This is a genomic window from Niveispirillum sp. FG148, assembly GCF_057809655.1.
This window is the reverse complement of the sequence record NZ_JBMDKJ010000015.1, coordinates 1-57,476: the sequence shown is the minus strand read 5'-3', so window position 1 is coordinate 57,476 and position 57,476 is coordinate 1. Positions and strand designations below refer to the sequence as shown.

Sequence of the window (57,476 nt, the reverse complement as noted above, 5' to 3'; positions counted from 1 at the left end):
GCCATTTCGGCGCGGCACGGGGGTCCAACTTCCTCTACCTCGTGCCCGTCGTGGCCTCGGCCGTGGCCGTGCCCCTGACCGGGGAGTTGCCCGTGTGGACAACCCTGGCCGGTGGGGCGCTGGCACTGGGCGGCGTGGCCCTGGTCAATACCAAGGGAAGGTGATCAGACCTTCCCGGCCACCAGTGCCCGACCGGGATCATAGGTGACCCGGTCACCCTTGGGGTCCGATTCCAGCGCCAGCAGGGGCGCATTGACCCGGCCCAGCACGCGCGAACCGGCGGCCGACAGGCGGATCACCTCCGCCTCTTCGGCGACGATGGCGGCTTCACAGCCCGCGGCACGGGCCAGACGGGCATGGGCCGCCAGATGCATGTCGGTGCCATGCACCGGCAGCGCGATCTGCGGCCGGACCAGGGCATAGAGTTCCCGCAGTTCGTTGGCGCCGGGGTGACCGGAGACGTGCAGCGGTTCGCCATCCAGCAGATCGGTGCCCATCAGGATTTCCACCCCGCGCGCGCGCAGCTTGGACACGACCTTTTCCACCGCTTCCTCGTTGCCGGGGATGATGCGGGCGGACAGGACGACGGTGTCACCGGCCCCGAACGGCGGGAAGCGGCGATCACCGCGCGCCAGCTTGGCCAGCGCCGCCTTCTCCTCACCCTGCCCGCCCGTGCAGACCAGGGCGACCTGGCTACGGTCCAGGCCCTTCAGATGGGCGGGTTCGGCCAGCGGCATGGGCACATGATCCAGCATATGCAGGTCGCGGGCCGTCTCGTCGCAATTGCGCATGGACCGGCCGGCCAGCGCCACCTGCCGGCCGGCGGCCACCGCCGCCGAAACGGCGGAAGAGACACGGGCGACATTGGTGGCAAAGCAGCAGATGGCGATCTGGCCCTTGCGCGTGGCGAACAGCCGGTCAAAGGCGCGGCGGACCTGCGATTCCGAGGTGGAGGGCAGGTCCTTGTGCGCGTTGGTGCTGTCGCACATCATGGCCAGCACGCCCTCGTCACCCAGGCGGCGCAGCGCCTCGATATCGGTGGGCTGACCCAGCAGCGGACTGGTATCAAACTTCCAGTCACCGGTATGCAGCACCGTGCCCGCCGCCGTATCAATGGCCAGCGACACAGGCTCCGGGATGGAGTGGGTCATGCGGATGGTGCGGATATGGAAGGGGCCGATATCGAACGTGCCACCCACCGGATAGCTGTTCAGCACCACCTTCTCCAGCACCCCGGCCTCTTCCAGCCGGCGGGTGATCAGGCCCAGCGCGAACGGCGTGGCCCAGATGGGGCAATCCACACCCTGCGGCCACAGCCGATCGATGGCGCCGATATGGTCTTCATGCGCGTGGGTGACAACCAGACCCAGCAACCGGTCACGGATGGGCGCCAGAAAGGCGGGGTCGGGAACGATGCAATCGACGCCTTCGACACCCTGGTCGGGAAACGCGATGCCGGCATCAACCAGCAGCCAGGCGCCGTCGTGACCGTACAGCGTCCAGTTCATGCCGATGCGGCCCAGGCCGCCCAGCGGCACGACCAGCACTTCGCCATGTCCCGGAACGGGCCAGCGTCGGTCAAAATCGGTATAACGGTGGAAGGGAATGACCGTGGCGTCGGCCCGGTCGGTCGTCTCCGCCTCGGCCCCGATACGGGGGGCGGCGGTTGCGCTTTCAAGCAAAGCGCTAAACACATCATCTTTCATGCGCTCCTATATTCCCGCAGCGCAACATGCTTGTAAAGACTGCTGAAGGATAGGCCGACGCGGGGCAGGCATGGGCTGGGGGCGCATCCCGCCGGTATCACACCAACGGCATGATTTCTGGTTCATGCCGTTGCAGGCTGGCGACTGCCGGCCCGGCGCTCATGCGCCGTGAGCCAAGCCGCCGGATGGCGGCGCCCGGCGCCTGAGGGGGCGTCAAATGTCAAAAAAGAAACCCCCGCCCTATGGGGAAGGCGGGGGGACGAGTGCAGCGATGAATACGCTGCTGGGAGAATTGCAGAGCCATATAGTCCGGATCAGCGGGCCAGCCAGCCCCCATCCACCGGCAAGGTGATGCCATGGACATAATCGGCCGCGGCAGACGCCAGGAACACCGCAGCCCCACCCAGATCGGATGGCGAGCCCCAGCGGCCGGCCGGGATGCGGGCCAGGATGTCGCGGTTGCGGTTCTCGTCCGCGCGCAGGGCTTCGGTGTTGTTGGTGGCGAAATAACCCGGCGCAATGGCATTCACATTGATGCCCTTGGCCGCCCATTCATTGGCCAGCAGCTTGGTGACGCCGGCAATCCCACTCTTGGACGCCGTATAGGACACGACGCGGATGCCGCCCTGGAAGGACAGCATGGACGCGATATTGATGATCTTGCCGCCCGACCCCTGCGCGATGAAATGCTTGGCCACGGCCTGGGCCAGGAAGAAGGGCGTCTTCAGATTGACGTCCAGCACATCATCCCAGTCCTTCTCGCTGAATTCCAGCGCGTCGGCGCGGCGGATGGTGCCGGCATTATTGACCAGGATGTCGAGGCGACCGAACGCAGCCGCCGCCTTGTCCACGATCTCCCCAATGGGCGCACCCGTGCCCAGATCGGCGGAGACAAAGGCGAAGCGGCCACCGGCCGCTTCCACGGCGGCCTGGGTGTCGGTGGGTGTGGACCGGCCGACGGCCACAATGGCCGCCCCCGCCTGGGCCAGCGCCACGGCAATGCCCTGGCCGATACCGGTATTGGCCCCGGTAACGACGGCCACCTTGCCGGAAAGGTCGAAAGGATGGGTCATGGGAAGGGCTCCAAGGGATGGGAGAGGATAGGCTTGGGCAAGAATTTACCGGCGGGCACCACGCGCCCCCTTTGGCTCAAACCTGCCTCCCCCGCGAAAGCGGGGGTCCAGGGGCCACCGATAACGACGCTTTGGTGCCTGTGGCCCCTGGATCCCCGCTTTCGCGGGGAAGGCACTGATGTGCTGTCCGCTGTCACCGGCCCCCGACAACCGGACGCCGGACGCCGCAGCCCTCTTACCGCAACTGGCAGATATCGATCACCTTCATGTCGGTATAGTCCAGGTTCTCGCCGCCCATGGCCCAGATGAAGGAATAATTGGCCGTGCCGCTGCCCATATGGATGGACCAGGGCGGGGACATTACGGCTTCGCCATCGGCCACCACGATGTGGCGGGCGGCTTCCGGTTCGCCCATGAAATGGAACACGCGGTTGTCACCGGCCAGGTCGCAATAGAGATAGACTTCTGACCGGCGGTCATGCAGGTGCGGCGGCATGGTGTTCCACACCGAACCGGGCTTCAGCATGGTCAGACCCAGCAGCAGCTGGGCGGACTGACAGGTGGCCGGCACGATATATTGATAGATCGTGCGCTCATTGCTGGTTTCCAGCGCCCCGCGGTCCAGCGCGACGGCATCCTTGATACCGATCTTCTTGTTCGGGAAGGTGGCGTGGGCCGGCGTGGACACCAGATAGAACTTGGCCGGGGCCGCCGCATCGACCGATGCGAAGGTCACATCGGCATTGCCCATGCCGACATAAAGCCCGTCCTTGTTGCCCAGCTCATAGACGATGCCATCGACCGTCACCGTGCCGGCGCCGCCAATATTGACGATGCCCAGCTCGCGGCGCTCCAGGAAGGGCTTGCCGGCGGCCGATGCCGGCTCCGTCTGGCGCGGCAGGGCGACGGGGCCCGCCACGGGCGAGGCGCCGCCGACAACAAACCGCTCATTATGGCTGTAATTCAGCACCACCTGATCGGCCACGAACAGGCCGGTCATCAGGTAACGGCTGCGCAGATCGTCATTGCTGGCGCCCTGCATCATGACCGGGTGCGTGGCGTGATAGGTCTTGGCGAACATGGGGTTACTCCCGTTTATCGTCGTTGGTTGCAACGGTGCCACCGGACCGGCCAGACATTTTCCCCGCCTGGGCCGACGGACCTGACACCGTCTTTTTTCATCAAAGCTTGTAAGCGCGCTTGGGCAGGTTATAGGCAAGGTCGACCACGACTTCGGCCGCCTCATCCTCGTCCAGACGGTGTTCGGCCACCATGCGGGCCAGGAAGGCGCTGTCGACACGGCGCGCCACATCATGGCGGGCCGGGATGGACAGGAAGGCGCGGGTATCGTCGTTGAAACCGACGGTGTTGTAGAAACCCGCCGTCTCCGTCACCTGCTCGCGGAAGCGCATCATGCCTTCCGGGCTGTCATGGAACCACCAGGACGGGCCCAGCTTCAGCGTCGGGTAATGGCCGGCCAGCGGCGCCAGTTCACGCGAATAGGTGGTCTCGTCCAGGGTGAACAGGATGATCGACAGGCGCGTGTCATTGCCATACCGGTCCAGCAGCGGCTTCAGCGCCCGGATATATTCGGTCGGCGACGGCACATCCGCACCCTTGTCGCGGCCGAACCGGTCGAACACCTGGCCATTATGGTTGCGGAAGGCGCCGGGATGGATCTGCATGACCAGACCATCCTCGATGCTCATCCCTGCCATTTCGGTCAGCATCTGCCCGCGGAACGTCTCCGCCTCGGCCGGGGTGAAATCGCCTTTCAGCAGCTTCTGGAACAGGGCTTCGGCCTCGGCCGGCGACAGATCGGCCGTGTTGGCCGTGATATGGCCATGGTCGGTGCTGGTGGCGCCAACATCCATGAAATCACGGCGGCGCTTGCGGTGGGCGTTCAGATAGCCCTTCCAGCTATAGACATCCTCCCCCGTCACCTCGGCAAAGGCGCGCATGGCACTGCTGAACTGCTCATGCTCCGGATCGATGACGGCATCGGGACGGTAAGCGGTGACAACACGGCCCCTCCAGCCGCTGTCGCGGATCGCCTGATGATGTTCCAGCGTATCCGTCGGCCCCTCTGTCGTCGCGATCAGTTCGATATTGAACCGTTCGAACAGGGCGCGCGGGCGGAAACCGTCGGTCTTCAGGGCAGCATCGATGGTGTCGTAATAATGATCGGCCGTTTGGGCCGACAGGGCCACATCAATGCCGAATACATGCACGAACACATAGTTCAGCCACAGCCAGCTTGGCGTGGCCCGGAACAGGTGGAAATTGGCCGCAAACAGGCGCCAGGCCGCGCGCGGATCGGCCTTGGACGGGCCCGACCGGTCACCCACACCCACATCGCCCATGGCAATGCCCTGGCTGTACAGCATGCGATAGATGTAATGGTCCGGCGACAGCAGCAGTTCCGTCGGGTTGCCGAACGGGGCATTGCCGGCGAACCAGGACGGATCGGTATGGCCGTGCGGGCTGATGATCGGCAGATCCTTGACCAGCCGATACAGCCGCCGCGCGATGTCGCGCGTGCCGGGATCGGCGGGAAACAGGCGGTCTTCGTGCAGAACCAGGGGCTTGGACATGGGCGCTACCTTCGGGGGGCGGGCCGCCCGCGACGGGACGCAATGATCCCGTCTGGACAGCCCCTCTTTGGTAACCGGTGTCATAGCGGATTTCAACAGGATTGTTTCGAATAGGCCGATTGGGTTGGGTCTCCCCATCGCTCGCACAAACAACAAGTTATAAATGTTATTTAAACCCCAACACATACCAGCCGCGTGAATTCGCTGATTGTTCCGTCCCGCCAACCACTTCACCCTTTGCGCAAAGCAGCAATCCAGGGCAGGATCGGCCAACGACCGCCCGGCAAGAGCATGATGGATCGGATTTTGACGGAACAGGCGACGGGTGAACCCCACGCCGCGATGGTGCGGCTGTCGGGCATCGCCAAGACCTTCCACACCAAGGATGGCAAGCAGGTGGCCGCCCTGGCCGGCGTGGACCTGGACATCCCCAAGGGTGGAATCACCGCCATTGTCGGGCCCAGCGGGGCGGGCAAAAGCAGCCTGCTGCGCGCCGTCAACCTGCTGGAACGGCCCGATGCCGGCACGGTCACGGTGGGCGGCGTCGATCTGACCACGCTGGATGAAGAATCGCTGCGCCGCGCGCGTCAATCCATCGGCATGATCTTTCAGCATTTCAACCTGCTGGCCAACCGCACGGTGGCCGGCAATGTGGCCCTGTCGCTGGAACTGGCCGGCTGGCCCACGGACCGGATCGGCCCGCGCGTCGCCGAACTGCTGGCCCTGGTCGGGCTGACCGACAAGGCGGGCCAATATCCGGCCGCCCTGTCCGGCGGGCAGAAACAGCGCGTGGGCATCGCCCGCGCGCTGGCCCCCAATCCGCAATTGCTGCTGTGTGACGAGGCGACATCGGCGCTGGACCCGGAAACCACGCGTCAGATTCTGGCCCTGATCCGCCGCATCAACCGCGATCTGGGCCTGACCGTCCTGCTGATCACCCATGAAATGGCCGTGGTCCGCGAAGTGGCGGATCAGGTCGTGGTGCTGGAAGCCGGTCGCATCATCGAACAGGGGCCGGTAGCCCAGGTCTTCGCCCATCCCCAGCATCCCACCACCCGCCGCTTCCTGCTGGGGGAAACGGGAACCGAAGTACCAGACGCGCTGGCCGCCCGCTTGTCGCCCCTGCCCCTTGCCGGCGGGGCCACCCTGATCCGCCTGCATGCCGTGGGCGATCTGGCCGCCTCCCCGCTTCTGTCCGATCTGGGCGGGGCCGGCATCGGCGTACGGCTGGTTGCGGGCCGGGTGCAGCCGCTGGGTGACCAGCCCTTTGCCGGCCTGATCGCCGCCCTGTCCGGTCCGGCCGACGCGCTGAATACCGCCATCCAACAATTGCGCGCCCAGGGCGCGGAGATCGAGGTTCTGGGCCATGTCGCCACAGATGCTGTCGCTGCTGGCTGACGCCACCCTGCAGACGCTGTTGATGGTTGTCGTGGCCGGCACGCTGGCCACGCTGGCCGGCATTCCGCTGGGCCTGTTCCTGGCTTTGTCGGGGGCGGGCGACCTGATGCCCCGGCCCGCGGCGCAGCGCGTGCTGGGCCTGATCGTCAATGCCACCCGCTCCACGCCTTTCATCATCCTGGTCGTGGCCATCGTGCCGCTGACCCGGGCGCTGACCGGTACCTCCATCGGAACCGCGGCGGCCACGGTACCGCTGACGCTGGCCGCCATCCCCTTCATCGCGCGCGTGGTGGAAGGGGCGGTGCGGGAGGTGGATCACGGCCTGCTGGATGCCGCCCGCGCCATGGGTGCCCGACCCCGCCAGGTGGTGACCAAGATCCTGCTGCCCGAGGCCCGCGCCGGCATTGTGCGCGGCCTGACGCTCGCCGCCGTCAATCTGGTGGGCTATTCCGCCATGGTGGGCGCCGTGGGCGGCGGCGGGCTGGGCGATCTGGGCATCCGCTATGGCTATCAGCGCTTCATGCCGGAAATGATGCTGGCCGTCGTGCTGGTTCTGATTATCGTCGTGCAGGCATTGCAATCGGGTGGCGAGGCTTTGGCCCGCCGCCTGGACAAGCGTAACCCGAGAGGCTGAGTGAAGATCATGCGCATTTCCGCCCTGCTGGCCGTTGCCGCCATTGCCCTGCTGTCGCCGCTGAACGCGCTGGCCGAAACCATCAAGATCGGCGTGTCGGCCGGCCCGCACGCGCAGATCATGGAAAAGGTGAAGGAACAGGCAAAGGCCCAGGGGCTGGACATCCAGATCCTGGAATTCAGCGACTATGTCGTGCCCAACGCCGCGCTGGATGCCGGCGACCTGGATGCCAACAGCTTCCAGCACCAGCCCTATCTGGACAACCAGATCGCCGATCGCGGCTACAAGCTGGTGTCGGTGGCGCAGACCGTGACCTTCCCGCTGGGCCTGTTCTCCACCAAGATCAAGTCGCTGGACCTGCTGCCGAAGGGGGCGAAGGTCGCCATCCCCAACGACCCGACCAATGGCGGCCGCGCCCTGCTGCTGCTGGCGCGCGAAGGGTTGATCTCCGTCGATCCCAAGGCGGGGCTGAAGGCCACCGTGCTGGATATCACCGCCAATCCGAAGAAGCTGACCATCGTCGAACTGGATGCCGCGCAATTGCCGCGCAGCCTGGGCGATGTCGATGTCGCCGCCATCAATGGCAATTACGCGCTGGAAGCCGGCCTGGACCCGACCAAGGACGCCATCGCGCGCGAGCCGGCCAACGGCCCCTACGCCAACATCATCGCCGTGCGCACCGCCGATAAGGACAAGCCCTGGGTCAAGAAGCTGGTGGAGATTTACCACTCCGCCCCGGTGAAGGCCTTTGTCGACACCAGTTTCAAGGGCGCCGTCGTCCCCGCTTGGTGATCGTCCCCCTTCCCTTCCCGGCAAACCCATGCGAACCTTTACGGAAACGTAAGGTCCGCAGAGGCCGACGCAGGGAGAGACGGGAATGGAAGTCGATGTGCTGGTCATCGGCGGCGGGTCCGCCGGCTGTGTCCTGGCCAACCGGTTGAGCGCGGATGAACGGCGTCAGGTCGCGCTGGTGGAAGCCGGCGGGCACCATGACCAATGGGTGGTGCGCACGCCGGCCGCCCTGGTCGCCATGCTGCCCACGCGCTGGAACAATTGGGGTTTCAGCACGGTGCCGCAACCGGGGCTGGACGGCCGTCGGGGCTATCAGCCACGCGGCCGCGTCCTGGGCGGGTCCAGTTCCACCAACGCCATGATCTATCTGCGCGGCGACCGCTGGGACTATGACCATTGGGCCTCGCTGGGCAACACGGGCTGGTCCTATGATGATGTGCTGCCCTGGTTCCGCAAGGCGGAGCACAATGAACGCTTCGCCGATGAATGGCATGGCCAGGGCGGCCCCCTGAATGTCGCCGACCCGCGCACGGGCAGCCAGGGGGCCGACCTGTTCGTGAGAGCCGGCAAGGAAGCAGGCTTCCCCGTCACTGATGATTTCAACGGCGCCCAGCCGGAAGGCATCGGCCTTTACCAGCTGACCCAGAAGAATGGCGAACGCTGGAACGCCGCGCGCGCCTATCTGGACCCGGCCAAATCCCGCCGCAACCTGACCATCCTGACCAAAAGCCGCGTGCTGCGCCTGATCATCCGCGAAGGCCGTGCCGTGGGGGCCGTCATCCGCCAGGGGCGGCGGGAAAGCGTGGTGATGGCGCGCGGCGGGGTGGTGCTGGCGGCCGGCGCACTGCAATCGCCGCAGATCCTGATGCTGTCGGGCATCGGGCCGGGCGCGCACCTGACGGCGTCGGGCATTTCCGTCCTGCACGACCTGCCAGGCGTGGGCCAGAACCTCCAAGACCATATTGATTACGTCTTCGCCTTCAAGGCGGCCCACCCGGAACTGGTGGGCCTGACCCTGCCGGGGGCCGTGCGCTTCGCCCGGGAATTCCTGCGCTATGGCCGCAGCCGCGACGGGCTGTGGTCCAGCAATTATGCCGAAGGCGGCGCCCTGCTGCGGCGCACACCCGACAGCCCGGCGCCTGATTTCCAGCTGCATTTCGTCGTGGCCATGGTGGAAAACCACGCCCGCAAGTTGCGATACGGCCAGGGTTTTTCCTGCCATGTCTGCCTGCTGCGCCCGGCCAGCCGGGGCACGGTTCGGCTGGCCGGGCCCGACCCGCTGGCCGCCCCCCTGATCGATCCGAATTTCTTCGGCGATCCGGCCGATCTGGACGCCATGGTCGACGGCTTCCGCCTGACCCGCCGCATCCTGGATGCAGAACCGCTGAAAGGCCTGAACCCACAGGCCCTCTACGGCGAAATGTCGGAAAGCGACGCCGATATCCGGGCCGAGCTGCGCCGCCGCTCCGACACCATCTATCACCCGGTCGGTACCTGCCGCATGGGTGTGGATGCGGATGCCGTCGTCACCCCCCACCTGCGCGTGCGCGGCATCGACGGGCTGTGGGTGGCGGATGCCAGCATCATGCCCACCCTGATCGGCGGCAACACCAACGCCCCCGCCATCATGATCGGCGAAAAGGCGGCCGACATGATCAGCCGGGCACTGGGGTAGGGGGTCAATCCACCTCCTTCGGCGCCAGCAGCAGGTACATGGCCGGCGTCACCAGCCGCGACAGGATGGTGGAGGAGACCAGCCCGCCGATGATGACCACGGCCAGCGGCGAATAGAGCCCCGACCCGCCCAATGCCAGCGGCAGCAGCCCGCCGATGGCCGTGACCGATGTCAGCAGCACGGGCAGGAACCGCACCTCCCCCGCCTCCTCGATGGCGGCTTTCAAGGGCGTACCGGCGCGGCGCAGCTGCGTGGTGAAATCGACCAGCAGGATCGAATTCTTGATCTCAATCCCGATCAACGCCACGAAGCCGATGACCGACGTGAAGGACAGGGTATAGCCGGCCAGGAACAAAGCCACCATGCCGCCGATCACCCCCAGCGGAATGACGCCCGCCACCACGGCCGTGGCGGAAAAGCTGCGGAATTCCAGGATCAGCACGGCCAGGATGCCGAAAATGGCCACCAGGATGGCGCCCGACAGGCCGGCAAAGCTCTTGGACCGCGTCTCCGCCTCCCCGCCCGTCATCAGCTTATATCCCGGCGGCAGGGTCATGGCGGACAGCTGCGCCCCGATGGCGCGGGTCACCCGGTCGGTATTGAACCCGGTGGCGGTAAAGGCCGTCACCGTCACCGCCCGTTCGCGGTTGAACCGGTCGATGCGGGCGGGGGCGGTCGTCAGCTTCGGATCGCTGATGGCCGACAGCGGCACGGCCCCCGCCGCCCCCGGCACCCGGATATCGCCTAGCACATCCAGCTCATGCCGGCCCTGCATGGGCAGGCGCAGGGTGACGGGATAATCATCGCCATCGCTTTCGCGGAAGGTGGCGACGTTTTCGCCCGACAGCGACAGGCGCACGGCCCGGTCCACGGCGCCTGCCGGCACGCCCAGAACGGCCGCCTTGTCCATGTCGATATTCAGGTCCAGATCTGTGCGGTCCAGCCGCAGCGGGTTGACCACATCGCGGCTGCCCGGCGTGCCCTCGATAATAGCCGCCACCTTGCCGGCCAGTTCCTTCAGCACGGGCAGTTCCGGCCCCAGGATGCGCACGGCGATGGGTGCCTCAATGGGCGGGCCATTCTCGAACACGCGCACGATGATCTGCGCGCCGGGATATGTCGCCAGTTTCGCCCGCAGCCGGTCCAGCGCCGCCGTGCTGTCCTTGCCCTTCCAGGCGTTCAGGCTGACAAACACCTCGCCATGGGCGGGGTCATCCTCCCGCGGGGTGATGTTGTAATAGATGCGCGGATTGCCATGGCCGCTATTGCCCATGAAGAAACGGACATCGCCCATCTGCCGCACCTGCTCCTCGACAAAGCGCACGGCCTTGTCTGTCTCGGAAAGCGGCGTGCCATCGGGCATGTCGATCTCGACCAGGAATTGCGGCGTATCGGCCGTGGGGAACAGGCTGAACCCGATGCGCGGCACCAGCATGATCGAACCGGCGAACAGCAGGGCGGCAATCAGAACGGTCACTCCCGGCCGGTCCAGCGCCCGGTGCAGCAGCGGGCGATAGACGGCATGGATGCCGCCCATCACGGCGCGCAGGGCGGGATTGCCCTCGGGGTCCTCATGCCGGCTCAACAGCCGGGCCGCCAGGAACGGGATCATGGTCAGCGCCACGAACAGCGACGCCGCAACCGTGGCCAGCACCGACACGGGCAGCGATTTGATGAACTTGCCCGACCCTTCCGGCAGGAACATCAACGGCAGAAAGGCCAGCAGCAGCGTGGCGGTACAGCCCAGCACGGCCACGGCGATCTGCCGCGTGCCCTCAATGGCGGCCTCCTCCCGGCTTTTGCCCATGCGCATGTGGCGGGCGATATTCTCCGTCACCACGATACTGTCATCGACCAGCAGACCCAGCGACAGCACGAACCCCGCAATGGACAGCTGGTTGAGCGTGAAACCGGTCAGGTTCAGCACCGTGACGCCAATGGCCAGCGACAGCGGAATGGCCAGCATCACCACCAGCGACGCGCGGAAGCCCAACGGGATCAGGGTGACCAGCACCAGCCCCAGGGCAATGGCGAAATCCCGGAACAGCGACGACAGGCGATGGGCCACGTTTTCGGACTGGTCGAAACCGCGTTCCAGCGTGATCCCCGGCGGCAGCGTGCGTTCAAAATCATCCAGCGCCGCATAGGCCCGGGTCTTCAACTCAAAGATATTCTGCCCCGGCTTCTGGTTGGCGGTGATGAACACGGCGCGCTGGCCATTATACCGGGCCAGATGGTTGGGTTCATCCGCCGACCAGGCGACATCGGCCACGTCGCGCACCTTGACCACGCGCCCATCGGCGGCCCGCACGACGGTGTTGGCGATATCGTCCAGCGTGTCGAAATCGCCCTCCGTCTTCACGGTGAACCGGCGCCCGCCGGCATGGAGGGCGCCCAGCGGTACGCTGGCCCCTTCCGCCTTCAACGCATCGGCCACGGCATTGACGGGCAGGCGCAGTTCGGCCAGCCGGCCGCTATCCACGGCCACCCGGACCTCCGCCCGCTCCTCCCCCCAGATATCGCTTTCCCAGACACCGGCAACCCGGTCGATCATGTCGCGCAGATCATCGGCCCGCTTGCGCAGTTCCAGGTCTGACGCCCCGTCACCGATCAGCGCCACCTGCATGAAATTGGTCAGCGCAGTGTTGAATTTCTTCACGTCCAGCCGGACCAGACCGGCCGGCAGGGTGCCGCGGATGGCATTCACCTCGCGCACCACCTGGTCATATTTGCGCTCCGCATCGCTGGACCAGTCGAATTCGACGGTGATGACAGCGATGCCGTCGCGGGTGCGCGACGTGATCTTGATGACATCGTCCAGCCCGTCGATCGCCTCCTCAATCGGGTCGGTGACCTGCTTTTCCAGATCCACCGGATCGGCGCCAGGCAGGACGGCCACCACCATGACATTGGGGATGGGAAAGCTGGGATCTTCGGCGCGCGGGATGGACAGCAGCGAACTGATGCCCATGGCGGCCAGCATGGCGAACAGCACCAGGGTGAATTGCCACTGGCGCACGGCAAAGGCGGCGATATTGCCCATGGCTCAGTTCCCCGTCCCGGCGATGCTGATGCTGCTGTCGGGCCGCAGATAGGCGCCGCCGCTGGCCACCACCCGGTCGCCGTCCTGCAGCCCATCCGCCACCAGCAGGTCCGGCCCCTGCAGCCCCGCCAGCTTCACCTGACGCCGTGTCACCGACTTGCCGTCGGCATTGACGATATAAAGCGTGGCGATATCGCCGAACCCTTCGATCAGGGCCGATGCCGGCACGGCCAGGGGCGGCCGCCCGCCGCCGGCCCGCGGTGCGATGCGCAGATTGACGATGCGCCCGCTGGACAGTTCGGGCGGCGGGTTCTCCACCGTCACCTCCACATCAAACACGCCGGTGCCGGCGGCACTCTTGGCCGCGATGCGCGTCACCCGGCCGAGCAGCGCCCCCGTCTCCAGCAGCAGTTCGGCCGCGTTGCCCACCGCGATGCGGGCCACGTCGCGGTCGGACAGGCCGGCGCGCACAATGACGCCGCTTTCCCGGTCACCGATGACCAGGGCCGTGGTGCCCGACGGCACGATTTGCCCCGGCTCCAGCGGCCGGGCCAGCACCACGCCATCGGCGGGCGCCAGGATCTCCGACAGGCCGCGGTTAAACGCGATGGCATCGCGGTCGGCCTGCGCCGTTTCCAGCGCACTGCGCGCCGCATCCACCCGCGCCGTCTCCACAAACCCCTTGGATACCAGCGGCAGCAGCCGGTCCAGGTCCTGCCGCGCCTTGGTCACCCGCGCCTCGGCCGCGCGCAATTGTGCATCAATCTCCACCACCTGGATGCGGGCCAGCCGCTGCCCCTTGGTCACCACATCCGACAGGTCGACCTGGAACGCCTCCACCTTGCCCGCCACCTTGAAGGATAGCGGTATTTCGCGCTTGAAGGCGACGCTGCCCGTGGCCTTGACCATCTGCGCCTCCGGGGCGGGCCGCGCGGTGGCCACCGTGACGGGCACAGGCGGGGCCGCGATGGCGGCCTTGGCCGCCGGCTCGTCGGATTTGCCGCACCCGGCCAGGGCCAAAACCAGGAACAGGGGAAGCGATATCCGCAGCATGATCGACCTAACAGTGATAAGTTTACGGTGTTAGGTTATGTCGATTGCGCTATTGGTCAATAGGTTTTGTAAGGTTCAGGCCATGAATGTTCTGTCGCCCGCCGGTAAACCCCCGGCGCCCAAGCGTACCCGCCTGCCCGCGGCCGAACGGCGGGCGCAGATTCTGGCTGTGGCCCGCGACCTGTTCGTTGCCGAAGGGTTCGAACGCGCCTCCATGCGGCGCATCGCGGATGCTGCCGGCATCACGCCCACAGCCATCTACGATCATTTCGCGGATAAGGAAGAATTGCTGTCCGCCATTGCGGCCGAATTCTTCGATGGTCTGACGGCAGCGATGAATGTGGATTCTGTTGCCTGGGCCGACCCGCTGTCGGCGCTGGCCCAGTTGATGGAAAATTACGTGCGCTACGGACTGGCGCATCCCAATGAATATCGGCTGGTCTTCATGAACAGCCTGACCCGTTTCGTGCCCAGCCTGGGCCATCGCGGCCTGCCCAAGGGACCGGGGGAACCGGCGGAAATCTGCCTGAAGGACCCCGGCAAGGGTCAATCCTCCTTCATGCTGCTGCAAACCGGGATCGAACGGCTGGCGGCGGCCGGCATGCTGCGCAACGACGATCCCGAAGGCTTCGCCGACAGTGTCTGGGCCATGGGCCATGGGCTGGTGTCCCTGATCCTGACCAAGGGCGAAAGCAACTTCACCCCCGTCGATCGCTGGATCAAAACCTCCATCGGCATCCTGTTCGACGGCATGCGCCCGCGCTGATTTGTGCACCCGCGGTTTCCAGACTGTCATCACCCCGTCATCGTCGCCATGCAGTATGGCGGCACGGGTGGCCCTTGCCGGTGTCTCAAGGCCACCCCTGGCGGAAACGGTGATCCTTGGCCCGTGGCACATTGCGCAGTTTGACGGGGCGTCAGGCCCTGGTGACCCTGGTCAGCGCCCTGCTGATCGGGTTGGCCTTGACGGGCGTGGAAGCGGCATTCGCCATCGCGCGTGAACGCGACAAGGCCGAACGCCATGTCGGCCAGATCATGAACCTCATCACGGGTTCCGCCGCCACGGCTTTGTGGAATTTCGATGATGCGCTGGCCCGCAACCTGTTTGCCCCCGTGTTGGCCATGGACACGGTCGACCGCATCGAAATCCGCGATAATCGTGATGCCGTGTTCGCGGCCGATGGACAGGCGAAACTGGCCGATGGCTGGGCCGCCACCGTGTTCGATGGGCTGCTGACGGCCCGCCGGCCCTTGGTCAATATCGCGGAAAACGGCACCACGACGACCATCGGCACCCTGGTCCTGTTCCTGAACGGCCACGCCATCGGCGCCGATCTGCGTACCTTCGTCCTGGGTTCCTTCATCGGCGGGCTGCTGCGCAACCTGTTGCTGGGGGCGCTGCTGGCCGTCGTCTTCCACCTGTTCCTGACCCGGCCGCTGATCGCGCTGGGCCGCGACCTGATCCGGGTACAGCCGGCGGAGCCGCTGGCCAACCCCATCCGGGTGCCGCGCGGCCACCGCAATGACGAACTGGGCTATGTGGCCTCCCGCATCAATGAATTGCTGGCGCAGCTGCACCGGTCACAGACGGAACTGCGCCGGCTGGCCACGCGCGACCCGCTGACCGACCTGCCCAACCGCGTCCTGATGATGGAAACCCTGACGGGCGGGCTGGAACGCGCCAGCCACAGCAGCCGCCTGCTGGCCGTGCTGTTCCTGGATCTGGACCGGTTCAAGCATGTGAATGACAGTCTGGGCCACGCGTCCGGCGACGATCTGCTGCGGGAGGTTGGCGAAAGGCTGCGCGGCGCCCTACGGCAGGCGAACATTGTCGGCCGGCTGGGCGGTGATGAATTCCTGGTGGTGCTGGAAGATGTGAGCGGCGTGGAAGAGGTCGCACAGGCCGCAGCCCGGCTGCTGAACGCGCTCTCCCGTCCCTTCATGGTGGACGGGCAGGCCGTGCATGCCGGGGCCAGCATCGGCATCGCCATGCATCCGGCCGATGGTGCCGACGCCATCAGCCTGATGCGCCATGCCGATGTCGCCATGTACGCGGCCAAGGCCATGGGCGGCGGCGCGTTCAAATTCTTTGACCGGGTCATGACCGAACGCGCCCTGGTCATGCTGCGCACCGAAGCCAGCCTGCGCGATGCACTGGCCTCCGACGCGCTCTGCCTCTATTACCAGCCCAAGATCGATCTGGCGACGGGCCGGCTGGCCGGCGTGGAAGGGCTGGTCCGCTGGCCACATGGCGACCGCATGATCTCCCCGGCGGAATTCATTCCGGTTGCGGAAGAAACGGGCCTGATCGTGGAACTGGGCGATTGGGTACTGCGCCGCGCCTGCCTGGACGCCGCCCGCTGGATGGCAACCGGGCTGGGCACCATCACCGTCGCCATCAATGTCTCGGCCCGGCAACTGGCCGAACCGGACTTTCCCGACCGCGCGGTGAAGATCGTTTCGGAAGCGGGCCTATCGCCGCGGCAATTCATCCTGGAGATCACGGAGACCGTGGTCATGCGCGATGTCGCCAACCAGTTGACGGTGCTGAACGCCCTGCGCGGCTTTGGCTTTGGCGTCGCTGTCGATGATTTCGGCACGGGCTATTCATCGCTGGCCTATCTGAAGCAGTTGCCCGTGACCATGCTGAAGATCGACCGCAGCTTCGTGAACGACCTGCCCGACGACCCGGCCATCGCCGCCACGGTCATCGCGCTGGGCAAGCGCCTGGGTCTGACCACGATTGCGGAAGGGGTGGAAACGCAGCAGCAGTGGGACTGGCTGCGGGCGGAAGGCTGCATGCTGGCCCAGGGTTACCTGATGGCCCGCCCCCTGCCCGTCGAACGGCTGGAACAGGAATTCCTGGCGCCGGCCGTCCAGTCCCGACCGGTGGCGTGCTAGGGTTTGTCCGGTTCAGGTTGAAGCGGGACCTCCCGTCATCCCGGCGAAAGCCGGGACCCAGGGGCCAAACGCCCGACCTTTCGGCAGTTTCCATCGACGCTGCGTTTAGGTTCGATCCTGTGGCCCCTGGGTCCCGGCTTTCGCCGGGATGACGGGAAAGTTGATTTCAACCCCAACCGCACAACCCCACAAGCCTCGCCCAACAGCTCCCCTCACCCCGGCCCGCCACCCACCTCGCCCAGATATTGCCGCGCCATCTCCGCATAATGCGGGGCGATGGACATCTGGGTGCGGATATCGTCTTCCGTCAGCGGGCGCAGGAATTTCGCCGGGCTGCCGCCCCACAATTCCCCTGCCTTCACCCTCTTGCCCGGCGTGACCAGGGCGCCGGCCGCGACCATGGCGCCCGCTTCCACCACCACGCCATCCATGATGCAGGCCTTCATGCCGATGAAGGCGCCATCTTCCACCACGCAACCATGCAGCAGGGCCAGATGGCCCACCGTGACATTGTCGCCGATGGTGGTGCTGAACCGGTTCTTCGTGCAATGCACGACGCTGCCATCCTGGATATTGGTATTCCTGCCGATCCGGATGAAATGCACGTCGGCGCGCACGGTGACATTGAACCAGATATTGCTGCCGGCACCGATCTCGACGTCACCGATGATGGTGGCGTTGGCCAGGAATGCCGTCGGGTCGATGACGGGCACCTTGCCCTTGAAGGGCAGGATGGTGGGGATGGGGCGCGTCTGGATCACGGGAACACCGGCACCACGTCCAGGCCCAGCGTCTCCGCAAAGCCGTTCATGATGTTGAAATTCTGCACGGCCTGCCCCGACGCGCCCTTCATCAGATTATCGATGACCGACGTCAGGATGGCACGGCCGGGAATGCGGTCGGCGAAGACATTGATCAGGCACAGGTTGGACCCGGCCACATGGCGGGTCTGCGGCCCCACCCCGGCCGGCAGCAGCTTCACGAACGCCTCTCCCGCATAGGCCTGCTCCAGGGCGGCGCGCAGGTCGGCGGCGGTGACGCCGTCCTTCAGCTTGACATAGGTCGTCGCCATCATGCCCCGGTTCATGGGGATCAGATGCGGGGTGAAGGCGATGCGCACATCGTCGCGACCAGCGGCCCAGCCCAGGCTCTGCTCGATCTCCGGTGCATGGCGGTGGGACGCGATGCCATAGGCATGCATGCCTTCCGCCACTTCGCAATAAAGGCTGCCCTGCTTGGCATCGCGGCCGGCCCCGGACACGCCCGACTTGGCATCGATGATGATGTCATCGGCCGCGATCAGCCCCGCCTTCAACAGCGGCAGCAGCGGCAGCAGCGACGCCGTGGGATAGCAGCCGGGATTGGCCACCAGCCGGGCCTGGGCCACCTGCTCGCGCGCCACTTCCGACAGGCCATAGACGGCCGTTTCCTGAAGCGCCGCAGCCTTGTGGGCGTGCCCATACCATTCGGCATAGGTATCGACATTGAACAGCCGGAAATCGGCCGACAGGTCGCAGACCCGCACATGCGCGGGCAGGCCGGCGATCACCTCCTGCGTCGTGCCATGCGGCAGGCCGCAGAAGACGAAATCCACCTCGGTCCAGTCGACATCGGCGATCTTGGTCAGGGCCGGCAGGTCATAGGGGGCCAGATGCGGGAACACCTCGGCCACCGGCTTGCCCGCCGCCCGTTCGCCCGTCAGCGCCGTGATGCGCACCCGCGGGTGGCGCAGCAGCAATCGCATCAGTTCAGCACCCGTATAGCCGGAAGCGCCCAGAATGGCGACGCGGACGGGGGAATGGACGGACGCTGCGGTCATGACGCTGATATCTCCTTGATGGGCAACGCGGATGCGCTTTTCCTGAACTTCGCATCCATACGTTACAAATACAGCTTCATGCCCTCATGCGAAGCATCAAAGCCAAGGCGCTGGTAGAACCTGTGTGCATCGGTCCGCTTCTTGTCGGTGGTCAGTTGCACCAGACCGCAGCCATGGGCGCGGGCCAGATCGACGCAGCTTTCGATCAGAACGGCGCCCAACCCCTGGGAGCGCAGGTTGCTGGCCACCCGCACATTCTCGATGGTGCAGCGGCGCATGCCCTTGCGGCCCAACTGGCGGACATAGTTCAACTGCGCCATACCGACGACGCGGCCATCCAGGTCCAGCACCAGCATCCCGGCATTGGGGTCCAGCGCGATCTCGTCCCAGGCCTGGTAATAGGGTTCCAGGTCGCTGCCGCTTTCCCGCGTGCTGCCTAGCATGTCGTCCTGCAACAGCGCCACCAGTTCGGGCACGTCCTGGCGCCGCGCGGTGCGCACCACGACATCATCCTTGATCGACATTCATGTCCCCTTTCCGCCTTGGTCCGCGCACCATGGCATTTCCGCGCGGCCGGGTCGAGGTGCCCTGCACGGGGCCCCTACATCTGCCGGAACAGGTGCAGGTAGGCGCGGCTGACGGGCAACGTCTCGGCCCGGCCCTTCAGATGGATGGTGGCCGTCTCATTCTCACCGCGCACGATATGGCCGACGGCGCGCAGGTTGACGATGGCGCCGCGATGCACCTGTTGGAACAGGTCGGGGTCCAGTTGTTCGGCAAGGTCCCGGATGGACAGGCGAATCACCGCCTCCTGCGGATGCCCGCCCTCCCCGCGCCAGCCGACATGGGTGTATTTCTCCGCCGCCAACAGGAAATCCACATCCTCCACGGCAATCAGGCGCACAACCGGCCCCACCGATGCGCGCAGCCAGCGCAGGTGCGCCGCCGCCGGCCCGGCGCGCAACTGTTCGGCCAGCCGGGCCAGCAGCGCGTCGGTATCGACCGCCGGCCGCTGCGCCGACAGCCGTTCGCGCAACCGCCCCACCGTGTCGGCCAGCCGTTCGGCCGCCACCGGCTTCACCAGATAATCCAGCGCCCCTTGCGCAAAGGCGGCCACGGCATACTGGTCAAAGGCGGTGACGAAGACCAGGTGCGCCCGCCGCCCGATGCGCTGTGCCGCCTCCACCCCCGACATTCCCGGCATATGCACGTCCAGGAAGCAGATATCGGGCGTCAGCGCCTCGAACAGCTCCACGGCCTGCCTTCCATTGCGCGCCTCCGCCACGATGCGCAACTCCGGCCAGACGGCGGCCAGCTGCCGGATCAGCGCGTCGCGCAGCAGGGGTTCATCCTCCGCCACCAGGGCGGTCGGGCCGCGCGCGCTCATGCCGGCCCCTTCTGCGCGGGGAAGAACAGCCGCGCCAAAACCCCGCCCCCCGCCCGCTCCTCCAGCGACAGCCCCGCCGCGGGGCCAAAGGCCAGCGACAGGCGCTGGCGCAGGGTGGACAGGCCCGTGCCCAGCCCCCCCACCCCGGCGCGCAGCCCCACACCGCTATCCGCGACCTCGATCCGGCAGACAACCCCTTCCTGCCGGCCGGAAATACGGATCTCGCCCCCTTCCTCCGCCGGGTCGATGCCATGGCGCACGGCATTTTCCACCAGGGTCAGCACGCTCATGGGCGGACAGGACAGGGCCAGCAACGGCTCCGGCACGTCCACAGCCACCGACAGCCGGTCGGGCATGCGCATCTGCATGATGTCCAGATAGGCACGCACCAGGGCCATCTCATCCCCCAGGCTGGCCGCCGGCACGTTCAGCCGCGGCACCGCCGCGCGCAGATAGGCGATCAGGCTGTCCAGCACGGCGACGGCCCGGGGCGAGCCCGTCTCCACCAGGGCGCGGACATTGGCCAGCGTATTGAACAGGAAATGCGGCTGCACCTGCGCCTGCAACAATTGCAGTCGCGCCTCGGCCGCCCGCCGTTCCAGCTCACTGCGTTCCAGGGCAAAGCCCAGCGCCTGATGCCGCGCGAACGCCTCCTTCTGCCGGACCAGCGCGCCCAGCGCCACCCACGGCCCGATCAGCAGCCCCGTCACCATCAGCGACGCCAGCCCCGACAGGCGCTGCCGGTCCTGCCACAAGGGCGGCCCGCCATCGGGCGTGGAATAGACGTAAAGCGCCAGCACCACAGGCGGGATGGTCAGACCCACCGCCACCACCTGCACCACCCAGCGCGGCAGCCAGCGTGGCAGGCGCCGGGGCCATTGTTCCCAAAACCCGAAGGCCAGCATGGCCATCAGCCCGATGGTGACCACGCGGGTCGCCAGCACGGCCTTGCTGCCGGCCCAGGTGGGCAACAGCAGCAGAAAGATCAGCAGGCAGGTGATGCCCACCGTCCGGAACCGCCGCCAGCCCAGCAGGGTCCGCAGCCGCGACCGCCATCCCGCCGGGGGCGACGCCGCCCCCTGATCCGTTCCGTCCGCCATCGCCACTCACATCCGGGGCAGCCACATGCCCATCGTCGCACCGAAGATACCAAAGGCCGTCAGCAACGCCAGCCCACACAACAGCCCGGCCATACCCATCCGCGCGGCCGCCGTCCCCCCGTCCCGCGCCCGGAAATACATCTCCAGCACGGCCAGCGGCAGCAGATACTGGGCAAAGGCCAGGAACACCAGGAACGGCCCCGTGAAGGTTTTCGCATCAAAACCGACCGGCGCCCGGAAGATCAGCAGCCAGCACATCAGCCCGATGCGGAAGAACCAGACCCCGCTGACGCACAGGAACAGGCGCAGGGCCCAGCGCCGATGCCGGTCGAACTGCCGCTGCCGGGCAAAGGTCCAGGCGATGCCGGCACAGATCAGGATGGCGATGCCGTTGCTGATGGTGCCGGCCTGCATGGCCGTGCTGCCCACCGTGCCGCGCCACGCGATCAGGGCGATGCCCCCCACCGCCAGGATGGCGGCGGCTCCCATATAGGTCCGCCCCATCCAGCGATGCAGCGCCGGCCGCCGACGCCGCAGGGCCGGCAGCAACTGCAAGGCGCCGAAGACGATGATGACCAGGGCGAACAGCGCATGCAGCCCGAACATCAGGTTGCCCAGCGCGTCCCCCGGCACATAGGCCTTGGCCGGCGACCGGTTCCAGCTTTCCGGCCCGCCGCCCAGCAGCACGCCGCCATAGATGGCGGCGACATACAGCGTGAAGATCATCTGCCCCGCCACGGCCACCAGCAGCCAAAGGCCGCCCGCCCTGACCAGCCAGCGGTCAGCCCGCAGCAACTGTTTGCGAACGGGCTGCACCCCCATCGTTTCCACCATCGACATCCACGCCTCCCTTCCCTGAATGGCCGGGCCAGACTGGCGGGAAAGGCCGATCATGGCCGCCCTTATGCGACAAATGACGGTATGGGGCGATGGGTGGCGGTCGGCGCGGCCCTGACTTGCAGGATGATCCGTTAACCGGGCGAAGGGTCGGGCGCATAGTCTTGGCCGTCGCCCGCCACCAGACCGGTATCATGACCGCCGCTCCTTCCGCTGTCGAACCGTCGAACAGCCCCTTCGCCTACGGCCCATATCGCCTTTACTGGTTCGCCCGCATCTCGGCCATCCTGGCCTTGCAGATGCAGATCGTTGCAACCGGCTGGCGCGTCTATGACGTGTCGGGCAGCCCCATGGCCCTGGGCTTCATCGGTCTGGCGGAATTCCTGCCTTCGATCCTGCTGGTGCTGGTCACCGGCCATGTCGCCGACCGATTCGACCGGCGCCGCGTCATCAATGTCTGCCAGGCGCTGGAAATCGTCGCCATGCTGGTCCTGTGGGCCGCGCTGCTGGACGAAGGCGGGGCCTTGTGGCCGGCCTTCGTGGCGGTGGCCATCCTGGGCACGGCGCGGGCCTTTGAAATGCCGGCCGCCTCCTCTCTGGTGCCCAATCTGGTGCCAGCCGCCGTGTTTCCCCGCGCCGTGGCCATGAATTCAGCGGCCTGGCAGGCGTCCAGCATCGTCGGCCCCGCTCTGGGCGGTCTGATCTATGGCCTGATCGGGCATTGGGTGTTTGCCGTCTGCGCGGGGCTGTTCGCCGTGGCCTTTACCCTGGTGGCCCTGATCCGCGTGCCGCCCAAGACCACGCCCGCCGCCGTGAAGAAGATCAGCCTGGAAACCCTGTTCGCGGGCTTCCGCTTCATCTGGGGCAAGCCCATCGTGCTCGGCGCCATTTCGCTGGACCTGTTCGCCGTGCTGCTGGGCGGGGCCACGGCCCTGCTGCCCGTGCTGGCCAAGGATCAGTTCAATGCCGGCCCGATCATGGCCGGCATCCTGCGCGCCGCTCCCTCCATCGGGGCCCTGGCCGTGGGCCTGGCCCTGGCTTTCTGGCCTGTGCAGCGGCGGGTGGGGCCGGTGCTTTATGTCTGTGTCGCCATCTTCGGCATCGGCACCATCATCTTCGGCATGACCAGTTCGGCCATCATCGCCGGCGTCGCCCTGATCGTAATGGGCGCGGTCGACATGGTCAGCGTCTTCATCCGCCAGTCGCTGGTTCAGCTTGAAACGCCCGATGACATGCGCGGCCGCGTCAGTGCCGTCAGCAGCCTGTTCATCGGTGCGTCCAACCAGTTGGGGGAATTCGAATCCGGCGTCACCGCAGCGTGGTTCGGCGCCGGCCCCGCCGTCATCATCGGCGGCATCGGCACGCTGGCCATCGTCGGCCTGTGGTGCGTGCTGTTTCCCGCCCTGCGCACGGTCGACCGGTTTCCCGGTGCTTCGAAAGTGACGGCTTGATGACGGGGGGACGCGGATGCTCCGCGCCTCCCCATATCAAGACCGGGCCGTAACTTACGGGGTGATGCCCCGCAGGCCGCCCTTGGTCCCTTCTTCCAGGAACCATTCATAGGTCTGGCGCAGGCCGTCAGCCAGACTGGTCTGGGCGGTCCAGCCCAGCTGGGCCAGCTTGGAATTATCCATCAGCTTGCGCGGGGAGCCATCGGGCTTCGTGCTGTCAAAGACGAAACGCCCCTGCCAGCCGACGGCCGCGGCCACCTGTTCTGCCAGCGTGCGGATGGACACTTCCTGCCCGGTCCCGACATTCACATGGTCATAGCCGCTATAGTTCTTCAACAGGAAGACCAGCGCGTCGGCCAGATCATCGACATAGAGGAATTCGCGCAGCGGCTTGCCCGATCCCCAGATGCTCACCTCCGCCAGCCTGTCGCGCTTGGCATCATGCAGGCGAGCCATCAGCGCCGGCAGCACATGGCTGTTGGACGGGTGGAAATTGTCACCGATCCCGTACAGGTTCGTCGGCATGGCGGAGATATAGTCGCAGCCATGCTGCTTGCGGAAAGCCTGGCACAGCTTGATGCCGGCGATCTTGGCGATGGCATACCACTCGTTGGTCGGCTCCAACGGCCCGGTCAGCAGGGCATCCTCCGCCATGGGCTGCGGCGCCAGCTTGGGATAGATGCAGGAGGAGCCGAGGAACAGCAGCTTTTCCACATTGGCGCGGAAGGCAGCCTGGACGATGTTGGTCTCAATGACCAGATTGTCGTACAGGAAATCGGCCGGATAGGTGTTGTTGGCATGGATGCCGCCAACCTTGGCCGCGGCCACGACGACGGCGTCCGGCTTGTTGGCCGCCACCCACTCCTCGACAGCCTGCTGGCGGGTCAGGTCCAGCACATCGCGACCGGCGGTCAGGATGGTGCAATTTTCCGACGCCAGGCGGCGCACGACAGCGCCGCCCACCATGCCGCGATGGCCGGCCACCCAGACGCGCTTGCCGGCCAGATCATAGGAACGCAGATCGCTCATCTTCGTCTTTCCCTGAATCAGGCCAGCAGCTTCACGTCGGCTTCGACCATTTCCTTCACCAGATCCGGGAAGCTGGTCGTGTGCGTCCAGCCCAGCTTGGCCTTGGCCTTGGACGCATCGCCCAGCAGCAGGTCAACCTCGGTCGGGCGGAAATAGCGCGGATCGATGCGCACCAGCGTGGCACCGGTTGCGGCATCACGGCCGATCTCGTCCACGCCCTCCCCGCTCCATGCGATGGTCCGGCCGACATGGCCGAAGGCGCGCTCCACGAATTCGCGCACCGTGTGCGTCTCGCCCGTGGCCAGCACGAAATCCTCTGCCTTGTCCTGCTGCAGGATGCGCCACATGCCCTCGACATAGTCGCGGGCATGGCCCCAGTCGCGCTTGGCGTCCAGATTGCCCAGATACAGGCAATCCTGCTTGCCATGATGGATGGCGGCCACGGCGCGCGTGATCTTGCGGGTGACGAAGGTCTCCCCGCGGATCGGGCTTTCATGGTTGAACAGGATGCCGTTGCTGGCATGCATGCCATAGGCTTCGCGGTAATTCACCGTGATCCAATAGGCATAGAGCTTGGCGGCGGCATAGGGACTGCGCGGATAGAAGGGCGTCGTCTCCTTCTGCGGCGTCTCCTGCACCAGACCGTACAGTTCCGACGTCGATGCCTGATAGAAGCGGGTCTTGTCTTCCAGCTTCAGGATGCGGATGGCTTCCAGCAGGCGCAGCGTGCCGATGCCGTCGGCGTTGGCCGTATATTCCGGCGTCTCGAAACTGACCTGCACATGGGACTGAGCTGCCAGGTTATAGATCTCGTCCGGCTGGGTTTCCTGGACGATGCGGATCAGGTTGGTGCTGTCCGTCAGGTCGCCATAGTGCAACTGGAACCGCACATCCTGTTCATGGATGTCCTGGTACAGGTGATCGATGCGGGCTGTGTTCAGCGAAGAGGAACGGCGCTTCAGACCATGGACGATATAGCCCTTGGACAGCAGCAGTTCCGCCAGATAGGCACCATCCTGTCCGGTGACGCCGGTGATCAAGGCAACCTTACGCGACATGCTTCCACTCTCCGGGGCGATGGGGACCCATCACCTTCTGTCAAGATTACCGCCTGACCGCCCCGTCAGCGGCGTTAAACGCTGCTCATACCGCGTCGGCGACGCAATGTGAACCCCAGCCGTCAGCGCGATGGGCCTGCGAAGGCCTCCAGTGCGTGGAAAACCGCGTCCACGTCCCCCACATCGGTGCGGATATAACGCTGTCCGCTCCGCTGCCCTTCACGGCAGATCAGATCGACATCCGATTCCGGCGAACCGATATAAAGCACATCCTTGCCCGACGCGATGCAGCCATAGGTCTTCGACGGAATGACATAGGCCACGAACCCGTCGCGCAGGGTGATCAAATGCGCGTCCGGCGTGACTAGCAGCCGGCCCAGGTCCCCGAACGGCACGGGGCGGCCGCGGACCACGGGCAGCCCTTCGGCCTTCAACCGCTGTTCGACCACATCCGCCCCCGCCCCGATGGCGTTCAGCCACAGGCCGACCCGACCGCTGCCCTGCCGGTGGTGGCGGATATAGGCATCAATGAAGGTGTCGGTATCGTGGGCCACGCCCCAATTGCCGGAATAAAGCAGGACGACCTTGCCTTCCAGCCCCGGCGGCACCGGCAGCGGCACCTCATCCCCCGTCAGTTCCACGGGCGGCGGGTCGCGCTTCAGCAGGATATGGTCGGCCGGAATGCCATAGCGGCGCAGCAGCCGCACCTGGTCCTCGCCCGATGCCTCGAACCGCTGTACCCGGCGGCGCAGCCAGATGGTCAGGGCGAGCGCTGCATCCAGCACCCGTGACGGCTTCTCCCGCGACGCGATCAGGCATTCCGGGTGGAAATCGGCGATGCGGTAGATCAGCGTCTTGCGCAGCAGCACATTCAGCGGCACCAGGAAATGCAGCAGGAACGGAGGGGAGCCTGTGAACAGGATCTCGTCCGCCGCGGCCAGATATTTCCAGGCACGGGATATCAGCATGGCATTGGTGCGCACGGTCCAGGCCAGACGGCGCCCCAGGCTGGCCCGGTCCAGCGGCGGGGCCGGCAGGCGCAGGGTGCGGACAGTGCCGGGGCCGACCGCTTCCTGCTCCTCACTGGCCTCTTTGGCAGAGGTCAGGCCGACCAGCGTGACGTCATAACCCCGCGCCGCGCGCTCGCGGCAATGCATAACGGCATATTGGCCGACGGCGCCGAAATCGGGTGGCAGCCAGTCGCACAGATAGACAAGCTTGGTCATCATCAACCGGGATAAATCCTTGCAAGCCGGGCATTGACCGCGAAAGCGGCGCGCCTGTCAATGCACGGTCGGCCCGGAGCTGCCCTCCGCCACCTCCAGCAGGTGCAGCGCTTCCGCCTTGGCCCGGGCCACGTCGCCCACGAAGACAACCGGCCCCTTGCGATGGCGCAGGCCCAGCCCGTGCAGCACGCCCAGCGGCTGGCGCTGCAAGCCTGCCATCACCACGAAGGCGCCGCGCTTGCCCGCCCGCGCCACCAGCGTGGATAGGGCGTCGGCCCCGGTGGCGTCCAGCATGGGCACGGTTTCCATGTCCAGGATCAGCACGCGCGGCGCCCCGCCGGTGCGGTCCAGCACATCCAGCAGCTTGCGCGCGGCACCAAAGAACATGGGCCCGTCAATACGGTAGAGAACGGTGCCGGGCGGCAATCCCTTGGCCAGGTCCGGCTCCTCTCCGCTTTCCGACACGCTGACCGTTTCCGACATGCGGTGCATGAACATGACGGCGGCCAGGATCACCCCCACCTCAATGGCTACCGTCAGATCGATCAGCACCGTCAGGATGAAAGTGGTAAGGAGAATGATGCGGTCGCTGATGGGAGACACGCGAGCGGCGTGCAGGAACCGTGGCGCATCGCTCATGTTCCAGGCCACGACGACCAGCACGGCCGCCAGCACGGCCAGCGGCACAAAGGCGGCCAGTTTGCTGAAGGCCAGCATGAACAGCAGCAGGAAGGCGGCATGCAGCATGCCCGACACCGGCGATTTCGCGCCCGACCGGATATTGGTCACGGTGCGCGCAATCGCCCCCGTGGCCGGCAGCCCGCCGAACAGGGCCGACACGGTGTTGGCCACGCCCTGACCCAGCAGCTCGGCGTTCGGCCGATGCCGCCGCCCCGTCATCCCGTCCGCCACGACGGCCGACAGCAGCGACTCGACACCCGCCAGGAAGGCGATGGTCAGGGCCGCCGGCATCAGTTCCCGCAGCTTGGCCATCGTCACCACCGGCATGACCGGCGCGGGCAGATGGTCGGGAATGCCGCCAAAGCGCGACCCGATGGTCTCCACATCCAGCCCCATGGTCAACGCCCCGACCGACGCCAGCACCACGGCGACCAGGAAACCCGGCACCCGCGGCGCCACGCGGCGCAGTGCGATGATCAGGGCCAGGGAGCCCAGGCCCAGGGGGGCAGCAATCCCGATCGTATCGCGCGCCGCCCAGAAGGCGGGCCATTTCTCCAGGAAATCCGCCGGGACCGACGCCATGGACAGGCCCAGCAGATCCTTGATCTGGCTGGTGAAGATGATGACGGCAATGCCCGACGTGAACCCCGTCACCACAGGTTCCGGGATATATTTGATCCATTGGCCAAGGCGGAAAACCGCCGCCAGGATCAGGATCAGCCCCGCCAGCAGCGTGGCCAGCACCAGACCATCATAGCCATGCCGGTTGATGACATCGACCACCACCACGACAAAGGCCCCCGTCGGGCCACCGATCTGCACCCGGCTGCCGCCCAGTGCTGAAATCAGGAAACCCGCCACCACGGCCGTCACCAGCCCCTTGTCCGGCGTCGTACCGGACGCAATGGCCAGCGCCATGGCCAGTGGCAACGCCACGATGGCAACCGTCAGCCCGGCAATGGCGTCCGCCCGCAGGTCCTTCAGCCCATAGCCTTCCCGCAGACAGGTCACCAGCTTGGGCAGAAGCTCCCGCGACAGCGGCAAGGGCGTGGCGCTCATGATTCCCCCGAACAACAGAAGAAATTATGTAGATTTACCTCAGGTTCCGCCTATTGGGTGGTGTAAGTCAAGCCTCTGCGTCACTCCTGCGCAGTCGACTTAACAGCGCCGTTGCCGTCAGCCCCCGGCCACTGTAATCGAATTCCACCAAGCAGCCGAAGGCTTCCCCCGCCAATGTCCAATCCCGCCGACACCTCTCCCATCCCGGCCTCCGTCGGCGCAAGCCTGTCCGGCACCAATCTGGAACGGGCTGGCGATCACAACCAGCGTGTGACCTTGCAGGCCATCCGCGTCGGCGGCCCCATCACCCGGGCGGAACTTGCAGAAATCACGGGCCTGACGGCCCCTGCCATCGCCAATATCACCAAGCGGCTGCTGACGGAGGATCTGATCCTGGAAGCCGGGCGCCTGATGGGACAGCGCGGGCAGCCGGCCATGAAGCTGGCCATCAATCCCGACGGCTGTTTCTCCGTCGGCGTCAATATCGACCGTGACCATATCACGCTGGTCGTGCTGGACCTGATGGGTCAGGTCCGGGCCCGCGCCACGCGGGAGGTGAACTTCGCCCTGCCGGATGAAGTGGCTGAATTCGTAAGAGCCGAACTGTCCGCCATCCTGGCCCGCGGCGAGTTGAAGGCCAAGCGGCTGATCGGCATGGGCGTGGCCCTGCCCGACGACCTGGGCCGCGTGCATCTGCCCCAGCAACCCGCCGATTACGCGGCCTGGAACCAGACTGACATCAGCGCGCTGTTCGCCAGTCACTTCCCCACCCTGCCGGTCCTGGTGGAAAATGACGCGACGGCGGCGGCGCTGGGTGAATTACAGTTCGGGCTGGGGCTGCGCCATCCCAGCTTCTTCTACATCCTGTTCAGCCGCGGCCTGGGCGGCGGACTGGTCCTGGATGGACAATATTACCGCGGCGCACAGGGCCGCAGCGGCGAAATCGGTTTTCTGCCTGTTCGTCATCCAGACACCGATGCCCGCACCTTACAGGACGCGGTGTCGCTGTCGGCCCTTTACGATCACATGGCCCGGCATGGCTATGAACTGTCCCTGCCTGATGATCTGCTGGGACTGGACGAGCGGGGACAGGGACTGGTTGCGCAATGGGTGGCGTTGGCAGCCAGCCTGTTGACAGACCCTGTGCTGGCCATCAGTTGCCTGATCAATCCGGAAACCGTGTTCATCGGCGGACGCCTGCCCGGCGTCATCCTGGATGCGTTGATCCAGGCCTTGAACGCACGCCTGTCCCCCTTCAGCGACCGTATACCCATGCTGGCCAAGGTTCGACCGGCCGCAATGGCGGCCGACGCGCCGGCCGTTGGTGCCGCCATCCTGCCCTTCAATCAGCGTCTGCTGCCCGGCCGTTCGGTCCTGATGAAGACGGCTGAAGAATGAGTGGTGCGAGTTAATTCTTATTTCAAATTGTCTATTTAATAATGCCCTGCTAAATTGCCGGGCAAATGCGGGGGCCTTTGCGCCCAGCTTCATAACATTCCGGGGACGGGAGCGTTCGGGTCGATGATCAGGATCGGGGTTGATTTCGGCGGCACAAAGATCGAAGCCGCCGCCCTGTCGGCACAGGGGGAATTCCTGTCGCGGCTGCGCGTGCCCAATCCCGGCAGCTATGATGCTGCCATCGACGCCGTCCGTGATCTGATCGCCCGCACAGAGGCTGCCGTGGGTCGCGCCGCTTCCGTCGGACTGGGGGTCCCCGGAAGCATCAACCCATCCACCGGTTTGATGCGCAACGCCAATTCCACCTATCTGAACGGGCGCAATTTTGCCGCCGATCTGACCGCTGCCCTTGGCCGGCCGGTGCGGCTGGCCAACGATGCCAATTGCCTGGCCCTGTCGGAAGCCACGGATGGGGCGGCGGCAGGCGCCCATACCGCTTTCGCCATCATCATCGGTACGGGCTGCGGCGGCGGGCTGGTGGTTGATGGCCGGCTGGTTGAAGGGGCGAATGGTATCGGCGGCGAGTGGGGTCACATGCCCCTGCCCTGGCCCCGCGCCGATGAGGTACCAGGTCCCGCCTGCTGGTGCGGACAGCATGGCTGCCTGGAAACATGGGTGTCGGGCACGGGCCTGCGGCGCGATCACACCGCAATGACCGGCCGCGACATGCCGGGTGAATGGATCATCGACGCGGCACGCAGCGGCGATGCCGGGGCGGGGGCTGCGCTGGATCGCTATATCGACAGGCTGGGACGCGGGATCGCCGTGATCTGCAACATTGTCGATCCCGATGTGTTCGTGCTAGGTGGCGGGATGTCGAATGTCGCGGAACTGTACGGGCGGCTGGAGGATGTGGTCCGGTCGCATGTGTTCTGTGATACTTGGCAGGCCCGCATCGTGCCGGCCCGCTGGGGCGACAGCTCGGGCGTGCGCGGGGCGGCGCAGCTCTGGCGGTAACAGAGCGATCCTATCTAGGAATGGTGGAACCCATGTCCCTGTCGCCCTTGCAAGAGGCTGTCGCACGCCGTGACCGGCTGGTTTCCTGGCTGAACGGCTATGCCTATCCCCTGTGGTGGCAAGCCGGTTACGATCATGCGGCCGGCGGCTTCCATGAAAAGCTGGATCAGCAAGGCCAGCCCGTGCAGGCACCGCGGCGTGCGCGGGTCCAGCCGCGTCAGATTTTCTCCTATGCCCTGGCCCCGTCATTGGGTTGGGACGGCCCGGCCACGGACATCGTGCGTCAGGCGCTGGATTGCTATCTGGCACGCTATCGCCGCGAAGACGGGCTGTTCCGCACCCTGGTCGCCGCCGATGGCGCTCCCTTGGATGATCGCGCCGATCTTTACGACCAGGCCTTCGCCCTGTTCGGGTTGAGTGCGGCCGCGGGGCCGCTGAACGCTTTCGACACCCTGCACGACACGGCCGTCACCCTGCGCGACCGGCTGCTGGCAGAGGTGGGGCACAAGGGCGGCTTTACCGAATTGCCGCCCGCCGGCCTGCCCCTGCAATCCAACCCCAATATGCACCTGTTTGAGGCATCGCTGGCCTGGGAAGCCCATGGTGGCGATGCCGGCTGGACGGCGATGGCCGACGGCATCGCCGGTCTGGCCCTGTCGAACTTCATCGATGGGCAGACGGGGGCGCTGCGCGAATTCTTCGATGCTGACTGGCATCCGGCCCCCGGTACGCAAGGCCGCATTGTCGAACCGGGGCACCAGTTGGAATGGGCCTGGCTGATGCTGCGCTGGGGCCGCCTGCGCGGGCGGGAGGATGCGATCAAGGCCGGCCTTCGCCTGTTGCAGATCGGGGAAACACACGGCGTCGACCCGGCGCGTGGCGTGGCCTTCAACAGCCTGCTGGACGATTTCTCCATCCATGATCACAGCGCCCGCCTGTGGCCGCAGACCGAACGGATCAAGGCCGCCGTGCTGGCCGCCGAGATTACTGGCGATGCTGCCTGCTGGTCACAGGCCGCCCGCGCCGCCGACGGGCTGGAACGCTATCTGGCCACACCCGTCAAGGGCCTGTGGTGGGACAAGATGGCCCCGGACGGCCGCATGACGGACGAACCGGCCCCGGCCAGCAGCTTCTACCACATCACCTGCGCCATTGCGGAACTGGACCGGGCGGTTCGCGCCGCTCTTGCGGCGTAGCCAAGCCTGCGGATGCAGGCGCTGCTGGTGCGAGAACACGCAAATGTTAAGCCCCGGTCTTGCGGCCGGGGCTTTATCATTCAGGCAGCCAAAGGCCCGATATAGCGTGACGATGGCCGCATCAGCCGGCCCGTCGCCTCCTGCTCCATGACATGCGCGGTCCAGCCGGCGACGCGGCCCATGGCGAAGATGGGCGTGAACAGGGACCGGTCCAGTCCCACGGCATCCAGCAGCAGTGCGGTATAGAATTCCACGTTCGTTTCCAGCGGACGGTCGGGCCGGTGACGGGCCAGTGCTGCCAGGGCCGCCCTCTCCACCTTTTCCGCCAGATCGATGCGGGGACTGGACAGTCCCACCACAGCGTGTTTCAGCACCTCCGCCCGCGGGTCACGCACACGATAGATGCGATGTCCGAACCCCATCAGCCGCCGGCCCGCCGCCAACTCGGCCGACAGCCAGGCAGGGGCCGCGTCCGCCGTGCCGATGGCATCCAGCATGTCCAGCACCGGCCCCGGCGCCCCGCCATGCAAGGGCCCCTTCAGGGCGCACAGGCCGGCCACCACGCTGCTGATCGTGCCGGCGCGGGTGGAGGCGACGATGCGCGCCGCAAAGGTGGAGGCATTCAGCCCATGGTCGCTGACCGTCACCAGATAGGTGTCCAGCGCGCGGGCCAGTGCCGGATCGACGGGGGCGCCCTTCATCATGCGCAGGAAATCCGCCGCATGGCCCAGCGACGCATCCGGGGCCACGGGTGCCAGCCCGACCTGAAACCGGACCCGAGCCGCGATGAAGACCGGCACCGCCGCCACGGCGCGCACCGCGTCATCGGCGGGGTCGATATCGGGCAGTGCCGCCAGCATCAGGCGCAGTGCCTCCACATCGCTCAATCCCACCGTCGCGGGCAGCAGGGCCGGCAGCAGGGCCGCCACCTCCACCCGCGCCTCGCCCAGCGCCGCCGCCAGGTTGCGCGGCTTGCCGCCCAGCGGGTGGAAATCCTGCCAGAGCAAGGACGTCACCCCTTCGAAATCCAGGCTTGCCGCCGCGCGTTCCACGGGCAGCCCCCGCAGGACCAAACGGCCGGCCAGTCCATCCACATGGCTCAGCACCGTTTCCGCCGCGACGATCCCATCCAATCCAGCCGACATTTCCGGCTCCTTTCTTCCGTGTCTCATTGATGGACAGCGTCGGCCGGCTTCGATATACAGTCAATATTGATTCAATAAATCAATATATACAGCGATGGATGTACTGATGAGCCAGCCTTTGACCCTGTCTGCAAAGGAAGCGGCGGCCGAGTTGGGCGTCAGCCTGCCCACGCTCTATGCCTATGTCAGCCGCGGCCTGATCCGGTCGGAGGCGCCGGCCGGCGGACGTACCCGGCTTTACCGGGCCGAGGATGTGCGCAATCTGGTGACAAGGCGCGACCGTCCCGCAGAGGCGGCAAACGACCGCGCCCTGGACTGGGGCGCACCCGTGCTGGAATCGGCGATCACGCTGATCACAGGCGACGGGCTTTACTACCGGGGTCGCGATGCGCGCGATCTGGCGGCAGGCGCCACGCTGGAAGGGGTGGCCACCCTGCTGTGGGACGCGTCCGATGATCCGTTCGCGGAGGAGCCGCCATCCCTGCCAGGCTTCGTGACATTGCCGTCAGGGCTGGATCCACTGGACCGGCTGCTGGCCCTGCTGCCATTGGCGGCAGCGGCGGACCTGAAGGCGGTGAACCGCACACCGGCCGGTCTGGCGCGCACGGGCGCGCGCATCCTGCGCCTGACGGCGGCCGTGCTGGCCGGCACCGCGCCGTCATCCCAACCCATCCATCTGCAACTAGCCAGCGCCTGGGGCGTGTCGGGACCAGCGGCGGAACTGATCCGGGCCGCCCTGGTGCTGTGCGCTGATCATGAGTTGAACGCGTCCGCCTTCACGGTGCGCTGCGTCGCCTCCACCGGCGCCAGCCCCTACGCCGCCTTTTCTGCCGGCATCGGCGCGCTGCGGGGTCCGCGCCACGGGGGCATGACAGCGCGGGTGGCGGCCATCCTGCCCGGCCTGCTGGACAGTGCCGATCCGGTGCAGGCGCTGTCAGCCCTGCTGGCACGCGGCGATGAACTGCCGGGGTTCGGCCATCCGCTCTATCCCCATGGCGATGTGCGGGCGGCCTGGCTGCTGAAGCGGATGACGGCCACCTGGCCGCAGGATGCGCGCCTGCGCCGCGCCATGGGGCTGGCGCGCGCGGCCACCGACATGGCTGGATCGGCCCCGACGGTGGATTTCGCCCTGGTGCTGTTGGCCGAACGGCTGGGCCTGCCGGCGCATGCGCCGCTGACCCTGTTTACAGTCGGGCGCAGTGCCGGATGGGTGGCGCATCTGCTGGAACAGTCGCGGTCCGCCGTGCTGATCCGGCCGCGCGCCCGCTATACCGGTGTGCGACCGGGGTGACGCCGGACTTGCGTCCGGGTACGCGACCCTCCATATGCACCCTATGACCGACCCCGCCGACAAATATCAGGCCGAAGCCTTGCGCATCGATCCGATCAAGATGCGCAGCGATGCCGACCTTGTGCGTCGGCGTTTCTGGGACAAGCTGCGCCGGTCGCTGGCGCGTATTCCGTTCGCTGACCGGATTGTCGCCGCACGCTATGCCGCCACCGACCCAGCCACGCCGCTGCGTGACAAGGCGGTGCTGCTGGGAGCGCTGGCTTATTTCATCGCGCCCGTGGACGCCATCCCCGATTTCATCGCCGTGCTGGGCTATACGGACGATCTGGCCGTGCTGACCCTGGCCCTGCGCACGGCGGCCGGCGCCATCCGCACGGAACATCGGGAACGGGCACGCGCCTGGCTGGAAGGTCACAAGGTCGCACCGGTCACCCCGGACGACGTAGCCGCAGGTCCCGTCATCGACCATGAAGCATAAAAAAAGCCCCGGTCCATCCGTTGGACCGGGGCGCGCACAAAACCTGTGAAGCCTCAGCCGTGGGCCAGAATGGCCAGCAGCAGCAGCGCCACGATATTGGTGATCTTGATCATCGGGTTCACGGCCGGGCCGGCCGTGTCCTTGTACGGGTCGCCCACGGTGTCACCGGTCACGGCCGCCTTATGCGCGTCCGAGCCCTTGCCGCCATGGTGGCCTTCCTCGATATATTTCTTGGCATTGTCCCAGGCGCCGCCGCCCGACGTCATGGAAATGGCGACGAACAGACCCGTGACGATGACGCCCAGCAGCATGGCGCCGACGGCGGAGAAAGCCGCCCCCTTGCCCGCGATGGCGGCGATCAGGAAATACAGCACCACCGGCGCCAGCACCGGCAGCATGGAGGGGATGATCATCTCCTTAATGGCGGCCTTGGTCAGCATGTCGACAGCCCGGCCGTAATCGGGCTTGGACGTGCCGGCCATGATGCCCTTGTCCTCACGGAACTGGCGGCGCACCTCTTCCACCACCGACCCGGCGGCGCGGCCGACGGCCGTCATGCCCATGGCACCGAACAGATAGGGCAGCAGGCCACCCAGGATCAGGCCGACGACGACATAGGGGTTGGCCAGACTGAAATCCACCGTCACGCCGTCGAAATAGGGATAGGTGGCGGCATTGGCGATGAAGAACTTCAGATCCTCATTATAGGCCGCGAACAGCACCAGGGCGCCCAGGCCTGCCGAACCGATGGCATAGCCCTTGGTCACGGCCTTGGTCGTGTTGCCCACGGCGTCCAGGGCGTCGGTGGTGACGCGGACATCCTTGGGCAGGTCCGCCATTTCGGCGATGCCGCCGCCATTGTCCGTGACGGGACCATAGGCGTCCAGCGCCACCACCATGCCGGCCACGGCCAGCATGCTGGTCACGGCAATGGCGATGCCGAACAGGCCAGCGAACAGGAAGCAGACGACGATGGCGACACAGATCACCAAGGCCGGCAGGGCTGTGGACTCCATGGAGACAGCCAGACCCTGGATGACATTGGTGCCATGGCCCGTCGTGCTGCTCTGCGCCACCGACTTCACGGGGCGGTAGTTGGTGCCCGTATAATATTCGGTGATCCAGACGATCAGGCCTGTCACCACCTGGCCGGCAACGGCACAATAGTAAAGGTCGCGTGCCGTGAAGGACACGCCGCCGCCCGTGGTGAAGGCGGTATCGAAGCCCTGGGGCAGAACCCAGGCCGTCACACCGGCGATCGCCACCAGGGAAAGCACGCCGCAGGCGATGAAGCCCTTATACAGCGCACCCATGATTGAATTGTTCGACCCCAACTTCACGAAGTAGGTGCCGATGATGGAGGTGATGATGCAGGCGCCGCCGATGGCCAACGGATAGACCAGCGCCGAGGCCAGCACATCCTGGCCAGCAAAGAAGATGCTGGCCAGCACCATGGTGGCCACCACCGTCACGGCATAGGTCTCGAACAGGTCGGCCGCCATGCCGGCGCAATCGCCGACATTGTCACCGACATTGTCGGCAATGACGGCGGGGTTGCGCGGATCATCCTCCGGGATGCCGGCTTCGACCTTGCCCACCAGATCGGCGCCCACGTCCGCGCCCTTGGTGAAGATGCCACCACCCAGACGGGCAAAGATGGAAATCAGCGAGGCGCCGAAGCCCAGCGCCACCAGCGCGTCGACCAGCGGCCGGCCTTCCACCCCCATGCTGGTCAGCACGAAATAGTAACCGGCAACCCCGAGCAGGGCCAGACCGGCCACCAGCATGCCGGTGACGGCGCCGGCGCGGAAGGCCAGCGACAGGCCCTGCGCCAGACCCTGGCGCGCGGCCTCCGCGGTGCGGACATTGGCGCGCACGGACACATTCATGCCGATATAGCCGGCAGCAGCTGACAGCACAGCCCCCAGCACGAAGCCGATGGCCACATGCACACCCAGCAGCACACCGACCAGAATGGCGATGACGACGCCGACGATGGCAATGGTCGTATATTGGCGGTTCAGATAGGCACCCGCGCCGATCTGGATGGCGTGGGCGATTTCCTGCATCCGGTCATTGCCGGGGCTGGCGGAGAGCACGGCACGGGCCGTGACCATTCCGTAGAGGATGGCCAGCACCCCACATGCCAGCACGAAGTACAACACTTGCGTGGTCATGTCGTTTCCTTACCCTGTTGAAGATGCCGCTTCTGATTTTTGTGACCCGAACGGCCGGCGGCATTTGGCAGGTGGAAGCATGCCATGCGTTTTTAAATGCGGCAATACGCCGTCATTGAAAAGCACGCATGGAGGAGCGTGTTTCCGACGGCATCCAGAATGTCTGGCAACTGGTTGGATCAGTAAACGGGTCTCTGGCTGACCGACTGGATCAGGACGTCATGCACAACACCAGGGCCCAGCACCTTGTCCGTCGTCTCCTGAAGCTTCAACTTCAAGGCTGGAATATTGATGACCTGGCCGTCGATGACCTGTCCCTTGTCGATACCGCCGTAAAGCGCCTGCACATAGGCGTCGATCAGGCGCGGGCTCTGATTGCGGACCTGTTCCTTTACCGTATCGTCGTCAACCTCCAGGCTGACAGTGACCATGATGTTCTGTTCCACCTTCTTGGCACCCAGAACAGGCACGATCATCGGGCCCACCTGCACAAAGACGGGCGGCCCCACCCGCTCCTTCTTCTTCGGCGCTTCTTCTTCATGATGTTCGCCGTCCTTGGCCGGCTTCGGGCCGAACATCACATAGCCGCCGACGCCGGCACCAATCAGTACCAGCAGCGCCAGGACAAGCAGGATGATCTTCTTCATGGAATCAGCGTCCTCCAACCAATCAGCGCACTATAGCCCCTCGCCCCGCGGGTCACGAGCAGCAATTCCGGCGGCAGGCCATGCCACAGACCTTGAACGTTGTTCAAGTTGATGCCGCCTGTCAAGTCCGACAGGACTGTCCCCCGCAAATCGGTAGGATTTCGGGTCTGGAGCGGGGGTAGCGATATTCTTGCGCATACACCGGCAATCAGCTTTTGCGCTGCCACACCGGTAACGCTATGATTATCGAATATTTTCCGCAGGCCGGTCGTAAAGATGGACCCCAGTCTCTCCACTGACGACGCGCATTTGCTGACGCTGGCGGCGCGCATCCGCCGCGACAAGCCGCAGAAGCACGCAGCCATCCTTGACCTGTCGTCGCTTCTGCATATCGACGAGCCGGTGTTCCGCCGCACCCTGCTGCATTGGCTGGCCGGCGAGGAACGGTCCATCGATATCTTCGAACTGGCACATGCCCGCGTCGTAATGATCATCCCGAACGAGCAGCTGGAGGCACGACGGGAGGCGATGGCGCAGATCGCTTCACTGATGGGCAACCACCGGCGGGGCCTGATCAGCGTGGACTGGTATGATCTGGCGCGCGAGGCGGAGCGGTTCGCGACCACCGTGCAGGAACTGGTGGCCGCCGACGGGGCAGAACGGTTCCCCGACGCGCCCCCGGGCGCTGGCGCGCTGGAGCGGTTCTTGTCCATAGAACGTACCCTGCACGCCGTCGATCTCTCCTCCCTGTTACGGGAAACGCCGATCTTCCGGCTGGAGGAGGATGGTGAACTGAACCCGGTGATGGTGGAACGCACCGTGTCGATCCAGGCGCTGGACCGGTTGTTCGGCACCAACCTGGTCCGCAATCCCTGGCTTTACGACAAGGTGACCAGCCTGCTGGACCGGCGGATGCTGTACGACCTGCTGCGTGACACAGGGGCCCATGACCTGCCGCTGGCCGTAAAGCTGCATGCCGCCACGGTCGTGGGGGATGAGTTCCGCAACATCGTGGCCCGTTTCCCTGCCCGGTTGCACGGGAAGCTGGTGCTGGAACTGCCTTTCCTGGAATGGACGGCCCTGCGCCCGACCTTCCAGCAGGCCTTGCAGGTCGCGCGGGTGGAGGAGATCGAGGTCGCGCTGGACCATGTGCCGATCTCCGCCCCGTCCGACACCGAACTGCCCCGCGTCGACTGGTACCGGATTCCCTGGATTGGCGATGATGGCACGGCGCCAGACCTGTCCCAGGGCATCGCCTGGCTGGGGCCGGTGGACAAGAAGCGCTGCATCCTGACCCGCTGCACCAGCCCGGATGCCATCGCCGCAGCGAAAGGCGCCGGCATCCTGCATGTCGAAGGCCCCGCCGCTGTACAGATGGTGCGCGACGGCGTTCGGGTCGAAGCCGAGCGCCGCGCCGCCATCCTGGTCACCGACGGCGCCGGCGGGCCGACGACGGAAGCCGAAGCCGAAGCCCCCAAGGGCCCCCTGTCCTGGCTATCCGGCCTTTTCCAACGCAATCCCCCGCCGAAGACGGAATAGCCGGGCCCAGGAGCCGCCCGCCGAACAACATGCCGAGTGAATAATTTACCCATCACCAATTGCCCTGGATCATTTCGCCCGGTCCTGTGCCCGTGCGAACCTGTCCCCGGATCGAAGGAAGCGAATAGCCACCGTGGATTTGCCGTTGACGAAGTTCCTGGGCGACAAGGTGCTGAACCAAGGCATGGTAACTGCCATCCACGGGTCGGTGCTGGAGATCAGTTTCGACGCCGGCCTGCCTGCCCTGGACGAAGTGGTTGAGGTCGAAACGCGCGACGGGCCGCTGGTCGCGGAGGTGCGCGCCCATGCCAGCCCGACACAGGTGCTGGCCATTGCCATGGACAGCGTTTCAGGCCTTGCCCGCGGGGCGACGGCCCGCCGCACCGGGGCGCCGCTGCGTGTGCCGGTGGGCCAGCCCATGCTGGGAAGGGTGGTGGATGTGCTGGGCCGGCCCGTTGATGGCATGGGGCCCCTGCCCGATGGCCTGGAACAATGGGCCATCCATCGGCCGGCCCCATCCTTGTCCAGACGGTCGGCCCGGCGGTCGCCGCTATGGACGGGGATCAAGATCATCGACCTGCTGGCCCCGCTGGTGCGCGGTGGCAAGGCGGCCCTGTTCGGCGGGGCGGGCGTGGGCAAGACCGTTCTGATCATGGAACTGATCCGCACCGTGGCTGAACGCGACCATGGCCTGTCCGTCTTCGCCGGCATCGGCGAACGCTCGCGTGAGGCGCAGGAACTGCTGGAGGATATGCGCGGGTCGGGCATGCTGTCGCGCACGGCCCTGGTCCTGGGCCAGATGGCGGAACCGCCGGGTGCCCGCTGGCGCGCCGGTCTGACAGCCCTGACCCTGGCCGAGCATTTCCGCGACGGCATGGGCCGCGACGTGCTGCTGCTGATGGATAATGTCTTCCGCTTCGTGCAGGCCGGCGCCGAAATCTCCGGCATGCTGGGCCATATGCCGGCGCGCGTCGGTTATCAGCCGACCATGGCGGGGGAGATCGGGGAATTGCAGGAACGCATCGCGTCCGTCCCCGGTGCGGCCATCACGGCCATCCAGGCTGTCTATGTGCCGGCCGACGATTTCACCGATCCGGCCGTGGCGGAACTGTTCAGCCATCTGGACGGGTCGATCGTGCTGTCGCGCGCTGTGGCGGCAGAGGGACTCTACCCGGCGGTGGATCCACTGGCCTCCAACTCCCGCCTGATGGACCCGTCCTTCGTGGGCGAACGCCACCATCGGGTGGCAGAGGCCGTGCGCGGCGCCATCGCCCATTATCGGTCGCTGGAGGATATCATCGCCCTGCTGGGCATCGATGAATTGAGCCCGGCCGACCGCCTGACCGTGACGCGGGCCCGCCGCCTGCTGCGCTTCCTGACCCAGCCCTTCTTCGTCACCGGCGGCTTCACCGGGCGCGAGGGTGTGTCGGTCGACGTGCAGGACACACTGGACGGGTGCGAATCCATCCTGGACGGGGAAACCGACGGCTGGGCCGAAAGCTCGCTGTACATGGTGGGGGCGCTGGCCCAGGCGCGGGAGCGGGAAAAACGGAGCCGCACATCATGAGGCTGACTGTCCTGGCCCCGCTTTCCACCATCGTCGACCGCGGCGACCTGTTCCAGGTCGCGGGACGGGACAGCAGCGGCGCCTTCGCCATCAGGCCCGGCCATGCCGATTTCATCACCGTGCTGGAACCCAGCGTGCTGACCCTGCGCGGCGATGATGGGGTGGAAAGCTACTGCGCGGTATCCGGTGGGCTGCTTCAGGTGACGGGCGACGACATCATGGTTACCACACCGCAGGCCGATATCGGTACCGAACTGGGCCCTCTGATCGACCAGATCCGGGCGCGCACGGCGCGGGAGGCGGCGGAGCGACAGCAGGACACCACAACCGAACACCGGCTTCAGGCCGCCCTGATTCGCCATATGCTGGACAGCGTGGCGGAGAACGGGCACACGGCGGGGGGAACCGGACCATGACGGAACCGCCCCTGATCGACCCGATCCGCCGTCACCAGCGCGACCAGGAACGGGCGCTGGCGGAGAAGAAGCGCGGTCTGGGCGCCACCCTGGCCCTGATCGGCACACTGGGCTGGCTTATCGTGCTGCCGCCGCTGGGCGGTCTGTTCCTGGGTCGCTGGCTGGATGGGCGCAACGGGTCGGGGCAATTCTGGACCCTGTCCCTGCTGTTCACGGGCATCGCCATCGGTTGCTGGATGGCCTGGCGCCGCGTGACGGAGGAGAATGGCCATGATTGAAACCCTGAACGGTCCCGGTGCCGTCGCCGGGTTGCTGGCGCTGCCCGCGGGTGCCGCGCTGGGCGCCCTGTTCTTCCACCTGCTGGCCCTGAACACACGGCTTTACGCCCAGGGGCGGGTGGCGCCGGCGGCCGGGCTGCATCTGCTGCGCGTGGGTGCGACGGCGGGCCTGTTCGTGCTGGCCGCCACGCAGGGGGCCTGGGCCTTGCTGGGCCTGTTGGGCGGTTTCCTGATTGCGCGGCCCTTCATGCTGCGCCGGGAAAGGGGGGCAGCATGAACCTGCCGTCCCCCTTCGAATCCGCCACCGCCTTCACGCTGGGGCCGCTGGCCATCAGCTGGTCCGTCGTGGAATCGGTCACGCTGACGGTGCTGCTGACGGGCCTGTCCTGGCTGCTGACGCGCCGGATTGATGCCGAGAATCCCGGCCGCGTGCGCATTGTGCTGGAAGCCATCGTCACCACGGTCAAGGCACAGCTGGACGAGGTGATGCAGACGGACAGCCGGCCCTTTCTGCCACTGCTGGGCACCCTGTTCATCTTCATCGCCACGGCCAATCTGGCGGGGCTGGTACCGGGCTTCGGGTCGCCCACGGCCAAGCTGGAAACGGCCATGGCGCTGGGCCTGGTCACCTTCGGCGCCGCCCAGGTGCTGGGCGTGGCGCGGCGGGGCTTCTGGGCCTATCTGGCCAGTTTCGCCCATCCGCGCTGGTGGATGACGCCGCTGAACATCCTGTCGGACCTGACCCGCACCCTGTCCCTGACGCTGCGCCTGTTCGGCAATGTCATGAGCGGGGAATTCGTCATTGCCATCGTCCTGGGCTTGGCCGGCTTCATGGTGCCGGTGCCGCTGATGGCGCTGGAAACCATGCTGGGCCTGATCCAGGCCTATATCTTCACCATCCTGGCCGCCGTCTTCATTGGCGGGGCCGTCGGTACCATCGAGAAAGGTTGATGCCATGACGATCGAGATGATCAGCATCCTGGCCGCCGCCTTCGCCGTCAGTTTCGGGGCCATCGGCCCGGCACTGGCCGAAGGTCGCGCCGTGGCGGCAGCACTGGATGCCATCGCACGACAGCCGGATGCCGCCAACACGGTATCGCGCACCCTGTTCGTCGGTCTGGCCATGATCGAAACAACGGCCATCTATTGTCTGGTCGTGGCCTTGCTGGTGCTGTTCGCCAACCCGTTCGTGCAATAAGCCCATGCATATCGACCTGACCACCCTGGCCTTGCAGGCACTGAACTTCCTGGTGCTGGTCTGGCTCCTGGGCAAGTTTCTGTACAAGCCTGTGCTGGCCGCCATCGACCGGCGGGAAACGGCCCTGGCCGAACGCCGGGAACAGGCCGATGCCGCCCTGCGCAATTCCGCCCGGGAGCGTGAGGATTTGACCGCCGAGCGGGCGGCCCTGGCCGCGGAAACCGACCGTCTGCGGGCTGGCGCGCGGGCCGCGGCCGATGCGGAACGATCCGCCATCCTGGCCGATGCGCGCACCATCGCCGACCAGTTGCGCGACGCCGGCCGCACCCGGCTGGAACAGGAACGCACCGATGCGCGCCGCGCCCTGGAATCCCAGGCCGGAGAGGTGGCGGTCACCATCGCCACCAAGCTGCTGGCCCACACAAGGCCGGAAATGGCGACGCGGCTGTTCATCGACAGCCTGTGCCACGATCTGGAAGCCCTGGACGAGGCGGGCCGCGCGCGGCTGCTGAACGGCAAGGGTGATGCCCAGATCCTGACTGCCTTCCCCCTGCCCCAGGCGGAGGCAACGGCCCTGGCCCGCCGGATCAAGGCCGTGCTGGGCGACGGGCTGCATCTCAGCTGGGGGCTGGACCCGTCGCTGATCGCCGGGGTGGAACTGCAGTTCCGCCACCATTTCATCCGCCATAGCTGGCGCGAGGCCCTGGCGGCGGCGCGTGACAGGGTGACCCATGCAGACCACGCTCTCCCAGGCGCTTGAGCAATGGGCGGCGACGGCGCGGCACCGGCTGGACCATGTCCCGCCCGCGCCGGGCTGGGAAGCCGTCGGCCGCGTCGGCGCCATCAGCGACGGCATTGCCCAGGTGACGGGACTGTCGGACGCCCGCGCCGATGAATTGCTGAGCTTTCCCTGCGGTGTACCGGGTCTGGTGCTGGATCTGGCCGCCGATCGGCTTGGCTGTTTGCTGCTGGGCCCTTGCGACCATATCCAGGCCGGCGACGTGGTGCGCGGCACCGGCCGCGTCGCCCGCGTGCCGGTGGGCGACACGCTGCTGGGTCGGGTCATCGACCCGCTGGGCCGGCCCCTGGATGGGGGCGCCCCGCTGCGACCCGAACGTCAGGACCCGGTGGAAAAGCCCGCTCCACCCTTGACCGACCGGGGCAGCGTGGCCCAATCGCTGGCCACGGGCACGACCATCATCGACGCCCTGTACCCGATCGGACGGGGCCAGCGGGAATTGATCGTCGGCGATCGCGGCACGGGCAAGACGACCATCGCGGTGGATGCCATGCTGCGGCAGAAGGATGGCGACGTCATCCCCGTCTATTGCGCCATCGGGCAGCGGGCATCGGCCGTGCGCGAAGTGGTGGAAACCCTGCGCACGGGCGGCATGCTGGGCCGCAGCGTCGTGGTCGTCGCCCCACCCGATGCGCCGCCGGGCCTGCAATGGCTGGCCCCTTCGGCTGCCATGACCATGGCGGAATATTTCCGGGATACGGGCCGGCATGTGCTGCTGGTGCTGGATGATCTGACCAAGCATGCGGCCATGCACCGGCAGATCTGCCTGCTGCTGCGCCGCCCGCCGGGGCGAGAGGCCTTCCCCGGGGATATTTTCCACCTGCATGCCCACCTGCTGGAACGCGCGGCCAAGCTGTCGGAGGACAAGGGCGGCGGGTCGCTGACCTGCCTGCCCGTGGTGGAAACCCAGGCCGGCAACATGTCGGCCTATATCCCCACCAACCTGATCTCCATCACCGACGGGCAGATCGTGCTGGATGCCCGCCAGTTCCAGGCGGGCCAGCGGCCTGCCGTCGATGTCGGCCGCTCCGTCAGCCGCGTCGGCGCGCGGACCCAGCCGCCCGCCCTGCGCAGCCTGGCCGAGCGGCTGAAGCTGGAATATGCGCAGTTCCTGGAACTGGAGGCCTTCACCCGCTTCGGCGGGCTGGTCGATGAACGCACCCGCATCGTCGTCGACAATGGCCGCCGGCTGCGCACCCTTTTGCAGCAGCGCCAGGGCCATCCCCGTGGTCTGGCGGCGGAAGTGGCCCTGCTGCTGGCCCATGCCGAAGGGCTGCTGGCCGGGCTGGACCTGCCGGATGTCGCCGGCCGGCGCGACGCCATCGCCGATGCCGCCGATGCGCATGAGGGACTGGCCGGCCGGCTGACCCACCCGCACGGCGCGGACGAGGCCGACCTGTCCCTGCTGCGTGGGTTGATCCAGGCGGTCGAAGGATGAGCGTTGCGGCCCTGGAATATCGTCAGGCCACGCTGAGCAGCCTGCTGGGGGTAGTGGAGGCTTTGCGGTCGCTGGCGGCGGCCAAGCAGCAGCGGGCCCAGTCATTGATGCCGGAGGCCGGCCGCTTTGCCGATGCCGCCGGACAGGGACTGGCCGTCTTCGGTCCGTCGGATGCCGTCAGCAATGCCACCCCCGCCCTGCACCTGCTGATCGGTCCGGAACAGGGCTTCACCGGCGGGCTGGCCGGTCGCGTCGTCGAAGCACTGCCCGCCGCGGTGCGCCAACCGCTGATCATTGGCAGCCGCACTTTATCGGCAGCACAGGCGCGCGGCATCGACACCTCGCGCTGGCTGCCCTCCCCCGGGCAGGTCACGGCCCTGGCCGATCTGGCGGCGGCATTGAACCGGCAATTGCCGGAGAACCAGGCGATCGACATCACCCATGCCGCCGCCACGGGCCCCGCCCAGGTGCGGCTGCCGCCGCTGCCCCATCTGGCGCGCCCTCCCGACTGCCTGATCCAGTTGCCGTCCGGAAATGTGCTGGCCGGCGCCGCCCGGCTGGACCGTCTGGCCCGCCTGACGGCCATCCTGCTGGATGCCTATCTGGCTGAACAACTGGCACGACTATCCACCCTGACGGGCGCGCGTGAACGGATACGGGAACGGCTGGAGCAATTGTCCAGCCAGTTGACCAGCGCGCGCCAGGATGCCATCAGCCAGGAGATCGCTGATCTTTGGGCTGGTCGCTCAGCCCTGGCGACAACCGCTGGCTGATCTGCACGGTGTGACCCTTCGGTTTGTTGATGCACATGACAGTATGCTTTACTCTTGGGAAACAGTTTAATTTTCCTTAAATTTGGCGTTAACCGGTTATGGCCCAATCCCGTCGTTCCAGCTTCATCCTGACCAGCCTTCTCGGCATCGCAGCTTCGACAGGATTGCTCTGGTTTGTCACCCACTCGGGCGGTGACGCCGGCTTTTTCTATAATCAGGAAGGTTTGATCATCGTCGGCGGTGGCGTCACTTGCGTGGCGCTGCTCGCATTCCGCGGGGACGAGATCGGCGCGGCCCTGGGCGCCGTCGCCTCCGTTTTCCGCCGGCCCGGCGGCGCCGACCGTGACGTGGCCGAACTGGTGGAAGTGGGCAAGCTGCTCTACGGCAAGAATATCCAGGCCGCGGACGAGCGGGTGCGCAAGGTGGCCAGCCCCTTTCTGCGCCTGGGCATGCAGATGGTGGTGGACGGGGCGTCGCTGGACGACCTGATGCACATCATGAACTGGCGCATCCAGAAGATGGTGGAAGCCGAACAGGCCAAGTCCCGCTTTTTCCGCGTGCTGGCCTCCTTCGCGCCCGCTTTCGGCCTGCTGGGTACCCTGGCCGGCATGGTCGGCATGCTGAAGCAGCTCGGCTCCGGCGATATCGGCCTGATCGGGTCATCCATGGCAGTGGCCATGCTGGCCACGCTTTACGGGCTGATCCTGGCCAATCTTGTCTTCAAGCCGCTGGCCATCAAGCTGGAACAGCGCACCACCGAACAGGTGGCGCAGATGAATGTCCTGCTGGAAGGCATCGTGCTGGCCCATCTCGGCCGCTCCCCGTCGGTGATCCAGGAGACCCTGGATACCTATCTGCTGGAAGCGCATGAAGAGGTGCGCAGTGGCCGCTGAACCCCTGCGCAAACCGGTGGACGCTGAACGCGCCCGCCGCGCCGCCAACGTGAAGGCGACCAGCATCAAACCCGCCGAACCGGCCGAGGAAACGGAGGAATGGGTCGTCAGCTATATGGACATGGTGACCGTGCTGATGACCGTGTTTCTGGGCATGCTGGCCCTGATGGGCATGGACGGGCGCATCGCCAACCCGACCGACAAGGAACGCGCCGACGCCGCCGTCGTGGAAAAGGTTCTGGAGGAACCGCATCCCGTCGCCATCGTAGAGCCGGTTTCACCGTCACCATCGGCAGCGGGTACCCCCGCGCCAATGGTGGCGAACGCCCCATCCCGTCCAATCGCCGCCCCGGTGCCCCAGCCACCCGCCGTGGCCGATATGCCGTCGCCGCCGCCGGCCAGGGATCGCGAACTGTCGCCGGGTGCGCGGCAATGGTTGACGCACCTGGAGGCCATGGGTCTGCCGCCGGAAGTCGATATCACGACCCAGGACCGCAAGGTCTCCATCGTTGTGCGCGACCGTATCCTGTTCAATTCCGGCTCCGCAACGCTGCAGCCGGAAGCGCTGGACCTGTTGCGCACGCTGACGCCCCACCTGCTGGCCCTTCCCGGCTCCATCACCGTGGAAGGCCATAGCGACGATGTCGCCATCAAGACGGTGCGCTTCCCGTCAAACTGGGAATTGTCGGCCGCCCGTGCGGCGGCCGTCGTCCGTGCGCTGGAAGCCTTCGGCGTGCCATCCCACCGGCTGGGCGCCTTGGGACTTGCCGACAGCCGCCCGGTCACGGACGATCCCACGCGGCGGTCGGAAAACCGCCGCGTGGAAATCGTCATCGATACGGACGCCGAGTTGGCCCAATCGGCGACGCGCTGACGCGTTCAGCGCGGCTTGGCCTGAACGGTGCGGACCTGGATGGTGACATCACCGTTGAAGGTGACGCTGGCCGACTGATCCAACCCGATCTTATGGATGCCCGTCACAGCCCCCGTGGTGACCAGCGTGCCGGCCGGCAGGGCAATGCCGCGGGCCCGGCAATGGTTGATCAGGAAGACCAGGGCCGCCACGGGCGTGCCGGGGATGCTGGCAAAGCTGCCGGTACCCACCGTGGCGCCGTCGATGCTTGTCCCCACGGTCAGGCTTTCCGCCGCCGCTTCACGCCAGCCGGACAGGGCCGGACCGACGATCAGCCCGGCATTGTTGCCGTAATCGCTGACCACCACGGTCGGGCCCAGATCATTGATGGTGGCCAGCGGGCTGCCCGCCAGTTCGATACCCGCATGGACGGATGCGATCAGGGACAGGGCCTCCGTCTCGTCCCCCGCGCCGGTGGTCGGCATGTCGGCAGCCAGCTTCACCACGAACTCCCCCTCCACGGCAGCGAAGCCGCCGGGGATGATGGGCAGGTCGACAGTGTCACCCAACGAATAATCCCAGATATTACCGTCGAACACCGGCCCGGCCAGGCGCATGGCCCCCAGCTTCTCCCGGAAAGACGGCGGCACCATGCCGATCTTCCAGCCGCGCACGGGCGTGGGCCACAGGGCGCGGGCCGCATCCTGGATGTCATAGGCGGCGGCCAGCGTATCCGGGATCTGTCCCGGATAGTCGGGCAGGCTGCTGGCAGCACGGCGGGCGGCGACAAAACGCTGGGCGATTTCCTGGGACACGGACACCGGGGGGCTCCTGAAGGGATCGGGGATCAGGGCGCCACCTTACGATGACACCGGTTTCCTGGCAAGGCAGGCGCAAGGGCCCTACTGTGCCGGACCACTGCTTTCGCGCACAACCAGATGCGGCTGCACGATGGTTTCGCGCAGCTTGGCGTCGGGCTGGGCGATGCGCTGGATCAGCTTTTCCGCCGCCATCCGCCCCATGTCGCGGATGGGTGATCGTACCGTGGACAAGGCGGGACAGATGCGGGACGCCAGCGGGCTGTCATCAAAGCCCACCACGGTCAATTGCTGGGGAATGGCGATGCCCCGCCGATAGGCGACGCGATAGACGCCGACCGCCATTTCGTCGTTACAGGCAAAGATGGCCGTGGGCGGGGTGGGCAATGACAACAGCTTTTCCGCACATTCCTGCCCGCTTTCAAACGTGTAGGCGCCTTGTGCGTAATAGTCCGGGTCCAGCGCCAGACCGTGCCGCGCCAGACCATCGGCAAAGCCCCGGCGGCGTTCCTGGGCCGACCGGTATTGCGGTGTGCCGGCGATGAAGCCGATGCGGCGATGGCCCAGCCCGACCAGATGGTCGGCCACCTCCGCCGCTCCCTTGTAATCCTCATAGACGACCAGGTGGGCCGCCACATCCAGCGGCACACAGGCCACGCGCACAAAGCGGCACCCGACCTCCGTCAGCATGGCGGCCAGCGCGTCATCCTCCGACAAGGGCGGCAGCAGGATGACGCCGTCCAGCTTCTGCCGCTCCACGAACTGCCGCATCTCCTTCAGGAAACTGGGGCTGGTGCGGGCACAGGGATGAACGACCAGTTCAAACCCGCTTTTGCGGCAGGCCTCCAGAATTCCGCTCTGGATATTCACCACATACTGGCTGTTGGGATTGTCATAGATGATGCCCAGCAGAAACGATCGCTGCGACGCCAGACCACGCGCCTGGGGATCGGGCTCATAGCCGATATCATCGATCACCTTGGCGATCTTCTGGCGTGTTTCCTCATTCACCAGCGGCGACTGGTTGATGACGCGCGACACGGTCTTCTTCGATACCTCGGCCAGCCGCGCCACGTCATTGATCGTCGGCCGGCGCTTCTGGTCCCAGACATAGACGCGGGTCCCCCCCTCCGTTTCGGGCGCGGGCGGGGCGGAAATGCGGGCACCGGGCATGCGGCGTCATCCCTTTGCTGGGTATGCGTGACCATTGTCCCCCGGGACAATGGCTGACTTACTGCACCCTCTGTGGGGCGGAAGCAACCCTGAAAACAAAATGACTTAACGGATGATACGAAATCACCAGGCCGCGTGGATTTAAAACAATTGCCTGCATGGGGCCGGGAATGGTAACCGGTGTCAGGATATCTTGTATCAGAATGGCTGTAAACGCCGAAAATGTCCGCCGGGGAGGATGCCAGGATGCTGCGTCACCATGTCGTTTCTGGCCTGCTGGCCACCGCCTGCCTACTGGTTCCCGCCACCCTTGCCGCTGGGGTTGATGTGGTACCTGCCACGATCCCGGCCTTTCCGGGCGCGGAAGGGGCCGGGGCCTATGCGATGGGAGGACGCGCCGGCCGCGTCTTCATCGTCACCAGCCTGGATGATGACGGGCCAGGCACCCTGCGGGAGGCGGTGAAGGCCAAGGGGCCCCGCACCATTGTCTTCGCCATATCCGGCACGATCCAGCTGAAATCCCCCCTGCATGTCCGCAACGATTTCATCACCATCGCGGGTCAGACCGCCCCCGGCGGCGGCATCAGCCTGCGCGATTATCCGCTGCTGGTGTCAGCCAACCATGTGGTCATCCGCCATATCCGCTCCCGTCTGGGCAGTGCCGGCGGTCAGGAAGGCGACGCCATCTCCATCACCGATGGCAAACACATCATCCTGGACCATGTCTCGGCCAGCTGGTCGACGGATGAAAGCCTGTCCGTCTCCCAGAAATACAAGGACGGGATGACCGGGCTGGATCAGGTGACGGTGCAATGGTCCGTCATCGCCGAAAGCCTGAACCATTCCATCCACGCCAAGGGCGACCATGGCTATGGCTCTCTGGTGCGCGGTTCCTTCGGCGCCCGCTATTCTTTCCATCATAATCTCTGGGCCAACCATTCGTCGCGCATGCCGCGGCCGGGCAATTTCGAGAGCGCAGCGGACGACCCGACCGGCCCCTTCATCGATTTCCGCAACAATGTCTTCTTCAACTGGAAGGGGGCAGGCAAGGAGGGGGCGTCGGGCTACAATGCCGATACGGACGCCGTCTCCGCCTATAATTTCGTGAACAATTACTACATTGCTGGCCCCAATTCGAAGGGCGCCATGGCCTTTGATGAGAAAAGCCCGGTGGCCAGGGCCTATTTCGCCGGCAACTGGATGAACCATGCGGAACCGGCCGACCCCTGGTCGCTGGTCAGCGGCGTGCAGGCGCCGGCATATCGCCAGCCCGCCCCCATCCCCATGGCGGCGGTGGCAACGGAACCCGCAGCAGACGCCTTCAAGGCGGTGCTGGCCAGGGCCGGTGCCGGACGCACGCGCGACAATGTGGATGAACGCATCATCGCCGGCGTAGCCAAGGGTGAAGGTCGGCTGATCAACAGCCAGGATGATGTCGGCGGCTGGCCGGCGCTGGCATCGGGCACGGCCCCGGTCGACAGCGACCGCGACGGCATGCCCGACACCTGGGAACAGGCGCACGCCCTGAACCCCGCCGACCCGGCCGATGGGGCCAAGGACCGCGACGGCGATGGCTACACCAACCTTGAAGACTATCTGAACAGCCTGTGACGATGCTGATCAGGTGGCGGCGAAGGCCGCCGCCGCGCGGGCGTTCTCCGTGATGCCAGCCCAATCGCCGGCGGCGATCTGCTTGTTGGTGGCGATCCAGGAACCACCGACGCCGACGACATTCTTCAGCGCCAGATAAGAGGCGACCTTGTCGCGGCCGATGCCGCCCGTCGGGCAGAAGCGGGCCTGAGGCAGCGGTGCCGCCAGGGCCGCGATGGTCGCCGCCCCGCCATATTGTTCGGCTGGAAACAGCTTCAGCACATCGAACCCGTCATCCAGACGGGCCAGCACCTCGCTGGGTGTGGCGACACCGGGAACGACCGGCACCCCGCAGGCGCGCAGCGGCGCCACCAGGGCCGTCGTGGTTGCCGGCGTGACGATGAAATCCGAACCAGCCGACATGGCGGCATCCAGGTCCGCCGGCTTCAGGATGGTGCCGGCACCCACCACCAGGCCGGACACGGCCCGTTTCATTTCCGTGATGGCGTCCAGGGCGGCCGGCGTACGCAAGGTCACCTCAACCACCGAAAGACCACCCGCATGCAGGGCCACGGCCAGGGGCCCTGCATCCTCCACCCGCTCGATCGTCAGAACGGGAATGACGGGCGAGGTGCGCAGCAGGGCGCTGAAAGCCGACATGTTCACGGAACCGATACTCCCCAGAAATGAAAGGACGGACAAGGAAACGGCCCCTCCTGTCCGGAGGGGCCGCATGGAGTTTCAGGAACAGGGATAACGAGGATCAGTACTTGTACTTGGCGCCCAGGAAGAATTGACGGCCGTAATGGACATATTCTTCCAGGTTCTGGCGGCTGCTGGTGCCGACCCAGCGCTCGTCGAACTGGTCGGTCAGGTTGATGGCTTCAAACGTCACCGACACCTGATCCGTCACGTCATAGCTGACCGAAGCGTCCAGGTTGAAGGTGGAAGCCTTGCCACGGATATCGTTGTTGTTACCCGGCGAGATCTGCGTCAGGTACTGGTCGCGGAACGAACCGGAGACGCGGGCGCTGAACCCCTCCACTTCGTAATACAGCGTGGCGTTGAAGGATTTCGGCGACAGGCCGACCAGCGCTTCGGTAACGGTGCTCTTGCCGACAAGGTAATCGATATCGGACTTCACATAGGTGAAGTTGGCGATGCCACCGAAATTATCGAACGGCGGCGGCAGGAAGGTGAAGGGCTTCTGGATCGAGATTTCCAGGCCCTTCAGCGGACCGCCACTGGTGTTCTGCGATCGCGTGACGGTAAAGACACTGTCCACCGTGTTGCCATTGGCCAACAGCACCGACGGCAGGCCCGTATCCTTGAAGGCCACGGTTTCGGAGACCTTCTGGATATAGGTCTTGATATTCTTGTAGAAGAGGCCGACGGAAACCAGCGTCTCCTTCTCCGGATACCATTCGAATGAAAGATCCAGCGTATCGGCCTTGATCGGTTCCAGATAGGGATTGCCGATCGACAGGGTCAGCGCATTGTTGTTGATCGAGCCGCCAGGGGTCAGATCCGGCAGATCGGGGCGTGCCATGACCTTGGCGGCGCCGAAGCGCACCAGAAAATCATCCACCGGTTCCAGCGTCAGGTTCAGGGCCGGCAGCGTGTTGTCATAGTCACGCTCGATGGTGACAGGCGTCGTACCGACATACCCGACCGAGGTCAGTTCCGTCTTCACCTGACGGACACCAATATTGCCGCGCACCGGCATGCCGGCCAGTTCGGTGTTGAAGTCAGCCTGGACATAGAAGCTGCGGCTCTTCTCCCCTGCCGATCGGTTGGCGCCCAGCTGGTTGGACTTGTCCAGACGGAAATCGCCGTAGGCGTTCTTGCAGTTGCAGTAGATGTCCAGGATCTGCGCCACCTTGTCGATCGACGGCACCACCCAGGCCGTGGGTGTGCCGTCGGGCATGCCCAGATGGCGGCCGAAACCGGTGACCAGATCGGAGATGCTGGCGATGGTCGTGCCGGCCGGCAGCGCAACGGCCGCTTCGGTCAGGGTTGCCGTGCCATTGCCGTAGGGGTCGATGGTGGCATAACGGCGCTGTTCCACCGTCGTGAAGTCGTACTTCTTGAAAATGCCGCCGGCCTGCAATTGCAGCCAGTCATTGGCATCCCATTCAAAGTCGCCACGGAAGGTGCGGAACTCGTTATCCGTCTTGTTGGGACGCATGCGGATCAGCGACTGATCGCCGGCGATGGTCCCCCCCTTCGCCAAGCGGGTCGACGGGCTGAAGATATATTTGGACGGGTCGGTGACGTCGAACCCGTAATTGAAGGAGGGCAGGTTCTTGTTGCCGGTGAAGTCATAGCTGTAGCCATTGACGTTATAGGCATCCAGCGACAGCGTGGTCTGCACCGGATTATCCTGCTTGGACGACGACCAGCCGGCCTGCCCCTTGAAGCGGAACGTATCAGTGAATTCCTGGTTCAGCCCCACGGAATATTGCAGGAACTTGGTTTCCAGCTCGTCCAGGCGCTGTTCGGTACGCACGTCGACACCGTTGAAGGTGCCGGCGATCAGGTTGCCCATGTCGTCATACTTGGCGTTGACAACGGTGGTGCCGCCCATGCCGCCCGCACCGGTATTGCGGCTGAAGGAGATGACTTCCAGATACTGTTCCTGGCGCGTGCCCTTCAGATTGGCATAGAGCAGGTCCAGATCGATCTGCGTCGTCTCGAACGGCTTGAACTGCAGCGCCGACGTCACGCCCAGGCGATCCTGGTCATAGTCCAGACGGCCATAGCGCGGAATGCGCGGGTGCCAGGCCGACTGTTCGGGCAGGGCGCGGTTGGCCGGGGAATTGCTGACGGTCGTGGGCGTCGGACCACCAAACAGGAAGTTGCTGGTGGCGCTGCCATTGCCATTGGTACCGATGGCTCCGATCGTATCGATGCCGCGTTCCCAACGACCGGTGGAAGAACCTTCCTCCAGCCGGTTGGTCTGGGCATAGGCGACAGAAACCAGGGCGCCGATCTTGCCATCGGCGAAGGTGTCGGACACCAGCAGGGTGCCGCGCGGGTCCTTCGACTTCGACAGGTCGTTGTAGCCGATCTTGCCGGCCGTGGTGAAAACGAACTTGTTGTAATCAAAGGGCCGGGCCGTCTGCAGGTCGACCGTGGCGCCCAGGGAGCCTTCTTCGGTCTCCGCCGACGCGGACTTGCGCACGGTCAGGCTGTTGAACAGTTCCGACGCGAAGACCTGGAAGTCGAAGCCGCGGCCGCGATTGGCGCCGCCCGAACCATCCTTGCCGCCCGTCGTCGCCAGCGCTTCCAGCCCGTTCAGGCGGACGCGGGTGAACTGCGCGCCCAGACCACGCACAGTGATCGAACGGCCCTCGCCGCCGTCACGGTCGATCGACACGCCGGGGATGCGCTGCAGAGATTCGGCCAGATTGGTGTCCGGGAACTTGCCGATATCCTCGGCATTGACGACATCGACGATGTCGTTCTCATTCTTCTTCTTGTTGATGGCGCTGGCCAGGCTGCCGCGGAAGCCGGTGACGACGATTTCTTCCAACTGGTCGCCGCCCGTGCTCTGGGCTTGCGCTGCGGCCGGGATCAGGCCGGCCAGCATGACCAGGGCGGAGGCACCGGCCAAACGACGACGGATGCAGGGCGTACCCGCGAGCTTCTTCATAGCTTCCTTCCCCTTCAAAGTTATATCGCCCTGGTCTTTTCCCCCGCCTTGGACCCACTGCCTGGCAGGGGGATGGAGGAGCGCCGGACGGATTCGCGTATACTGTTGCCGGCTTTGCCTTGATGGCATTGACACCGGTGACAGGCCCATTAATGTCCCGAACTGACACCGGTGGCAATAGGCTTTTGCAATGATTTCGCCAAGTTTGTATCAAGATGTGGCACAAATCCCGCAGGTTCAGGGGGATAGATTGGCCAAGGGGGAAATGTCGATGACCAGCCGTATCGTGTGTTTCGGGGAATTGCTGATGCGGCTGACGGCCCCGGGGCGGGAAATGCTGCTGCAAACTCCCCGCCTGGACGTGAGCTTTGGCGGGGCAGAGGCGAATGTCGCCGTCTCCCTGGCCCGATTCGGCTGGGATGCCGCCGTCGTCTCCACCCTGCCGGAAAACGGCGTCGGCGAGGCCTGCCGCGGCGAGTTGCGCCGCCATGGCGTCGACACACGCGCCATCCACATGCGCCACGGCCGCATGGGGCTCTATTTCCTGACGGTTGGCGCCATGCAGCGCCCGTCGGAAATCATCTATGACCGTGCCGGTTCCGCCTTCGCCCAGACGGAGGCGGCCGCCTATGATTGGCCGTCGCTGCTGGCCGGGGCGCAATGGCTGCATATCGGCGGCATCACGCCCGCCGTCAGTGCCCATGCCGAAGCAGCCGTGGTCGCGGCGGCCGAAGCGGCGAAGGCCGCCGGCGTGAAGGTCTCCTTCGACTGCAATTACCGGGCGAAGCTGTGGCAGGATCGGGGCGGCGATGCGCCCGCCGTCTTTGCCCGGCTGGCCGCGACGGCGGACCTGATGTTCGGCAACGAACGCGACATCGCCCTGATCCTGGGGGCTGATTTCCATACGCTGTCGCCGTCGGAACGTTTCCTGGCGGCGGCCGAACTGGCTTTCAAGACCTGGCCGGATCTGCAGAGGCTGGCCTCAACCATCCGGGCGCATCACGATGTCGACCATCAGGAAATCACGGGCCGAGTCGTCGCCCGCGACCACCGCGTCCATTATTCCCGAACCTACAAGCTGAACGGCATTGTCGACCGGATCGGTGGCGGTGACGCTTTCGCGGCCGGGCTGATCCATGCCGTCGACAAGGGCATGGCCACCGATGCGGCCATCAATTTCGCCGCCGCCGCCGCCGCCCTGAAGCATTCCGTGCCCGGCGACGCCAATCTGGTCGGCATCGCCGATGTGATGAGCCTGGTGAATGAAGAGGGTCTGGATGTGAAGCGCTGAGCCGGATCCTGATACCAACGGTCAAAATTCTTGACTGTTGGTACGGCGGCGACGGCCGCCGCGCGGCCCATGCCGCGTAAGCCAAGCCCACGGGTGCCGCCGCCCGGCGTTTGAGGGGCATGATATGGAAAGGGCGGGGTCTCCCCCGCCCTTTCCCGTCAGTCCCGGATTTCGATCAGTCCGTCCCGCTCCTCGGCCGCCCGTGCCGGGTCCAGCACCGGCGCCGCCGCACGCGCATCATCGTCACGATCCGTGGTCGGCACCGTCTGGACCAGCGGAACGTCCAGGCGATGGCGCTCGACCGTGCTGGCGATGCCAAAGACGGGGCGTCCGGCGAACAGATAGGTCCCATTTCGGTCGCCCAGGACGGTGACCAGATCGGCCGCATCGACGCCGCTGTCGCCCGCCACGGAACCATTAGCATTGAAAGTTCCCGCACCGCGATAGGCCAGGCCACCCACCTGCACGTCGCTCAGCGTCGCGCGCCCCGCCGTATCGACCCGCAGCACGCCCTTGACCCGCAGCGTCCCGCTGCCCGTGATCGTCCCACCGGACAGCGACGCTGTATCGGCCGTCAAACTGGCCAGCGACAAGGCGCCGCCAGCCGTAGCCGCCACCTGCGCCCCGGCGACATTGGTCAGCGTAACCGCCTTGGCACCGGTCGCAGTGACAGACTTCACCGCTGTCAGGCTGTTGGTCGTCAGCGCGTCGCCCGCCGTCACCGCGATCGATTCCGCCGTTGCGGTGGTCAGGGTCACCGCCTTGGCGCCGGTAACGGTCAGATCCTTGGTTGCCACCAGGGCACCCACCGTCAATGCCTCACCGGCACCAATGGTGATCTGGTTGGCGGTGATGCCGGACAGGCTGGCAGCCTTGCCGGCGGTCACCGTGGCCGTTTCCGTGGCCGTGATCGCCCCGGCCGTCAACATATCGGTTCCGGTCAGCACGACGCTGCGGCCGGACAAGGTCCCGGTCTTTACCGTGGTGCCAGCCAGGCCCAGGGTCCCCGTGACCGATATGGGCGAAGCCAGGCTGACAACACCGCCCGCCACATCCAGACCGCTCAGCCCGTTAACCGCGCCGGCCGCCGTGACGGCTCCCTTGCCGGCCTGCACCGACAGTTGGTACGCGCCGGAGACGGGGCCTTCCAGACTGACATTGTCGGCCCCCGCACCGGCCGTCGCCAGCTTGGCATTACCGGCCAGGGTCAGCGGCCCGCCAACGCGGATACCACCGCCGACCGTGCTGACCAGATCACCGGCCAGGGTCATGGTCCCCGCATAATCCTGCAGGCCCGTCGTCGTGACCGACTTCAGCGACACGGTCGAAC

At 66.0% G+C, this 57,476-nt stretch carries 51 protein-coding genes (1 of these 51 running past the window's edge); 27 read left to right on the top strand and 24 right to left on the bottom strand.

What is annotated here, in order from left to right; genetic code table 11:
* On the top strand, positions 1–164 hold the final stretch of the coding sequence (locus tag ACODTW_RS16315) for a DMT family transporter (protein WP_488947114.1). It extends 733 nt beyond the left edge of the window; the window shows 164 of its 897 coding nt (coding positions 734–897); the start codon falls outside the window, past its left edge; it ends in the stop codon at positions 162–164.
* On the opposite strand, the gene ACODTW_RS16310 is transcribed toward ACODTW_RS16315, so the two are convergent.
* From ACODTW_RS16310 to uxaC, 4 genes are all read right to left on the bottom strand, one after another.
* Complete coding sequence (locus tag ACODTW_RS16310) at positions 165–1,706, bottom strand: ribonuclease J (RefSeq protein WP_488947113.1); 1,542 nt, start codon at positions 1,704–1,706, stop codon at positions 165–167.
* 314 nt (positions 1,707–2,020) lie between these two features.
* A complete protein-coding gene (kduD, locus tag ACODTW_RS16305; protein WP_488947112.1) occupies positions 2,021–2,779 on the bottom strand; it encodes a 2-dehydro-3-deoxy-D-gluconate 5-dehydrogenase KduD in 759 nt (252 codons plus the stop codon).
* Positions 2,780–3,014: 235 nt separating this feature from the next.
* Entirely contained in the window at positions 3,015–3,860 is an 846-nt protein-coding gene (gene kduI, locus ACODTW_RS16300) for a 5-dehydro-4-deoxy-D-glucuronate isomerase (RefSeq protein ID WP_488947111.1), read from the bottom strand.
* Positions 3,861–3,960: 100 nt separating this feature from the next.
* On the bottom strand, positions 3,961–5,373 hold the full coding sequence (gene uxaC, locus ACODTW_RS16295) for a glucuronate isomerase (RefSeq protein ID WP_488947110.1): 1,413 nt from the start codon (positions 5,371–5,373) through the stop codon (positions 3,961–3,963).
* Positions 5,374–5,715: 342 nt separating this feature from the next.
* On the opposite strand from uxaC, the gene ACODTW_RS16290 reads away from it, so the two are divergent.
* From ACODTW_RS16290 to ACODTW_RS16275, 4 genes are all read left to right on the top strand, one after another.
* Complete coding sequence (locus ACODTW_RS16290; protein WP_488947185.1) at positions 5,716–6,771, top strand: methionine ABC transporter ATP-binding protein; 1,056 nt, start codon at positions 5,716–5,718, stop codon at positions 6,769–6,771.
* Positions 6,740–7,405: a methionine ABC transporter permease gene (locus ACODTW_RS16285; RefSeq protein WP_488947109.1), complete on the top strand. Its 666-nt coding sequence runs from the start codon at positions 6,740–6,742 to the stop codon at positions 7,403–7,405. Before ACODTW_RS16290 ends, ACODTW_RS16285 begins: the two co-directional genes overlap by 32 nt.
* A gap of 9 nt (positions 7,406–7,414) precedes the next feature.
* Positions 7,415–8,197 (top strand): MetQ/NlpA family ABC transporter substrate-binding protein, encoded by a 783-nt coding sequence (locus tag ACODTW_RS16280; RefSeq protein ID WP_488947108.1) that lies wholly within the window; start codon positions 7,415–7,417, stop codon positions 8,195–8,197.
* Positions 8,198–8,282: 85 nt separating this feature from the next.
* The gene (locus tag ACODTW_RS16275) at positions 8,283–9,872 is read left to right on the top strand and encodes a GMC family oxidoreductase (RefSeq protein WP_488947107.1); all 1,590 of its coding nucleotides are present in this window, start codon (positions 8,283–8,285) and stop codon (positions 9,870–9,872) included.
* A gap of 4 nt (positions 9,873–9,876) precedes the next feature.
* Here the strand turns inward: ACODTW_RS16275 and ACODTW_RS16270 are convergent, their stop codons facing one another.
* On the bottom strand, positions 9,877–12,915 hold the full coding sequence (locus ACODTW_RS16270) for an efflux RND transporter permease subunit (protein WP_488947106.1): 3,039 nt from the start codon (positions 12,913–12,915) through the stop codon (positions 9,877–9,879).
* Between the two features lie 3 nt (positions 12,916–12,918).
* A complete protein-coding gene (locus ACODTW_RS16265; RefSeq protein ID WP_488947105.1) occupies positions 12,919–13,968 on the bottom strand; it encodes an efflux RND transporter periplasmic adaptor subunit in 1,050 nt (349 codons plus the stop codon).
* Between the two features lie 82 nt (positions 13,969–14,050).
* On the opposite strand from ACODTW_RS16265, the gene ACODTW_RS16260 reads away from it, so the two are divergent.
* Positions 14,051–14,734: a TetR/AcrR family transcriptional regulator gene (locus ACODTW_RS16260; protein ID WP_488947104.1), complete on the top strand. Its 684-nt coding sequence runs from the start codon at positions 14,051–14,053 to the stop codon at positions 14,732–14,734.
* A gap of 116 nt (positions 14,735–14,850) precedes the next feature.
* Positions 14,851–16,869 carry a putative bifunctional diguanylate cyclase/phosphodiesterase gene (locus ACODTW_RS16255; RefSeq protein ID WP_488947103.1) on the top strand — a complete coding sequence of 673 codons (2,019 nt, stop codon included), beginning with the start codon at positions 14,851–14,853 and terminating at the stop codon, positions 16,867–16,869.
* 212 nt (positions 16,870–17,081) lie between these two features.
* Here ACODTW_RS16255 and ACODTW_RS16250 read toward each other — a convergent pair whose 3' ends face one another.
* From ACODTW_RS16250 to ACODTW_RS16225, 6 genes are all read right to left on the bottom strand, one after another.
* The gene (locus ACODTW_RS16250; RefSeq protein ID WP_488947102.1) at positions 17,082–17,630 is read right to left on the bottom strand and encodes a gamma carbonic anhydrase family protein; all 549 of its coding nucleotides are present in this window, start codon (positions 17,628–17,630) and stop codon (positions 17,082–17,084) included.
* On the bottom strand, positions 17,627–18,688 hold the full coding sequence (argC, locus tag ACODTW_RS16245) for an N-acetyl-gamma-glutamyl-phosphate reductase (protein WP_488947101.1): 1,062 nt from the start codon (positions 18,686–18,688) through the stop codon (positions 17,627–17,629). The genes ACODTW_RS16250 and argC overlap by 4 nt, the downstream gene beginning before the upstream one ends.
* Before the next feature lie 62 nt (positions 18,689–18,750).
* On the bottom strand, positions 18,751–19,212 hold the full coding sequence (locus ACODTW_RS16240) for a GNAT family N-acetyltransferase (protein WP_488947100.1): 462 nt from the start codon (positions 19,210–19,212) through the stop codon (positions 18,751–18,753).
* 77 nt (positions 19,213–19,289) lie between these two features.
* The gene (locus ACODTW_RS16235) at positions 19,290–20,075 is read right to left on the bottom strand and encodes a LytR/AlgR family response regulator transcription factor (protein WP_488947099.1); all 786 of its coding nucleotides are present in this window, start codon (positions 20,073–20,075) and stop codon (positions 19,290–19,292) included.
* A complete protein-coding gene (locus tag ACODTW_RS16230; RefSeq protein WP_488947098.1) occupies positions 20,072–21,175 on the bottom strand; it encodes a sensor histidine kinase in 1,104 nt (367 codons plus the stop codon). The genes ACODTW_RS16235 and ACODTW_RS16230 overlap by 4 nt, the downstream gene beginning before the upstream one ends.
* A 6-nt stretch (positions 21,176–21,181) precedes the next feature.
* Positions 21,182–22,015, bottom strand: coding sequence for a DUF2306 domain-containing protein (locus ACODTW_RS16225; protein WP_488947097.1), 834 nt, complete (start codon positions 22,013–22,015; stop codon positions 21,182–21,184).
* Positions 22,016–22,206: 191 nt separating this feature from the next.
* Here ACODTW_RS16225 and ACODTW_RS16220 point away from each other — a divergent pair, with 191 nt between their 5' ends.
* Positions 22,207–23,463 (top strand): MFS transporter, encoded by a 1,257-nt coding sequence (locus tag ACODTW_RS16220; RefSeq protein WP_488947096.1) that lies wholly within the window; start codon positions 22,207–22,209, stop codon positions 23,461–23,463.
* A 54-nt stretch (positions 23,464–23,517) separates the two neighbouring features.
* On the opposite strand, the gene fcl is transcribed toward ACODTW_RS16220, so the two are convergent.
* From fcl to ACODTW_RS16200, 4 genes are all read right to left on the bottom strand, one after another.
* Complete coding sequence (gene fcl, locus ACODTW_RS16215) at positions 23,518–24,492, bottom strand: GDP-L-fucose synthase (RefSeq protein WP_488947095.1); 975 nt, start codon at positions 24,490–24,492, stop codon at positions 23,518–23,520.
* A 17-nt stretch (positions 24,493–24,509) separates the two neighbouring features.
* Positions 24,510–25,550, bottom strand: a complete 1,041-nt coding sequence (gene gmd, locus ACODTW_RS16210; protein WP_488947094.1) for a GDP-mannose 4,6-dehydratase — start codon at positions 25,548–25,550, stop codon at positions 24,510–24,512.
* A gap of 122 nt (positions 25,551–25,672) precedes the next feature.
* Positions 25,673–26,779: a glycosyltransferase family protein gene (locus ACODTW_RS16205; protein WP_488947093.1), complete on the bottom strand. Its 1,107-nt coding sequence runs from the start codon at positions 26,777–26,779 to the stop codon at positions 25,673–25,675.
* 54 nt (positions 26,780–26,833) lie between these two features.
* The gene (locus tag ACODTW_RS16200; protein WP_488947092.1) at positions 26,834–28,516 is read right to left on the bottom strand and encodes a SulP family inorganic anion transporter; all 1,683 of its coding nucleotides are present in this window, start codon (positions 28,514–28,516) and stop codon (positions 26,834–26,836) included.
* 174 nt (positions 28,517–28,690) lie between these two features.
* On the opposite strand from ACODTW_RS16200, the gene ACODTW_RS16195 reads away from it, so the two are divergent.
* The 3 genes from ACODTW_RS16195 (at position 28,691) to ACODTW_RS16185 (ending at position 32,127) form a co-directional block, all read left to right on the top strand.
* A complete protein-coding gene (locus tag ACODTW_RS16195; RefSeq protein WP_488947091.1) occupies positions 28,691–29,914 on the top strand; it encodes an ROK family transcriptional regulator in 1,224 nt (407 codons plus the stop codon).
* Positions 29,915–30,037: 123 nt separating this feature from the next.
* Positions 30,038–30,931 (top strand): ROK family protein, encoded by an 894-nt coding sequence (locus ACODTW_RS16190; protein WP_488947090.1) that lies wholly within the window; start codon positions 30,038–30,040, stop codon positions 30,929–30,931.
* A 32-nt stretch (positions 30,932–30,963) separates the two neighbouring features.
* Positions 30,964–32,127 carry an AGE family epimerase/isomerase gene (locus tag ACODTW_RS16185; RefSeq protein ID WP_488947089.1) on the top strand — a complete coding sequence of 388 codons (1,164 nt, stop codon included), beginning with the start codon at positions 30,964–30,966 and terminating at the stop codon, positions 32,125–32,127.
* Positions 32,128–32,207: 80 nt separating this feature from the next.
* Here ACODTW_RS16185 and ACODTW_RS16180 read toward each other — a convergent pair whose 3' ends face one another.
* Entirely contained in the window at positions 32,208–33,272 is a 1,065-nt protein-coding gene (locus tag ACODTW_RS16180) for a citrate synthase (RefSeq protein ID WP_488947088.1), read from the bottom strand.
* A 106-nt stretch (positions 33,273–33,378) separates the two neighbouring features.
* On the opposite strand from ACODTW_RS16180, the gene ACODTW_RS16175 reads away from it, so the two are divergent.
* Entirely contained in the window at positions 33,379–34,563 is a 1,185-nt protein-coding gene (locus ACODTW_RS16175; protein ID WP_488947087.1) for a citrate synthase, read from the top strand.
* A 43-nt stretch (positions 34,564–34,606) separates the two neighbouring features.
* Entirely contained in the window at positions 34,607–35,041 is a 435-nt protein-coding gene (locus ACODTW_RS16170; RefSeq protein ID WP_488947086.1) for a YkvA family protein, read from the top strand.
* Between the two features lie 53 nt (positions 35,042–35,094).
* Here ACODTW_RS16170 and ACODTW_RS16165 read toward each other — a convergent pair whose 3' ends face one another.
* Complete coding sequence (locus ACODTW_RS16165) at positions 35,095–37,218, bottom strand: sodium-translocating pyrophosphatase (protein ID WP_488947085.1); 2,124 nt, start codon at positions 37,216–37,218, stop codon at positions 35,095–35,097.
* 179 nt (positions 37,219–37,397) lie between these two features.
* Complete coding sequence (locus tag ACODTW_RS16160; protein WP_488947084.1) at positions 37,398–37,865, bottom strand: flagellar basal body-associated FliL family protein; 468 nt, start codon at positions 37,863–37,865, stop codon at positions 37,398–37,400.
* A 276-nt stretch (positions 37,866–38,141) separates the two neighbouring features.
* Here ACODTW_RS16160 and ACODTW_RS16155 point away from each other — a divergent pair, with 276 nt between their 5' ends.
* The 12 genes from ACODTW_RS16155 (at position 38,142) to ACODTW_RS16100 (ending at position 47,640) form a co-directional block, all read left to right on the top strand.
* The gene (locus ACODTW_RS16155; RefSeq protein ID WP_488947083.1) at positions 38,142–39,404 is read left to right on the top strand and encodes a hypothetical protein; all 1,263 of its coding nucleotides are present in this window, start codon (positions 38,142–38,144) and stop codon (positions 39,402–39,404) included.
* 184 nt (positions 39,405–39,588) lie between these two features.
* Positions 39,589–40,971, top strand: coding sequence for a F0F1 ATP synthase subunit beta (atpD, locus tag ACODTW_RS16150; RefSeq protein ID WP_488947184.1), 1,383 nt, complete (start codon positions 39,589–39,591; stop codon positions 40,969–40,971).
* Positions 40,968–41,387 (top strand): F0F1 ATP synthase subunit epsilon, encoded by a 420-nt coding sequence (locus ACODTW_RS16145; protein WP_488947082.1) that lies wholly within the window; start codon positions 40,968–40,970, stop codon positions 41,385–41,387. The genes atpD and ACODTW_RS16145 overlap by 4 nt, the downstream gene beginning before the upstream one ends.
* Complete coding sequence (locus tag ACODTW_RS16140) at positions 41,384–41,665, top strand: AtpZ/AtpI family protein (protein ID WP_488947081.1); 282 nt, start codon at positions 41,384–41,386, stop codon at positions 41,663–41,665. Before ACODTW_RS16145 ends, ACODTW_RS16140 begins: the two co-directional genes overlap by 4 nt.
* Entirely contained in the window at positions 41,658–41,942 is a 285-nt protein-coding gene (locus ACODTW_RS16135) for an N-ATPase subunit AtpR (protein WP_488947080.1), read from the top strand. The genes ACODTW_RS16140 and ACODTW_RS16135 overlap by 8 nt, the downstream gene beginning before the upstream one ends.
* Complete coding sequence (gene atpB / locus ACODTW_RS16130; protein ID WP_488947079.1) at positions 41,939–42,616, top strand: F0F1 ATP synthase subunit A; 678 nt, start codon at positions 41,939–41,941, stop codon at positions 42,614–42,616. Before ACODTW_RS16135 ends, atpB begins: the two co-directional genes overlap by 4 nt.
* Before the next feature lie 4 nt (positions 42,617–42,620).
* Complete coding sequence (locus ACODTW_RS16125) at positions 42,621–42,863, top strand: F0F1 ATP synthase subunit C (protein ID WP_488947078.1); 243 nt, start codon at positions 42,621–42,623, stop codon at positions 42,861–42,863.
* 4 nt (positions 42,864–42,867) lie between these two features.
* The gene (locus ACODTW_RS16120) at positions 42,868–43,623 is read left to right on the top strand and encodes a F0F1 ATP synthase subunit delta (protein WP_488947077.1); all 756 of its coding nucleotides are present in this window, start codon (positions 42,868–42,870) and stop codon (positions 43,621–43,623) included.
* A complete protein-coding gene (locus ACODTW_RS16115; RefSeq protein WP_488947076.1) occupies positions 43,595–45,100 on the top strand; it encodes a F0F1 ATP synthase subunit alpha in 1,506 nt (501 codons plus the stop codon). The genes ACODTW_RS16120 and ACODTW_RS16115 overlap by 29 nt, the downstream gene beginning before the upstream one ends.
* Positions 45,097–45,873 (top strand): F0F1 ATP synthase subunit gamma, encoded by a 777-nt coding sequence (locus ACODTW_RS16110; RefSeq protein ID WP_488947075.1) that lies wholly within the window; start codon positions 45,097–45,099, stop codon positions 45,871–45,873. The genes ACODTW_RS16115 and ACODTW_RS16110 overlap by 4 nt, the downstream gene beginning before the upstream one ends.
* Positions 45,874–45,971: 98 nt before the next feature.
* Positions 45,972–46,766, top strand: a complete 795-nt coding sequence (locus ACODTW_RS16105) for a motility protein A (RefSeq protein ID WP_488947074.1) — start codon at positions 45,972–45,974, stop codon at positions 46,764–46,766.
* On the top strand, positions 46,756–47,640 hold the full coding sequence (locus ACODTW_RS16100) for an OmpA family protein (RefSeq protein ID WP_488947073.1): 885 nt from the start codon (positions 46,756–46,758) through the stop codon (positions 47,638–47,640). The genes ACODTW_RS16105 and ACODTW_RS16100 overlap by 11 nt, the downstream gene beginning before the upstream one ends.
* Positions 47,641–47,645: 5 nt before the next feature.
* On the opposite strand, the gene ACODTW_RS16095 is transcribed toward ACODTW_RS16100, so the two are convergent.
* Positions 47,646–48,440, bottom strand: a complete 795-nt coding sequence (locus ACODTW_RS16095; RefSeq protein WP_488947072.1) for a 2-keto-4-pentenoate hydratase — start codon at positions 48,438–48,440, stop codon at positions 47,646–47,648.
* Positions 48,441–48,521: 81 nt separating this feature from the next.
* On the bottom strand, positions 48,522–49,610 hold the full coding sequence (locus ACODTW_RS16090; protein ID WP_488947071.1) for a LacI family DNA-binding transcriptional regulator: 1,089 nt from the start codon (positions 49,608–49,610) through the stop codon (positions 48,522–48,524).
* 246 nt (positions 49,611–49,856) lie between these two features.
* On the opposite strand from ACODTW_RS16090, the gene ACODTW_RS16085 reads away from it, so the two are divergent.
* A complete protein-coding gene (locus ACODTW_RS16085; RefSeq protein WP_488947070.1) occupies positions 49,857–51,221 on the top strand; it encodes a pectate lyase family protein in 1,365 nt (454 codons plus the stop codon).
* Positions 51,222–51,230: 9 nt separating this feature from the next.
* Here ACODTW_RS16085 and eda read toward each other — a convergent pair whose 3' ends face one another.
* Both eda and ACODTW_RS16075 read right to left on the bottom strand, forming a co-directional pair.
* Entirely contained in the window at positions 51,231–51,860 is a 630-nt protein-coding gene (gene eda, locus ACODTW_RS16080; RefSeq protein ID WP_488947183.1) for a bifunctional 4-hydroxy-2-oxoglutarate aldolase/2-dehydro-3-deoxy-phosphogluconate aldolase, read from the bottom strand.
* Positions 51,861–51,963: 103 nt separating this feature from the next.
* The gene (locus ACODTW_RS16075; protein ID WP_488947069.1) at positions 51,964–54,855 is read right to left on the bottom strand and encodes a TonB-dependent receptor; all 2,892 of its coding nucleotides are present in this window, start codon (positions 54,853–54,855) and stop codon (positions 51,964–51,966) included.
* A 271-nt stretch (positions 54,856–55,126) separates the two neighbouring features.
* Here ACODTW_RS16075 and ACODTW_RS16070 point away from each other — a divergent pair, with 271 nt between their 5' ends.
* Entirely contained in the window at positions 55,127–56,146 is a 1,020-nt protein-coding gene (locus ACODTW_RS16070) for a PfkB family carbohydrate kinase (RefSeq protein WP_488947068.1), read from the top strand.
* A gap of 158 nt (positions 56,147–56,304) precedes the next feature.
* On the opposite strand, the gene ACODTW_RS16065 is transcribed toward ACODTW_RS16070, so the two are convergent.
* Positions 56,305–57,476 (bottom strand): hypothetical protein (locus tag ACODTW_RS16065; protein ID WP_488947067.1); only part of this gene is annotated, 1,172 nt, incomplete at its 5' end.

Coding starts and splice junctions, on each gene's coding strand:
- ACODTW_RS16120 (WP_488947077.1), top strand. CDS start 42,868: ATGCATATCGACCTGACCACCCTGGCCTTGCAGGCACTGAACTTCCTG.
- ACODTW_RS16285 (WP_488947109.1), top strand. CDS start 6,740: ATGTCGCCACAGATGCTGTCGCTGCTGGCTGACGCCACCCTGCAGACG.
- argC (WP_488947101.1), bottom strand. CDS start 18,688: ATGACCGCAGCGTCCGTCCATTCCCCCGTCCGCGTCGCCATTCTGGGC.
- ACODTW_RS16230 (WP_488947098.1), bottom strand. CDS start 21,175: ATGGCGGACGGAACGGATCAGGGGGCGGCGTCGCCCCCGGCGGGATGG.
- ACODTW_RS16265 (WP_488947105.1), bottom strand. CDS start 13,968: ATGCTGCGGATATCGCTTCCCCTGTTCCTGGTTTTGGCCCTGGCCGGG.
- atpD (WP_488947184.1), top strand. CDS start 39,589: ATGGTAACTGCCATCCACGGGTCGGTGCTGGAGATCAGTTTCGACGCC.
- ACODTW_RS16195 (WP_488947091.1), top strand. CDS start 28,691: ATGTCCAATCCCGCCGACACCTCTCCCATCCCGGCCTCCGTCGGCGCA.
- ACODTW_RS16170 (WP_488947086.1), top strand. CDS start 34,607: ATGACCGACCCCGCCGACAAATATCAGGCCGAAGCCTTGCGCATCGAT.
- ACODTW_RS16180 (WP_488947088.1), bottom strand. CDS start 33,272: ATGTCGGCTGGATTGGATGGGATCGTCGCGGCGGAAACGGTGCTGAGC.
- ACODTW_RS16105 (WP_488947074.1), top strand. CDS start 45,972: ATGGCCCAATCCCGTCGTTCCAGCTTCATCCTGACCAGCCTTCTCGGC.
- ACODTW_RS16135 (WP_488947080.1), top strand. CDS start 41,658: ATGATTGAAACCCTGAACGGTCCCGGTGCCGTCGCCGGGTTGCTGGCG.
- ACODTW_RS16205 (WP_488947093.1), bottom strand. CDS start 26,779: ATGATGACCAAGCTTGTCTATCTGTGCGACTGGCTGCCACCCGATTTC.
- ACODTW_RS16090 (WP_488947071.1), bottom strand. CDS start 49,610: ATGCCCGGTGCCCGCATTTCCGCCCCGCCCGCGCCCGAAACGGAGGGG.
- fcl (WP_488947095.1), bottom strand. CDS start 24,492: ATGAGCGATCTGCGTTCCTATGATCTGGCCGGCAAGCGCGTCTGGGTG.
- ACODTW_RS16175 (WP_488947087.1), top strand. CDS start 33,379: ATGAGCCAGCCTTTGACCCTGTCTGCAAAGGAAGCGGCGGCCGAGTTG.
- ACODTW_RS16260 (WP_488947104.1), top strand. CDS start 14,051: ATGAATGTTCTGTCGCCCGCCGGTAAACCCCCGGCGCCCAAGCGTACC.
- ACODTW_RS16125 (WP_488947078.1), top strand. CDS start 42,621: ATGACGATCGAGATGATCAGCATCCTGGCCGCCGCCTTCGCCGTCAGT.
- ACODTW_RS16185 (WP_488947089.1), top strand. CDS start 30,964: ATGTCCCTGTCGCCCTTGCAAGAGGCTGTCGCACGCCGTGACCGGCTG.
- ACODTW_RS16280 (WP_488947108.1), top strand. CDS start 7,415: ATGCGCATTTCCGCCCTGCTGGCCGTTGCCGCCATTGCCCTGCTGTCG.
- kduI (WP_488947111.1), bottom strand. CDS start 3,860: ATGTTCGCCAAGACCTATCACGCCACGCACCCGGTCATGATGCAGGGC.
- ACODTW_RS16115 (WP_488947076.1), top strand. CDS start 43,595: ATGCAGACCACGCTCTCCCAGGCGCTTGAGCAATGGGCGGCGACGGCG.
- kduD (WP_488947112.1), bottom strand. CDS start 2,779: ATGACCCATCCTTTCGACCTTTCCGGCAAGGTGGCCGTCGTTACCGGG.
- ACODTW_RS16075 (WP_488947069.1), bottom strand. CDS start 54,855: ATGAAGAAGCTCGCGGGTACGCCCTGCATCCGTCGTCGTTTGGCCGGT.
- ACODTW_RS16110 (WP_488947075.1), top strand. CDS start 45,097: ATGAGCGTTGCGGCCCTGGAATATCGTCAGGCCACGCTGAGCAGCCTG.
- ACODTW_RS16145 (WP_488947082.1), top strand. CDS start 40,968: ATGAGGCTGACTGTCCTGGCCCCGCTTTCCACCATCGTCGACCGCGGC.
- ACODTW_RS16165 (WP_488947085.1), bottom strand. CDS start 37,218: ATGACCACGCAAGTGTTGTACTTCGTGCTGGCATGTGGGGTGCTGGCC.
- uxaC (WP_488947110.1), bottom strand. CDS start 5,373: ATGTCCAAGCCCCTGGTTCTGCACGAAGACCGCCTGTTTCCCGCCGAT.
- ACODTW_RS16240 (WP_488947100.1), bottom strand. CDS start 19,212: ATGTCGATCAAGGATGATGTCGTGGTGCGCACCGCGCGGCGCCAGGAC.
- ACODTW_RS16310 (WP_488947113.1), bottom strand. CDS start 1,706: ATGAAAGATGATGTGTTTAGCGCTTTGCTTGAAAGCGCAACCGCCGCC.
- ACODTW_RS16085 (WP_488947070.1), top strand. CDS start 49,857: ATGCTGCGTCACCATGTCGTTTCTGGCCTGCTGGCCACCGCCTGCCTA.
- atpB (WP_488947079.1), top strand. CDS start 41,939: ATGAACCTGCCGTCCCCCTTCGAATCCGCCACCGCCTTCACGCTGGGG.
- ACODTW_RS16235 (WP_488947099.1), bottom strand. CDS start 20,075: ATGAGCGCGCGCGGCCCGACCGCCCTGGTGGCGGAGGATGAACCCCTG.
- eda (WP_488947183.1), bottom strand. CDS start 51,860: ATGTCGGCTTTCAGCGCCCTGCTGCGCACCTCGCCCGTCATTCCCGTT.
- ACODTW_RS16275 (WP_488947107.1), top strand. CDS start 8,283: ATGGAAGTCGATGTGCTGGTCATCGGCGGCGGGTCCGCCGGCTGTGTC.
- ACODTW_RS16200 (WP_488947092.1), bottom strand. CDS start 28,516: ATGAGCGCCACGCCCTTGCCGCTGTCGCGGGAGCTTCTGCCCAAGCTG.
- ACODTW_RS16290 (WP_488947185.1), top strand. CDS start 5,716: ATGGTGCGGCTGTCGGGCATCGCCAAGACCTTCCACACCAAGGATGGC.
- ACODTW_RS16225 (WP_488947097.1), bottom strand. CDS start 22,015: ATGTCGATGGTGGAAACGATGGGGGTGCAGCCCGTTCGCAAACAGTTG.
- ACODTW_RS16190 (WP_488947090.1), top strand. CDS start 30,038: ATGATCAGGATCGGGGTTGATTTCGGCGGCACAAAGATCGAAGCCGCC.
- ACODTW_RS16155 (WP_488947083.1), top strand. CDS start 38,142: ATGGACCCCAGTCTCTCCACTGACGACGCGCATTTGCTGACGCTGGCG.
- ACODTW_RS16160 (WP_488947084.1), bottom strand. CDS start 37,865: ATGAAGAAGATCATCCTGCTTGTCCTGGCGCTGCTGGTACTGATTGGT.
- gmd (WP_488947094.1), bottom strand. CDS start 25,550: ATGTCGCGTAAGGTTGCCTTGATCACCGGCGTCACCGGACAGGATGGT.
- ACODTW_RS16070 (WP_488947068.1), top strand. CDS start 55,127: ATGACCAGCCGTATCGTGTGTTTCGGGGAATTGCTGATGCGGCTGACG.
- ACODTW_RS16270 (WP_488947106.1), bottom strand. CDS start 12,915: ATGGGCAATATCGCCGCCTTTGCCGTGCGCCAGTGGCAATTCACCCTG.
- ACODTW_RS16140 (WP_488947081.1), top strand. CDS start 41,384: ATGACGGAACCGCCCCTGATCGACCCGATCCGCCGTCACCAGCGCGAC.
- ACODTW_RS16220 (WP_488947096.1), top strand. CDS start 22,207: ATGACCGCCGCTCCTTCCGCTGTCGAACCGTCGAACAGCCCCTTCGCC.